41 protein-coding genes and 1 pseudogene (2 of these 42 cut by a window edge) are annotated in these 57,671 nt (G+C 62.1%); 16 read left to right on the top strand and 26 right to left on the bottom strand.

What is annotated here, in order from left to right; translation table 11 throughout:
- The 3 genes from J3P86_RS12530 to J3P86_RS12520 all read left to right on the top strand — a co-directional run.
- Positions 1 to 916, top strand: partial view of a TIM barrel protein gene (locus tag J3P86_RS12530; protein WP_434700484.1) — the 3' portion only. Its footprint begins 8 nt before the window's first position; the window shows 916 of its 924 coding nt (coding positions 9-924); its start codon lies off the left edge, out of view; it ends in the stop codon at positions 914 to 916.
- Positions 917 to 936: 20 nt separating this feature from the next.
- A complete protein-coding gene (locus J3P86_RS12525) occupies positions 937 to 2,106 on the top strand; it encodes a Gfo/Idh/MocA family protein (protein ID WP_434623915.1) in 1,170 nt (389 codons plus the stop codon).
- Positions 2,107 to 2,310: 204 nt separating this feature from the next.
- Positions 2,311 to 3,213, top strand: a complete 903-nt coding sequence (locus J3P86_RS12520) for a sugar phosphate isomerase/epimerase family protein (RefSeq protein ID WP_434700482.1) — start codon at positions 2,311 to 2,313, stop codon at positions 3,211 to 3,213.
- Between the two features lie 10 nt (positions 3,214 to 3,223).
- On the opposite strand, the gene J3P86_RS12515 is transcribed toward J3P86_RS12520, so the two are convergent.
- Positions 3,224 to 3,682, bottom strand: coding sequence for a metallophosphoesterase family protein (locus tag J3P86_RS12515; protein WP_434697848.1), 459 nt, complete (start codon positions 3,680 to 3,682; stop codon positions 3,224 to 3,226).
- A gap of 128 nt (positions 3,683 to 3,810) precedes the next feature.
- On the opposite strand from J3P86_RS12515, the gene J3P86_RS12510 reads away from it, so the two are divergent.
- The 3 genes from J3P86_RS12510 to J3P86_RS12500 all read left to right on the top strand — a co-directional run bounded on the left by J3P86_RS12510 (position 3,811) and on the right by J3P86_RS12500 (position 9,574).
- Positions 3,811 to 5,379, top strand: a complete 1,569-nt coding sequence (locus tag J3P86_RS12510) for a sensor domain-containing diguanylate cyclase (RefSeq protein WP_434623921.1) — start codon at positions 3,811 to 3,813, stop codon at positions 5,377 to 5,379.
- Between the two features lie 104 nt (positions 5,380 to 5,483).
- Entirely contained in the window at positions 5,484 to 7,487 is a 2,004-nt protein-coding gene (locus J3P86_RS12505) for a peptidase U32 family protein (protein ID WP_434623923.1), read from the top strand.
- Between the two features lie 347 nt (positions 7,488 to 7,834).
- Positions 7,835 to 9,574 (top strand): dipeptidase, encoded by a 1,740-nt coding sequence (locus tag J3P86_RS12500; RefSeq protein WP_434700481.1) that lies wholly within the window; start codon positions 7,835 to 7,837, stop codon positions 9,572 to 9,574.
- Positions 9,575 to 9,753: 179 nt separating this feature from the next.
- On the opposite strand, the gene J3P86_RS12495 is transcribed toward J3P86_RS12500, so the two are convergent.
- Both J3P86_RS12495 and J3P86_RS12490 read right to left on the bottom strand, forming a co-directional pair.
- On the bottom strand, positions 9,754 to 10,884 hold the full coding sequence (locus J3P86_RS12495; protein ID WP_434700637.1) for a methyl-accepting chemotaxis protein: 1,131 nt from the start codon (positions 10,882 to 10,884) through the stop codon (positions 9,754 to 9,756).
- 45 nt (positions 10,885 to 10,929) lie between these two features.
- Positions 10,930 to 11,343: pseudogene (locus J3P86_RS12490) on the bottom strand (MCP four helix bundle domain-containing protein); the annotation flags it as partial.
- A 684-nt stretch (positions 11,344 to 12,027) separates the two neighbouring features.
- On the opposite strand from J3P86_RS12490, the gene J3P86_RS12485 reads away from it, so the two are divergent.
- On the top strand, positions 12,028 to 14,685 hold the full coding sequence (locus tag J3P86_RS12485; RefSeq protein ID WP_434623927.1) for an excinuclease ABC subunit A: 2,658 nt from the start codon (positions 12,028 to 12,030) through the stop codon (positions 14,683 to 14,685).
- A gap of 360 nt (positions 14,686 to 15,045) precedes the next feature.
- On the top strand, positions 15,046 to 20,658 hold the full coding sequence (locus J3P86_RS12480; protein WP_434700479.1) for a putative Ig domain-containing protein: 5,613 nt from the start codon (positions 15,046 to 15,048) through the stop codon (positions 20,656 to 20,658).
- A 531-nt stretch (positions 20,659 to 21,189) separates the two neighbouring features.
- On the opposite strand, the gene J3P86_RS12475 is transcribed toward J3P86_RS12480, so the two are convergent.
- The 4 genes from J3P86_RS12475 to J3P86_RS12460 all read right to left on the bottom strand — a co-directional run bounded on the left by J3P86_RS12475 (position 21,190) and on the right by J3P86_RS12460 (position 27,360).
- Positions 21,190 to 22,539 (bottom strand): TolC family outer membrane protein, encoded by a 1,350-nt coding sequence (locus tag J3P86_RS12475; protein WP_434568613.1) that lies wholly within the window; start codon positions 22,537 to 22,539, stop codon positions 21,190 to 21,192.
- A gap of 2 nt (positions 22,540 to 22,541) precedes the next feature.
- A complete protein-coding gene (locus tag J3P86_RS12470; RefSeq protein ID WP_434700477.1) occupies positions 22,542 to 23,912 on the bottom strand; it encodes an HlyD family type I secretion periplasmic adaptor subunit in 1,371 nt (456 codons plus the stop codon).
- Positions 23,905 to 25,626: a type I secretion system permease/ATPase gene (locus J3P86_RS12465; protein ID WP_434651833.1), complete on the bottom strand. Its 1,722-nt coding sequence runs from the start codon at positions 25,624 to 25,626 to the stop codon at positions 23,905 to 23,907. The genes J3P86_RS12470 and J3P86_RS12465 overlap by 8 nt, the downstream gene beginning before the upstream one ends.
- Positions 25,627 to 25,959: 333 nt before the next feature.
- On the bottom strand, positions 25,960 to 27,360 hold the full coding sequence (locus J3P86_RS12460) for an amino acid permease (RefSeq protein WP_434700475.1): 1,401 nt from the start codon (positions 27,358 to 27,360) through the stop codon (positions 25,960 to 25,962).
- Between the two features lie 401 nt (positions 27,361 to 27,761).
- On the opposite strand from J3P86_RS12460, the gene J3P86_RS12455 reads away from it, so the two are divergent.
- Entirely contained in the window at positions 27,762 to 28,865 is a 1,104-nt protein-coding gene (locus tag J3P86_RS12455) for a sigma-54 interaction domain-containing protein (protein WP_434700473.1), read from the top strand.
- Positions 28,866 to 29,071: 206 nt separating this feature from the next.
- Here the strand turns inward: J3P86_RS12455 and J3P86_RS12450 are convergent, their stop codons facing one another.
- The 6 genes from J3P86_RS12450 to sfnG form a co-directional block, all read right to left on the bottom strand.
- On the bottom strand, positions 29,072 to 30,397 hold the full coding sequence (locus J3P86_RS12450) for an ABC transporter substrate-binding protein (RefSeq protein ID WP_434700472.1): 1,326 nt from the start codon (positions 30,395 to 30,397) through the stop codon (positions 29,072 to 29,074).
- A 48-nt stretch (positions 30,398 to 30,445) separates the two neighbouring features.
- Positions 30,446 to 31,513, bottom strand: a complete 1,068-nt coding sequence (locus tag J3P86_RS12445) for a branched-chain amino acid ABC transporter permease (protein WP_434700470.1) — start codon at positions 31,511 to 31,513, stop codon at positions 30,446 to 30,448.
- A gap of 9 nt (positions 31,514 to 31,522) precedes the next feature.
- Positions 31,523 to 32,404 carry a branched-chain amino acid ABC transporter permease gene (locus J3P86_RS12440; protein WP_434623943.1) on the bottom strand — a complete coding sequence of 294 codons (882 nt, stop codon included), beginning with the start codon at positions 32,402 to 32,404 and terminating at the stop codon, positions 31,523 to 31,525.
- A gap of 68 nt (positions 32,405 to 32,472) precedes the next feature.
- A complete protein-coding gene (locus tag J3P86_RS12435; protein WP_434700468.1) occupies positions 32,473 to 33,255 on the bottom strand; it encodes an ABC transporter ATP-binding protein in 783 nt (260 codons plus the stop codon).
- Complete coding sequence (locus J3P86_RS12430; RefSeq protein WP_434623947.1) at positions 33,252 to 34,418, bottom strand: AMP-binding protein; 1,167 nt, start codon at positions 34,416 to 34,418, stop codon at positions 33,252 to 33,254. Before J3P86_RS12430 ends, J3P86_RS12435 begins: the two co-directional genes overlap by 4 nt.
- A 13-nt stretch (positions 34,419 to 34,431) precedes the next feature.
- Positions 34,432 to 35,529, bottom strand: a complete 1,098-nt coding sequence (gene sfnG / locus J3P86_RS12425; RefSeq protein WP_434700467.1) for a dimethylsulfone monooxygenase SfnG — start codon at positions 35,527 to 35,529, stop codon at positions 34,432 to 34,434.
- A gap of 381 nt (positions 35,530 to 35,910) precedes the next feature.
- On the opposite strand from sfnG, the gene J3P86_RS12420 reads away from it, so the two are divergent.
- Positions 35,911 to 37,155, top strand: coding sequence for an acyl-CoA dehydrogenase family protein (locus J3P86_RS12420; RefSeq protein ID WP_434700466.1), 1,245 nt, complete (start codon positions 35,911 to 35,913; stop codon positions 37,153 to 37,155).
- On the opposite strand, the gene J3P86_RS12415 is transcribed toward J3P86_RS12420, so the two are convergent.
- The gene (locus J3P86_RS12415; protein ID WP_434623951.1) at positions 37,152 to 37,769 is read right to left on the bottom strand and encodes a hypothetical protein; all 618 of its coding nucleotides are present in this window, start codon (positions 37,767 to 37,769) and stop codon (positions 37,152 to 37,154) included. The genes J3P86_RS12420 and J3P86_RS12415 overlap by 4 nt on opposite strands.
- Before the next feature lie 34 nt (positions 37,770 to 37,803).
- Positions 37,804 to 38,478 carry a hypothetical protein gene (locus tag J3P86_RS12410; RefSeq protein ID WP_434700465.1) on the bottom strand — a complete coding sequence of 225 codons (675 nt, stop codon included), beginning with the start codon at positions 38,476 to 38,478 and terminating at the stop codon, positions 37,804 to 37,806.
- 108 nt (positions 38,479 to 38,586) lie between these two features.
- Here J3P86_RS12410 and J3P86_RS12405 point away from each other — a divergent pair, with 108 nt between their 5' ends.
- From J3P86_RS12405 to J3P86_RS12395, 3 genes are all read left to right on the top strand, one after another.
- Positions 38,587 to 39,726: an epoxide hydrolase family protein gene (locus tag J3P86_RS12405; protein WP_434700464.1), complete on the top strand. Its 1,140-nt coding sequence runs from the start codon at positions 38,587 to 38,589 to the stop codon at positions 39,724 to 39,726.
- A 467-nt stretch (positions 39,727 to 40,193) separates the two neighbouring features.
- On the top strand, positions 40,194 to 40,475 hold the full coding sequence (locus tag J3P86_RS12400) for a fructose-bisphosphate aldolase (protein ID WP_434700463.1): 282 nt from the start codon (positions 40,194 to 40,196) through the stop codon (positions 40,473 to 40,475).
- Positions 40,476 to 40,668: 193 nt separating this feature from the next.
- The gene (locus tag J3P86_RS12395; protein ID WP_434623959.1) at positions 40,669 to 40,989 is read left to right on the top strand and encodes an isochorismate lyase; all 321 of its coding nucleotides are present in this window, start codon (positions 40,669 to 40,671) and stop codon (positions 40,987 to 40,989) included.
- Between the two features lie 606 nt (positions 40,990 to 41,595).
- Here J3P86_RS12395 and J3P86_RS12390 read toward each other — a convergent pair.
- Genes J3P86_RS12390 through J3P86_RS12375 form a run of 4 tightly spaced genes read right to left on the bottom strand, consistent with a single transcriptional unit; the run spans position 41,596 to position 46,722 of the window.
- Positions 41,596 to 41,817, bottom strand: coding sequence for a formate dehydrogenase subunit delta (locus J3P86_RS12390; RefSeq protein WP_434700462.1), 222 nt, complete (start codon positions 41,815 to 41,817; stop codon positions 41,596 to 41,598).
- Positions 41,814 to 44,690, bottom strand: a complete 2,877-nt coding sequence (fdhF, locus tag J3P86_RS12385) for a formate dehydrogenase subunit alpha (RefSeq protein ID WP_434700461.1) — start codon at positions 44,688 to 44,690, stop codon at positions 41,814 to 41,816. The genes J3P86_RS12390 and fdhF overlap by 4 nt, the downstream gene beginning before the upstream one ends.
- The gene (locus J3P86_RS12380) at positions 44,687 to 46,246 is read right to left on the bottom strand and encodes a formate dehydrogenase beta subunit (protein WP_434700460.1); all 1,560 of its coding nucleotides are present in this window, start codon (positions 46,244 to 46,246) and stop codon (positions 44,687 to 44,689) included. Before J3P86_RS12380 ends, fdhF begins: the two co-directional genes overlap by 4 nt.
- A complete protein-coding gene (locus J3P86_RS12375; RefSeq protein WP_434700459.1) occupies positions 46,240 to 46,722 on the bottom strand; it encodes a formate dehydrogenase subunit gamma in 483 nt (160 codons plus the stop codon). The genes J3P86_RS12380 and J3P86_RS12375 overlap by 7 nt, the downstream gene beginning before the upstream one ends.
- Before the next feature lie 1,754 nt (positions 46,723 to 48,476).
- Between J3P86_RS12375 and J3P86_RS12370 the strand changes: the two genes are divergently transcribed.
- Complete coding sequence (locus tag J3P86_RS12370) at positions 48,477 to 48,770, top strand: hypothetical protein (protein WP_434700458.1); 294 nt, start codon at positions 48,477 to 48,479, stop codon at positions 48,768 to 48,770.
- A gap of 31 nt (positions 48,771 to 48,801) precedes the next feature.
- Positions 48,802 to 49,695, top strand: a complete 894-nt coding sequence (locus J3P86_RS12365) for a LysR family transcriptional regulator (protein ID WP_434623971.1) — start codon at positions 48,802 to 48,804, stop codon at positions 49,693 to 49,695.
- Here J3P86_RS12365 and J3P86_RS12360 read toward each other — a convergent pair.
- Positions 49,683 to 50,846: a (R)-mandelonitrile lyase gene (locus tag J3P86_RS12360; RefSeq protein ID WP_434700456.1), complete on the bottom strand. Its 1,164-nt coding sequence runs from the start codon at positions 50,844 to 50,846 to the stop codon at positions 49,683 to 49,685. The two genes, J3P86_RS12365 and J3P86_RS12360, sit on opposite strands and share 13 nt — an antisense overlap.
- 296 nt (positions 50,847 to 51,142) lie before the next feature.
- Between J3P86_RS12360 and J3P86_RS12355 the strand changes: the two genes are divergently transcribed.
- Positions 51,143 to 52,012 (top strand): AraC family transcriptional regulator, encoded by an 870-nt coding sequence (locus J3P86_RS12355; RefSeq protein WP_434604710.1) that lies wholly within the window; start codon positions 51,143 to 51,145, stop codon positions 52,010 to 52,012.
- Between the two features lie 28 nt (positions 52,013 to 52,040).
- Here J3P86_RS12355 and J3P86_RS12350 read toward each other — a convergent pair whose 3' ends face one another.
- From J3P86_RS12350 to J3P86_RS12325, 6 genes are all read right to left on the bottom strand, one after another.
- Positions 52,041 to 52,559 (bottom strand): hypothetical protein, encoded by a 519-nt coding sequence (locus tag J3P86_RS12350; protein WP_434700453.1) that lies wholly within the window; start codon positions 52,557 to 52,559, stop codon positions 52,041 to 52,043.
- A 126-nt stretch (positions 52,560 to 52,685) separates the two neighbouring features.
- The gene (locus J3P86_RS12345; protein ID WP_434700451.1) at positions 52,686 to 53,129 is read right to left on the bottom strand and encodes an HIT family protein; all 444 of its coding nucleotides are present in this window, start codon (positions 53,127 to 53,129) and stop codon (positions 52,686 to 52,688) included.
- A 20-nt stretch (positions 53,130 to 53,149) separates the two neighbouring features.
- The gene (locus J3P86_RS12340) at positions 53,150 to 53,512 is read right to left on the bottom strand and encodes a response regulator (RefSeq protein ID WP_434623979.1); all 363 of its coding nucleotides are present in this window, start codon (positions 53,510 to 53,512) and stop codon (positions 53,150 to 53,152) included.
- Positions 53,509 to 55,692, bottom strand: coding sequence for a PAS domain-containing sensor histidine kinase (locus J3P86_RS12335; protein ID WP_434700449.1), 2,184 nt, complete (start codon positions 55,690 to 55,692; stop codon positions 53,509 to 53,511). The genes J3P86_RS12340 and J3P86_RS12335 overlap by 4 nt, the downstream gene beginning before the upstream one ends.
- A 187-nt stretch (positions 55,693 to 55,879) precedes the next feature.
- Positions 55,880 to 56,710: an amidohydrolase family protein gene (locus J3P86_RS12330; RefSeq protein WP_434700448.1), complete on the bottom strand. Its 831-nt coding sequence runs from the start codon at positions 56,708 to 56,710 to the stop codon at positions 55,880 to 55,882.
- A 27-nt stretch (positions 56,711 to 56,737) separates the two neighbouring features.
- Positions 56,738 to 57,671, bottom strand: partial view of an MFS transporter gene (locus J3P86_RS12325; protein WP_434651871.1) — the 3' portion only. Its footprint extends 356 nt past the window's final position; only the last 934 of its 1,290 coding nucleotides appear in the window; the start codon falls outside the window, past its right edge — the gene reads right to left on this strand; it ends in the stop codon at positions 56,738 to 56,740.

The raw sequence follows: 57,671 nt of genomic DNA, 5'->3' as shown, positions 1-57,671 counted from the left end.
CCACATCTGCACCGCGCCTTGCTGCTGGGGCGTCGACGACGTCAGCAACCCGTTCCTGCCGCCATGGCAACGCGTGCTCGAAGAGGCCGCCAAGGCCGGTTATCGAGGTATCGAGCTTGGACCCTACGGATTTCTGCCGCTGGACGCCGGCATCCTCGAACCAGCCTTGTCCAAGACTGGCCTGCAAGTGGTCGCGGGAACGATTTTCGATGACCTGGTGAGCCCGGCCAACCTGCCCGAACTGCTGCGCCAGACCCACGGCATCTGCGCGCTGCTCAAACAATTGCCGCCAATGAAGCAGCAAGCGGGCCAGCGCTTTGCCGGTCCCTACCTGGTGATCATCGATTGGGGCCACGACGCGCGCGACTACGCCGCCGGCCACTCGGACCGCGCGCCCCGCCTGGACGATGCCCGCTGGAGCGCGATGATGACGCACATTCGCGCCATCGCCGAGGTCGCCTGGCACACCTACGGCATCCGTGCCGTCATCCATCCTCACGCTGGCGGCCATATCGAATTTGCCGATGAACTGGCGCGCCTGGTGGATGACATCCCCCACGAGGTCGCCGGCCTGTGCCTGGACACCGGCCATCTCTATTACGCCGGCATGGACCCGGTCGCATCGCTGCGCACCTACGCCCATCGCCTGGACTACCTGCACTTCAAGGATATCGACCCGACGGTTTTCGATCAGGTGCTGAACGAACACATCCGTTTTTTTGCCGCCTGCGCCCGTGGCGTGATGTGCCCCATCGGGCGTGGCGTCATCGATTACCCGGCGTTGCACAGCCTGGTGCAAGAGCTGGGTTACCACGGCTGCATCACCGTCGAACAGGAACGCGACCCGCGCGACGCCGCGGCCAGCCTGGACGACGTGGCAGCCAGTCGCGCCTATCTCGCCAACATCGGCTTCTGACCCGCACGAGGACTTCTCTCATGATCAACGGCAGCAAAACCCTTGCACGGCCTATCCGCTGGGCCATGGTCGGCGGCGGCGAGCACAGCCAGATCGGCTACATCCACCGCTCGGCCGCCCTGCGTGATCGCCACTTCGAGCTGGTTGCCGCCGCGCTGGACATCGACCCCGACCGTGGCCGGGCCTTTGGCGAACAGTTGGGCATCGACCCCACGCGCTGCTACGCCGACTACCTGAGCCTGTTCGAACTTGAGGCGCAACGGCCCGATGGCATCCAGGCGGTATCGATCGCCACGCCCAACGGCACCCATTACGCCATCACCCGCGCCGCGCTTGAAGCCGGTTTGCATGTGGTCTGCGAGAAACCGCTGTGCTTTACCCTGGAAGAAGCCGAAGCGTTGCGAACCCTGGCGCGATCCAGAGGACGCATCGTCGGCCTCACCTATGGCTACGCCGGGCACCAGTTGATCGAACAGGCCCGGGCGCTGATCGCCGCACAGGAACTGGGTGAGATTCGCATGGTGCACATGCAGTTCGCCCACGGTTTTCACAGCGCACCGGTGGAGGCGCAGAACCCGGCGACCCAGTGGCGCGTCGACCCGCGCCAGGCCGGGCCCAGCTATGTGCTGGGGGATGTCGGCACTCATCCGCTGTACCTGGCGAAAGTGATGCTGCCCGAGCTCAGGATCAAGCGCCTGATGTGCAGCCGGCAAAGCTTTGTCGCCAGCCGCGCGCCGCTGGAAGACAACGCCTACACCTTGATGGAATACGAAGGCGGCGCCATGGGCATGGTCTGGTCAAGCGCGGTCAATGCCGGTTCCATGCACGGCCAGAAGATTCGCGTGATCGGCTCGCGGGCAAGCCTGGAATGGTGGGATGAGCGCCCCAACCAGCTCAGCTTCGAAGTCCAGGGCCAACCCGTGCAAACCCTGGAGCGCGGCATGGGCTACCTGCACCCCGATGCCCTGCTGGATGACCGTATCGGCGGTGGCCATCCCGAAGGGTTGTTCGAGGCCTGGTCGAACCTTTATCGGCGGTTCGCCCTGGCCATGGACGCCGCCGACCGTGGCGACGCCGAGGCGCTCGCCGCCCTGCGCTACCCCGGCATCGACGCCGGCGTGGACGGCGTGCGTTGGGTCGAACGCTGCGTGGAATCAGCCAACCAGGATTCAGCCTGGGTTGCCTATTAACCCTTGTTTGAGCTGGAGAAAAGTTAACACCTGTGGCGAGGGGATTTATCCCCGCTGGACTGCGAAGCAGTCCCAAATGATCTGCTGCTGCGAGATTTAACTACGGTATGTCGGGGCCGCTTCGCGCCCCAGCGGGGATAAATCCCCTCGCCACAGCAAGCTCCCTCGCCACGGGCAACCGGTTTTATCTCAAGGAGAACAACAATGAAAATCGCCCTCGATCCCTACATGCACCGTCACCTGAGCCTGCCGGAGCTGTGTCGCAAGACCGCCGAGCTCGGCTTCGAATACCTTGAACTGTCGCCCCGGGAAGACTTCCTGCCGTGGTGGGTCCGCCCACGCGCCCACAAGGAACGCATCGCCGAATTCAAGAAAGCCTTGCGCGACCATGATCTGCAACTGGCTTCGCTGCTGCCGATGTACCGCTGGGCCAGCCCTCACGAGGATGAGCGCCGGGCCGCAGTGAACTACTGGAAGGAAGCGATCCAGGTCGCCGTGGAGATGGGGTGCACGACGATGAACTCGGAGTTCGGGCGCGGACCGTCGCCGGATCGCGGGCACAAGGTCAGTTGTTGCGGCGGCGTACACAGCCATGAGTCCAGCGAAGCGGCCTGGTGGCGCTCCATGGAAGAATTGGTGCCGATCCTGGAATCGGAGGGGGTCACATTGAACGTCGAGCCTCATCCGGAAGACTGGTGCGAGACGCTGCAACCGGCCCTGGACATGCTCAAGACCCTCGGCTCGGACAACGTCAAGTTCCTCTATTGCACGCCGCACACGTTCTATTTCGGCGACGACATGAAAGCCATGATCGCCGAAGCCGGATCGATGATCGCCCATGTCCACATCGCTGATACCTACAACCACAAGGCTTCGTCGGGGCTGCGCTACATCGTCAACCCGCCCGGGGCGAAAGTGACCGTGCACCAGCACATGGACATGCACCAGGGCGAGATCGACTGGGACCTGTTTTTCGGCGAGTTGGCCAAGACCGGCTTCGATGGCATCGTCACAGCGTGCGTGTTCGGCTGGGAAGAACGCGCGGATGACTCGGGGCGATTCATGCGCCAGGAAATCCAGGCGTACGTGGACAAGTACTTCAAGTAGTCCGTGCCGGTCAGGCGAGCAACGGCACGATACGCGGCTTGATCGCCTGTTCGCTTACCTCCAGCAACGCCAGCGTCACCGGCAGCTTGAACCGCCGCCGGCCGGCGCTGCCAGGGTTGAGGTAAAGCCGCTCGCCGCGCCATTCGATCAAGGGTTTGTGCGAATGGCCGGTGATCACCAGCCTCACATCGGCATCGAGCAGCGCCGGCACATCGGCAATGTCGTGGACCAACAGCACCTGCCACCCGCCGATTTCGAATTGCAGGCTGTCGGCGATATCCCCTGCCCAATCGGCGCCGAGGTCGTTGTTGCCCCGCACTACGTGCAGCTCGCCAATGGCGGCCAACGTCTCGAGGATCTCCGGGCTGCCGATATCACCGGCATGAATAATCCGCTCGCAGCCTTGCAGCGCGGCCATTGCTTCGGGGCGCAGCAGGCCATGGGTATCTGAAATCACGCCCACTTTCATGAAACCTTACTCCCCTACGGTGTGTCGTCAGCTTTAGCTGCCTCGTCGCAGTTAGCTAACGTGCTGAAATCGAATAGGATAGGCTGCGCGCTGAAGCGCCAAGCCCTGTCGTGTAGAAGGATATATCAATGCTCGGACGCAAACGGCCGGAGCCCAGGATTGAAAGCCCCGATCAAGCCTTTTCCCCGCAAGCTGTGCGGGCCGGGGCTGCATTTCGGCTGACCGTGAGTTTCATGCTCGTGGTGATCGTGGCTTTCCTGGCGGTCGAAGGCTGGCGCACCTGGCGAGACTATCGGGCGGCTTTTGCGTCTGCCCGCGATTCGGTGACGAACCTGGCGCGGGCGACGGCCCAACACGCCGAAGACACCATCCGACAAGTGGACGTGGTCACTGCCGCCCTCGGCGAACGCGTGGAAGGCGACGGCCTGCAGAACATGGACATCCCGCGCATTCATCGGCTGCTGGTGCAGCAGGCCGCGATCATGCCGCAGTTGCACGGACTGTTCATCTACGGCCCGGACGGCCAATGGCTGGTGACGGACAAGGAAGTGATTCCGGAAATGGCGAACAACGCCGACCGCGACTACTTCCAGTACCACCGCACCCACGAGGATCGAGGCGTACGTATTGGCGATGTGGTCAAGAGCCGATCCACCAACGACCTGATCATCCCCATCTCCCGCCGCTTGAACAACCCCGATGGCTCGTTCGCCGGGGTGATGCTCGGGACGGTCAAGGTCAGTTATTTCGTCGACTACTACGGCGACTTCAAGATCGACGGCAAAGGCGCGCTGGTCCTGGCCAAGCGCAGCGGTACGATCCTAGTCCGCCGGCCTTTCGTCGCGGCGGTGATCGGCAAGAGCCTCGTCAACAGCGTGATCTTCCGGGAGCATCTGCCGACTTCCAACCAGGGCGTCGCCGAAGCCAGGGCCGTCGTCGACGACACCGAGCGTCTGTATGGCTACCGGGCCCTGACCACCTACCCGCTGGTGGTGGAAGCCGGCCTGTCGCGGGAATCGATCATTGCCCCGTGGCGTCGTGACCTGCTCAAGACCGGCCTGGTACTGGTATTCCTGATCGCGATTCTGGTCGGCTTCGGGCTCATCGTCCTGAGCCAGTTGCGCTACCGCATGACCATGGAAACGCAGATTCGCAGCGCCCACCAGGCCATGCGCGACATGGCGTTGACCGACAGCCTGACCGGGCTGGGCAATCGCCGGCGGCTGGACATTGCCTTGGCCGACGAGCTGCGCCTGGCCAAGCGCCAAGGCTCGTCCCTGGCCCTGATCATGCTCGACGTCGATTACTTCAAACGCTACAACGACAAATACGGCCATGCCGCTGGCGACGATTGCTTGCGGGCGATTGCCGGCGCGATCGGACAGACCATCAAGCGACCGGGAGACCTGGCCGTCCGCTACGGCGGTGAAGAATTCACCGTGCTGCTACCGAACACGGACAGCGCAGGTGCGGCCAAAGTGGCGCAGCAAATCCTTGAATCCGTCAGGGCCTTGAACATTGAGCACGGCGACCACCCGCTGGGGATCGTGACGATCAGTGCCGGCATCACCACCTGCCAGCCGAGCAGCGAGGACGTCAGCCCTGCGATGCTGATCAAGGCCGCCGACGCCTTCCTGTACCTGGCGAAGAACACCGGGCGAAACCGCTGGTGCAGCGCCGGCGCCTCCCAGGCCTGACCGCATATCGTTGATTTCAGCCAACACTGGCCTGCACAGGTGCCGATCCGGCGCCTGGCGGCTACAATGCGCGCTTCGACCGTGACCAGCCTGACTAAAAAAACATGTCCTTGCCTAAACATCATCTGGAATTGCTCAGCCCCGCCCGCGACGTAACCATCGCCCGCGAGGCCATTCTGCATGGCGCCGATGCCGTGTACATCGGTGGCCCGAGTTTCGGCGCGCGTCACAACGCCTGCAACGAGGTGAGCGATATCGCCGGGCTGGTGGAATTCGCCCATCGCTACCACGCCCGGGTGTTCACCACGATCAACACGATCCTGCACGACAACGAGCTGGAGCCGGCCCGCCAGTTGATCCATCAGCTCTACGACGCCGGCGTCGATGCGCTGATCGTCCAGGACCTGGGCGTCATGGAGCTGGACATTCCGCCGATCGAGCTGCACGCCAGCACCCAGACCGACATCCGCACCCTGGCCCGGGCAAAGTTTCTCGACCAGGCCGGTTTCTCGCAGCTGGTATTGGCCCGCGAGCTGAACCTGCAGGAAATCCGCGCCATTGCCGACGAGACCGATGCGGCCATCGAGTTCTTCATTCACGGCGCGCTGTGCGTGGCGTTTTCCGGCCAGTGCAACATTTCCCATGCCCAGAACGGGCGCAGCGCCAACCGTGGCGATTGCTCCCAGGCCTGCCGCCTGCCCTACACCCTCAAGGATGACCAGGGCCGGGTTGTCGCCTATGAAAAACACCTGCTGTCGATGAAGGACAACAACCAGAGCGCGAACATCCGCGCCCTGGTCGAAGCGGGCGTGCGCTCGTTCAAGATCGAAGGTCGCTACAAGGACATGGGCTATGTGAAGAACATCACCGCCTACTATCGCCAGCGCCTCGACGATGTCCTCGAAGACCGCCCAGACCTGGCCCGCGCCTCCAGCGGCCGCACCGCGCATTTCTTCGTGCCGGACCCGGACAAGACCTTCCACCGTGGCAGCACCGACTACTTCGTCAGCGAGCGCAAGATCGACATCGGCGCCTTCGACTCCCCGACGTTCACCGGCGTGCCGGTGGGCGTGGTGGAAAAAGTCGGCAAGCGCGACCTGCAAGTGGTGACCTTTGATCCGCTGTCCAATGGTGACGGCCTCAACGTGCTGGTCAAGCGCGAAGTGGTTGGCTTCCGGGCCAACATCGCCGAACCCAAGGGCGAATTCCTCGACGAGGACGGCAAGCAGCGCTACCGCTACCGCGTCGAACCCAACGAGATGCCGGCCGGCCTGTATCAGTTGCGCCCCAACCATGCGCTGAGCCGCAACCTCGATCACAACTGGCAGCAAGCCCTGCTCAAGACCTCCGCCGAGCGTCGCGTCGGCCTGGCCTGGGTCGCTCGCCTGAGCGAGGAACGCCTGGAGTTGACCGCCACCAGCGAAGAAGGCATCAGCGCCAGCGTCGCCCTGGACGGTCCCTTCGGCCTGGCGAACAAACCGGAGCAGGCCCTGGAGCAGTTGCAAGACCTGCTCGGCCAGTTGGGCACCACCGAATACCACGCCACATCGATCAAACTGGATGCGCCCCAGGCTTATTTCATTCCCAACTCCCAGCTCAAGGCGTTGCGCCGCGAAGTCATCGAAGCTTTGACCGTAGCGCGTGTCGCGGCGCACCCACGGGGCGGACGCAAGGCCGAGACCACGCCGCCGCCGGTATACCCGGAGTCGCATTTGTCATTCCTGGCCAACGTCTACAACCAGAAGGCCCGGGACTTCTACCACCGCCACGGGGTCAAGCTGATCGACGCGGCGTTCGAAGCCCATGAGGAAACCGGCGAAGTCCCGGTGATGATCACCAAGCACTGCCTGCGGTTTTCCTTCAACCTTTGCCCCAAGCAGGCCAAGGGCGTCACCGGCGTACGCACCAAGGTTGCGCCGATGCAGTTGATCCATGGTGATGAAGTGCTGACGCTGAAGTTCGACTGCAAACCCTGCGAGATGCATGTGGTGGGCAAGATCAAGGGGCACATCCTTGACCTGCCGTTGCCCGGTAGCACGGCGCAGCCGGTGGTCGGTCATATCAGTCCGGAGGACTTGCTCAAGACGATCCCGCGTGGAGCGCATTGAGTCAGATGGATCTCGATTGACTGTGCTGTCCTCTTCGCGAGCAGGCTCGCTCCCACAGTAGCTTGAGCTTCTCCCGGACTGCCCCCTGGTTGGTGTCCAACCTTTGGGCGGCAGTCCACCCTGTGGGAGCGAGCCTGCTCGCGAAAGCGGTGAGTCAGCTTGCAGGAATGTTGAATGTGCGGGCCTCATCGCTCGCTCCCACTGGGGATTTTCATTTCTGCGCCGTTTTCGCTTTGTCGGGCGACAGATTCTGTTCAAAGGGCTCCCCTATCGCGCATTCATGATGCTAGGTTGTAAGTGATTGTTTCATACCGTCACTTTTTCCCTGCAAAGGAATGCCTCCCACCATGAACTTCCCGTTCAAGCGTCTCGCTATCGCCACCCTCGTCCTGTCCAGCCTGTCGTCTTTCTCGATGTCGGCCTACGCCAACATTTCCGCGCAACAGAGCGCGACCCTGGTCAAAAATTTCACTGATAGCTCGGTCAACGATTTCCGCCAGTTCCTCGCAAGCGTCGCCAATATCGAAGTGGCAAAAACCGCCAACCTCGGCCCGGCCATCAGCGCCTTCCAGGGCAACAAGACCCTGTCGGCGGAACAGCAGAACGAAATTCATCGCCTGCTGGGTATCTACGCCCGGGTAAAGTACGGCAAAGCCGCCACCGAAACCTTGCGCCAATTGGTGGAAATCCCGACCTATCGCAAGGACGGCGTTGCCCAGCATGAAAATCCTGAATTTCTCAAGATCGCCGACAAGATCAAGAGCCTGGCCGAGTCATTCAACCTGAACTTTCGCAACATCGACAACCGCGTCTACGAGATATCCCTCGAAGGCTCGGGTGACGAAGTGGTGGGCATTCACGCCCATGCCGATGTAGTGCCGGTCACGCCGGAAAACTGGGTGCTCAAGGATGGCACCAAGCTTGATCCCTTCAAGGTCACCCTGGTGGGTGATCGCATGTATGGCCGCGGCACCGAAGACGACAAGAACGGCATCGTCGTGGCGCTCTACGCCATGAAGATCATCAAGGAAGAAAAACTGCCACTGGCGCGCAACTTCAAGCTGCTGGTCGATACCACCGAGGAAACCACCGGCGACGCCATTCCTTATTACTTCGAGCGTAACCCGACCCCGAACTACAACCTGGCGCTGGACGGCAGCTACCCGGTGGTGATTGCCGAGAAAGGCTATGGCACGGTCATGGCGAATTTCCCGCGCCGGGCGGCACAGGGTCAAGGTGCCGAGATCACGGCGTTGACGGGCGGCATGGCGACCAACCAGATCCCGTCGACTTCGGTGGCAACCTTTACCACGGAAAAGCCCGCCGAGCTGGCTGCCAGCCTGGTCAAGGCGGGCACCGACTTTGCCAAGGCCAATGGCGGCGACTTTCAAGTGGCCAGCGAGGTCGTCGATAACACAGTCAAGCTGACCTTCACCGGCGTTTCGGCACACTCCTCCGAGCCCGAGTCAGGCGTCAACCCGGTCGCCAGGATGCTGGTATTCATCAATGGCCTGAACGGCACCGTTGGACTCAAGCACAATCACATCACCGACGCCGCGCGCTATGCCGCCGACAACTGGGGTCTGGATTACCTGGGGAAAAAACTCGGTATCGGTTTTTCCGACGCGTTCATGGGTCCGCTGACCGCCTCGCTGACCTACGTCGGTATGGATGACAAGGCCTTCAAGCTCGCGGTCAACCTGCGGGTGCCCGTGGGCAAGCCGACGCAAGCGCTGAAGACTGAAATTGACGACAGACTTTCGGCCTGGGCGAAGAAATCCAAGGTTGCCGTGGCCTTCGAAAACTCCATCGATGAGCCGATGTACCGCAATCCCGAAGGTGAATGGGTCAAGGCGCTGCTCGCCGTTGCCACCGAGAATCTCGGCATGGAACACAAGTTCGGCACGTCTGCCGGCGCCACCTCGGTTCATGATCTGCCCAACGGCGTGCAGTTCGGCCTGGCCATGCCCGACGTCAAGTACACCGGGCACAACGATAACGAGTTCAAGACCGTTGAGCAGTTCCTGCTGGACCTGCAGGTCGTGACCGAGATGATGGGGCGGATCGGGCAGTTGCCGAAGCTCTGAGGCCGGTGAGATCCATAGTGGCGAGGGGATTTATCCCCGTTCGGTTGCGTAGCGACCGCAAAAATATCTGGTCTGCTGCGCAGCCCAGCGGGGATAAATCCCCTCGCCACAGTTGTTCATTCCTTCAGATGATCGGTGGGTCCCGGCAGGGAGAAAGCTGCTCGCGTGGCCGCGTTGGGCTACACCTTGAACCGCGCCACCGTCTGATGCAGCGACTCTGCCATGTGTGCCAGGTCCTGCCCCGCCGTATCGGTATGCTGGGCTCCCTGCAAGACCTGCTCGGACAGGTTGCGGATGCTGACCAGGTTGCGGTCCACCTCCCGGGCCACCAGTGCCTGTTGTTCGGTGGCACTGGCAATCATCAGGTTGCGCTCGTTGATCTGCGAGATTGAGCAGGCAATCGCGTCCAAGGCTTCGCCGGAGCGCCGGGCTACTTGCAACGTTGCCTGTACCAGTTCACTGCTGCTTTGCATCGCGGTTACCGCGTCCCCGCTTTCGCGGCGGATCGTGCCGATCATTTCCTCAATTTCCCGGGTTGACTCCTGGGTGCGGTGGGCCAGCGCCCTTACCTCATCGGCGACGACCGCGAAGCCGCGGCCGGCATCGCCTGCCCGGGCCGCTTCGATGGCGGCATTCAAGGCCAGCAGGTTGGTCTGCTCGGCGATGCTGCGGATCACGTCAAGCACCGAACTGATGTCCTGGACCCGCCCGGCCAGTTGCTGAATACGCTCCGCGGCTTCGCTCACACCGTCGGCCAGCACGGAAATGGACGCTACCGTCTCCTGGACCTGCTCACGACCATCCAGGGCCGTCTGCTCGGAAATCCGCGATGCTTCGCTGGTGCTCATGGCATTGCGCGCCACATCGTCCACCGCGGCGGTCATCTGGTTCACGGCTGCCGCCGCCTGTTCGATTTCAATTCCCTGCAGTTGCAAGGAACTGCTGGTCTGGCTGCTCACGGCGCTCAACTCCTCGGAGGAACTGGCGACCCGATCCACCGAGGTCGCGATCTGCCGGACCATGGAGTGGAGGCTCTGCTGCATCTCGTGCATGTTACTCATCATGCTGTCGCCCGAGCCCGCCCCCACGGGCACCTTGATGGTCAGGTCGCCTTGGGCGATATGGCCCAGCATCCGCGCCGCATCACCGGGCTCACCGCCCAGTGGCCGGGTAACGCTGCGGGTCACCAGCACCGCGACCGTCGCCACCAGGGCCAGGCACGCCAGCACCATCATCAGCAAATGCAGTTGCGCGTCCTGGTAGCGTGTCTGGGCCCCGCGCTCACGCTCGTCAAAAAGACGGTCCTGCATCGCCATCAGTCCGTCCAGGCTCTGGTACATCGCCTGCTCCGCCGGGGTTACGGATTGCTCCAGCTGCAGCACCGCCTCATGGGGCACGTTCCGGTGAATCAAGCCCTGCATTTGCGAAAAAGCGGCCTGGTAGACCTCGCCATTCTTTTTCAGGGCCGCTAAAGCCGCCTTGCCTTCGGGCCTTCGATCAAGCAACGGCCCGAGCGTTGCCAGCGCTTTGTCGATGCGTTGCCGCGTGTTGTCGATGGACGTCTGGGCCAGGGGATCGTTCCTGTCGATCAACAGTTCGCGAATGTGGCTGGCGTTATCCCGCACCCCCGTGGCGATGGCCATGATCGGGGCGATTTTCGGCCAGTCTCGCTGGGCGACCACTTCGGCCTGGTCGCGCAATATCCGCAGGTCGTACAAGGCGTACAACGCCACGGCGATCAAAGCGATGGGCGCAATGGAAAAACCCATGACGATTCGCTGGGCAATGGTGAGTCTGGTCATTATCAAAACATTTCCTTTCAGGGGCTCTGTTCAACGAATCCTGGCCCGCAGGTACTGAGCCTGAGGCAGATGCCCGGGCAGCAGAACCTGCGCTCGCCGGATCCACGGCTGGTGCCGGTCCGGTGAAAATGAAGAGTGGAATAGAGGGCTCAGAAACTGCTGGAAATGCTAGTGCGGATGGACTGTTTCATGTTGTAGGGCGTTTCTGATTTGCAGCGCACGCAGGGAGAAATTCAGGCTGATTACCTGATTTCCTACGGAAACCGCCCACCTGCTGGTAAGCCGCGATCAATTACGCAACTGAAAACAACTCGATTGAATACTGTGGGCTCAACCGCTCGATTTGCGTCCTCCGAAAATCCCGTGGCGAGGGAGCTTGCTCCCGCTGGGCTGCGAAGCAGTCCCAAAACCTCTGCTCTCGGTGTGTCAGGTTCATCGCGGTAAGCCTCCTTGGGGCCGCTGCGCAGCCCAGCGGGAGCAAGCTCCCTCGCCACGAAAGCGGTCAAGAGCTCTCATCTCTCGCGCCCGGAGTAAATTTTATTGCACAAGAATCGTCGCGCCCGGTCGCATAATGGTCAGCGCTGTGATCCAGTCCACTCTCCACGCCACAACGCCCCGAAGCGCACCACCGACGTACACAAGGAATGCCCGATGCCCCCACGCTCCGCCCCTGCTTCAACTGCGGCTTTGCCCGAAGGCACCGGTTTTGTCCGGGTGCGTGGCGCCCGCGAACACAACCTCAAGAACGTCGATGTGGACATCCCCCGCGATGCCCTGGTGGTGTTCACCGGCGTGTCGGGTTCCGGCAAGTCATCGCTGGCCTTCTCCACGGTTTATGCCGAAGCCCAGCGCCGCTATTTCGAGTCGGTCGCGCCGTACGCGCGGCGTTTGATCGACCAGGTGGGCGTGCCGGACGTGGACAGCATCGAGGGCCTGCCGCCGGCGGTTGCCTTGCAACAGCAACGCGGCACGCCCAGCGCACGTTCCTCGGTGGGCAGCGTCACCACGCTGTCGAGCCTGATCCGCATGCTCTACTCCCGCGCCGGCAGCTACCCGGCGGACCAGCCGATGCTGTACGCCGAGGACTTCTCGCCCAACACCCCGCAGGGCGCCTGCCCGGAGTGCCATGGCCTGGGACGGGTCCATGAGGTGACCGAGGCGTCCATGGTGCCCGATCCGTCGCTGACCATCCGCGAGCGCGCCGTGGCGGCCTGGCCCATGGCCTGGCAAGGCCAGAACCTTCGCGACATCCTGGTGACCTTGGGTTATGACGTCGACGTTCCCTGGCGCGACCTGCCGAAAAAGCAGCGCGACTGGATTCTGTTTACCGAAGAGACCCCCACCGTCCCGGTATATGCAGGGCTGACCCCAGCCCAGACCCGCGAAGCGCTCAAGCGCAAGCTCGAACCCAGCTATCAAGGCACCTTCAGCGGTGCCCGACGCTATCTGTTGCACACCTTCATGCATTCGCAAAGCGCGCAGATGCGCAAGCGCGTGGCGCAATACATGCGCGCCAGCCCCTGCCCGATGTGCGAAGGCAAGCGCCTCAAGCGTCAGGCATTGACCGTCACCTTCGCGGGCCTGGACATAGCGCAGTTGTCCAACCTGGCGCTGCTGGAACTGGCCGAAGTGCTCAAGACCGTCGCGGCCCCCGACTATCTGGAGCAACCCGAAGAGCCGGGCGACGTGCTCACCCACAGCCAGACCCGAGAGGCCCGCGAGCAACGCGCCGCCCGCGGCGACAACCCGCACGCCGGCGGACCGGATGCGCGCCACACGCCGAACCTGTCCCTCGAGAAGCGCCTGGCGGCCCAACGCATCGCCGCCGAATTGTTGGAGCGGATCGTCACGCTGATTGACCTGGGCCTTGGCTACCTGGCCCTGGAGCGCAGCACGCCGACCCTGTCCTCCGGCGAATTGCAGCGCCTGCGCCTGGCCACCCAGCTCAATTCCCAGCTGTTCGGGGTCATCTATGTCCTGGACGAACCTTCCGCCGGCCTGCACCCGGCCGACAGCGAGGCGCTGTTCGGCGCCTTGCAACGCCTGAAGGCCGCGGGCAATTCCGTGTTCGTCGTCGAACACGACCTCGACACCATGCGTCGCGCCGACTGGCTGATCGACGTCGGCCCGGACGCCGGTGAGCAAGGCGGCAAGGTCCTCTACAGCGGACCACCCGATGGCCTCGGTCAAGTGCCCGAGTCCCGGACCCGCGCCTACCTGTTCGCCGAAGACCGCGCCACCGCGCGCATCCCCCGTGAACCTGAGGATTGGCTGCGCCTGGAAGGCATCACCCGCAACAACCTCGACAACCTGAGCGCAGCGTTTCCACTCGGTTGCTTCACGGCGGTGACCGGCATTTCCGGGTCAGGCAAGTCCAGCCTGGTCAGCCAGGCCCTGCTGGACCTGGTCGGTGCCCATCTGGGCCAGGCCAGCCCCAACGCGGAAGCCGAGGAGCAGAGCCTGGAAGACGAACCGGTGCAAACCAGTGGCGGCCGGGTCAGCGCCGGGCTCGACGCAATCAAACGACTGGTGCAAGTCGACCAGAAACCCATCGGCCGCACGCCGCGCTCCAACCTCGCCACCTACACGGGGCTGTTCGATCACGTACGCAAACTGTTCGCCGCCACCGAACAGGCGCAGGCGCTGGGATTCGATGCCGGACGGTTTTCCTTCAACGTCGCCAAGGGTCGTTGTGAAACCTGTGAAGGCGAAGGCTTCGTCAGCGTCGAGCTGTTGTTCATGCCCAGCGTCTATGCGCCCTGCCCGACCTGTCATGGGGCCCGCTACAACCCGCAGACCCTGGAGGTGACCTGGCAGGGGCTGGACATTTCCCAAGTGCTGCAACTGACGGTGAACCAGGCTCTAGAAGTGTTCGCCGAACAAGCGTCGGCCAGGCGCTCGTTGCAAGTCTTGCAAGACATCGGCCTGGGTTATCTGCGCCTTGGCCAACCGGCCACCGAGCTGTCCGGCGGCGAGGCGCAGCGGATCAAGCTGGCGACCGAGCTGCAACGCAAGGCTCGGGGCGCGACCCTTTACGTATTGGATGAGCCTACCAACGGTCTGCACCCCCAGGACGTGGATCGCCTGCTGGTGCAGTTGAATCGCCTTGTGGACGAAGGCCATACGGTGGTTGTGGTGGAACACGACATGCGCGTGGTGGCGCAGAGCGACTGGGTCATCGACATCGGCCCGGGAGCCGGGACACAGGGCGGGAACGTGGTGGTGTGCGGTGCGCCAGAGGTCGTTGCAGACTGTGACGAAAGCCGCACCGCGCCGTTCCTGAAAAGAGCTTTGCAACCCGCACGATGAACCGTGGCGAGGGAGCTTGCTCCCTCGCCACGAAAGCACTCTTCACATGGCGCAGCTAGCGCCTCAGCCGCATTCACCCTGTGGGAGCGAGCCTGCTCGCGAAAGCGGTGTGTCAGCTTGCATCGAAGGGCCTGGAATAGCGTTTTCGCGAGCAGGCTCGCTCCCACACGGAACAGCGTTCGCACCAAAAAGCGTCAATGAAACGTTACACATCGACAATCCGCACAACCGTTTATCAGTTTTTTGACACTTCGCCGATATGCGGTCACAACTTTTTCGCTCCGCTGGGTCATAACACGGTGGTCGCCGATGGAATATTGGCAGTCACTTAGGTTTTTAGCCTGATACGGAGATAAGTCCATGATTTTCAACGTACAAGATTTTGGCGCCAAAGGAGATGGCGTCACCGACGACACGGCGGCCATTCAAAGCGCGATCGATGCGGCAGCGGCCGCGGGCGGTGGCCAGGTGTACATGCCCACCGGCACCTACATCGTTTCGGGAGGCGAGGAACCCTCCGATGGCTGCCTGATGCTCAAAAGCAACGTCTACCTGTACGGCGACGGCATGGGCGACACCACGGTCAAGCTGGCCGACGGATCGGACACCAAGATCACCGGCATCATCCGCTCGGCCTATGGCGAGGAAACCCACGACTTCGGCGTCAGCAACCTCACCATCGACGGTAACCGCGACGCCACCACCGGCAAGGTGGATGGCTGGTTCAACGGTTATATTCCCGGCGAGGAAGGCTACGACTCCAACGTCACCCTCGACAGCGTCGAGATCAAGGACTGCTCCGGGTACGGCTTCGACCCGCATGAGCAGACCGTCAACATGGTCATCAAGAACAGTGTGTCCCACGGCAACGGCCTGGATGGCTTCGTCGCCGACTTCCTCAGCGACAGCACCTTCGAAAACAATATTGCCTACGACAACGACCGCCACGGTTTCAACGTCGTCACCAGCACCCACGATTTCACCATGACCAACAACGTCGCCTACAACAACGGCGGCAACGGCATCGTCGTGCAGCGCGGCAGCGAAGATATCCCCTCTCCCAGCAACATCACCATCACCGGTGGCGAGGTCTACGGCAACGGCGCCGAAGGCGTGCTGGTCAAGCTGTCCAGCGACGTGACCGTCACCGGCGTGGATATCCATGACAACGCCAGCGCCGGGATCCGCATCTACGGCAGCAACCATGTCGAGGTCATCGACAACACCCTCAACAACAACTCGTTGGGCGGCGCGGTGCCGGAAATCATCATCCAGTCCTACGACGACACCCTCGGTGTGTCCGGCAAGTACTTCAACGGCAGCGACAACCTGATCCAGGGCAACGTCATCAGCGGCAGCAACCTGTCCACCTACGGCGTCGCCGAGCGCAACGAAGACGGCACCGATCGCAACGCGATCATCGCCAACACCATCAGCCACACCAGCAAGGGCGCCACGCTGGTCTATGGCGATGGCAGCTATGTCAGCGCCACCGTGCCGATGACCACCGTGCAAGGCACGGCGGGCAACGACGTCCTCATGGGCACCGCCGCCAGCGAAATTTTCTACGGTGCGGCCGGCAACGACACCATCAATGGCGCGGCCGGGAGCGATATCCTGGTGGGCGGCGCGGGCGTCGACAAACTCACTGGCGGCACGGGCGCCGACACATTCCGCTTCACCAGCCAGTCCGACAGCTATCGCAATGCAACGGCGAGCTTCGACGACACCATCACCGATTTCGACGTGACCCAGGACAAGATCGATCTTGCCGGCCTCGGCTTCACCGGCCTGGGCAATGGCCGTGGCGGCACCCTGCAAGTCAGCTACAACGCCAGCAGCGACCGCACCTACATCAAGGACTACGACGCCGATGCCAGCGGCAATCGCTTCGAACTGATTCTCTCGGGCAACCTGGCGAGCACCCTGACGGCGAGCAACTTCATCTTCAATCGGGTCATCACCGGCACCACCGGCAGCGACTCTTTGTTGGGCAGCGACGCCGCCGATACCTTGCTCGGCCTGGCCGGCAACGACAGCCTCAGCGGTGGCGCGGGCGACGACAAGCTCGACGGTGGCGCCGGCATGGACACCCTCACGGGCGGCGCCGGGGCGGACACCTTCGTGTTCGCCAACCGGCTGGACAGCTACCGCAACTACAACACCGGTGGCGCCAACCTGGGCGATTTGATCACCGACTTCAACATCGCTGCCGACAAGATCGATCTCTCCGCCATGGGCTTCACCGGCCTGGGCGACGGCAAGAACAATACCGTCTACCTGGTGCTCAACAGCGCCGGCACCAAGACCTACATCAAATCCCTGGAGGCCGATGCCAACGGCAACCGCTTCGAAGTGGCACTGGACGGCAATTACCTCAACACCCTGACCAGCGCCAACTTCGTCTTCGCGACAACATCGCCGACCAACCAGGCACCGGTGCTAGCCACGCCATTGCTGGACCAGAACGCCAGCGAAAAGACGCCCTTCAGCTACGTGGTGCCGGCCACCAGTTTCACCGATCCGGACAATGACAGCCTCAGCTACACCGCCAAGCTGGCCGATGGTAGCGCCCTGCCCAGCTGGCTGACGTTCGACGCCGCCACCCGCACCTTCAGCGGCACGCCACCCGACACGGCATCGGGCACTTACTCGATCCAGGTCACCGCGACCGACGGCAGCAACGCCACCGTCAGTGACAGCTTTACCCTGGCGGTGCAGGACGTGCCCGGCTCGGTGGTGATCAACGGCACGCCAAACAACGACACGCTGACCGGCACCGTCGCCAACGAACAGATTTTCGGTGGCGCGGGCAACGACACCCTCAATGGCGCAGCGGGCAACGACATCCTGGTGGGCGGCACGGGCGTGGACAAACTCACCGGCGGCACGGGCGCCGATGTGTTTCGCTACACCTCCAAGCTCGACAGCTACCGCACCGGTTCCACCAGCGCCAGTGACCAGATCCTCGATTTCGACGTGGCCGCCGACAAGATCGATGTCGCGGCGCTGGGCTACACCGGTCTGGGCAACGGGCTCAACGGCACGCTGCAAGTCAGTTACAGCTCGTCAACCAACCGCACGTACCTGAAGGACCTCACGGTCGATGCCAACGGCAACCGCTTTGAAATCTCCCTGGCGGGAAATTTCGTCAGCAGCCTGACCGCCAATCACTTTGTCTTTGCCGACCAGAACACCCCGACCAACGTGGCGCCGGTGGTAGTCACTCCGCTACTCGACCAGAACGCCAGCGAAAGCACGCCGTTCAGCTATACGGTGGCCAACAACAGCTTCAGCGACGCCAACCAGGACGTGCTGACCTACACCGCGACCCTGGCCAATGGCAGCGCCCTGCCCTCGTGGCTGAGCTTCAACGCCAGCACGCTGACTTTCAGCGGCACGCCCACCAGCACTGCGTCCGGCAACTACGACGTGCTGGTCAAGGCCACCGATCCGTCCGGCGCATCGGTCAGCGACAGCTTTGCCCTGGTGGTCGCCGATGCGCCCGCCAACACCATCACCGGCACGGCCAATGCCGAAAGCCTCAACGGTACGGCAGGCGCCGACCTGATCCTCGGCCTGGGTGGCAACGACACCATCAAGGCTGGGACCGGTGCCGACATCATCGACGGTGGCGCCGGAAGGGACTCGCTGTATGGTGACGCCGGCGCCGACACGTTCCGCTACAGCAACCTGTCCGACAGCTACCGGGACTACGACACCGGTGGCGTCACGGCCACGGACACGATCTATGACTTCACCGTCGGCGTCGACAAGATCGACGTCTCCGGGCTGGGTTTCCTCGGCCTCGGCGACGGCAGCAACGGCACGCTCTACATGACGTTGAATGCGGCCGGCGACAAGACGTATGTCAAGTCCAGCCAGGCTGATGCCGATGGCAACCGTTTCGAGATCGCCCTGAACGGCAACTACCTCAACACCCTGACCGCCAGTGATTTCGTCTTCGGCGAACGCGCCCAGCAAGACATCCTCTATCTGCCGACGCTCGGCCAATCCAACGCACGCCTGCTGCGCATGAGCGAGGATGACGATCAGTCCGGCACCTCAATGCTGGTCAATGACCTGAACAAGTACACCACCTATGACGTGCGCAGCCAGTTCAGCGACGCCGACGGCAACGGCATTGACATTGCGGTGGGTGGCAGCACGGTCAACGGCTTGTCGACCCTCGGCGCCGAGGAGCTGAAGTTGTGCTGGTGGCTGACCGACACCAACCAACCCGGCCCGGCATTGCTGCGCGCCGTGACGCTGTTGCGCGACCAGCTCACCGAACTCAAGGCCATCGACAACGTGACCATGGGTATCATCTGGGGCCAGGGCGAGGAAGCCGCCCAGGAGATCGCCCGCTCCACCGACAAGGCAGCGGCTGCGGCGGCCTACAAGGCGTCGACGCTGAAGGTCTTCGATTACCTGCACGCCCAACTCGGCAATTTCAACGTGTACCTGATGGAAACCGGTCACTACGAGCAGGACGCCGCGCGCGCCCGTGGTTACTCGGAGGAGAAGATTGCTTCCATCGTCGAGGGTGTGGGCTACGTCCGCGCCGTCCAGGAAGCCATCGCCGCCGAGCGCGCCGATGTGAAACTGGCGGTGGACTACAACGACCTGCCCTTGCGTTATGAAGTCGATCCGTTGGTGTATCCCGACGATGTCTGGCACCTGCACGAGGAGTCAGCGGAAATCGTCGGGCAGCGCCTGGCGGACTACATCGCCAATGACCTTGGCTTCCAGGGCAACCCCAACGACAACAACAGCGTGCAGGATATTTTCGACGGCGCGCAGAATGAGGGCGGGAAAATTTCCGGCACCGACCAGGCCGACACCCTGGTAGGCAGTTCCGGCAACGACATACTGGACGGGGACCTGGGTGCCGACTCGTTGACCGGCGGCGATGGTAACGACATCTACGTCGTCGACAACGCGTTCGACAGCGTGGTGGAAACCAATACCTCGACTTCGCAGATCGATACGGTACAGGCCTCGGTCAGTTGGACCCTGGGCGCCAACCTGGAAAACCTGGTGCTGACCGGCGTGTCGGACATCGACGGCACCGGTAACGAACGGCGCAACTTCATCACCGGTAACGCCGCCAACAACGTGCTCAATGGCGCGGTGGGAGCGGACAGCATGAGCGGCGGCGACGGCAACGACACCTACTACGTCGACAACGCCAGCGATACCGTGATCGAGACCAGCAGCAACCCGGTGTCCGGCGGCATCGACGCCGTCCACAGCAGCCTCGCTACCTACACCTTGGGCAACAACGTGGAGAATCTGTACGTCGACAGCGCCGGGGCCGCCAACGGGATCGGTAATGCGCTGAACAACACGCTGTTCGCCGGCGTGGGCGACAACGTCCTGGACGGACGCGATGGCAACGACACCGTCTCCTACGACCGGGCCCTGGCCGGGGTGACCGTGAACCTGTCGACATCCGCACAGCAGAACACCGTCGGTTCCGGGCTCGACACGCTGAAGTTCATCGAGAACCTGACGGGCAGTGCCTACGCGGATACGCTGTCGGGCAACAGTGCCGGGAACATCCTCAACGGCGGTGCCGGCAATGACACGCTGGTGGGCGGCTCGGGCGATGACCGGCTGATCGGCGGCGCCGGCACTGATAACCTCACCGGCGGCACTGGCGCAGATACCTACGCGTTTACTGCGCTGTCGGACATGGGCGTCGGCGCCGCGCGGGATGTGATCAACGGCTTCAAGACGGCTGAGCTGGATAAACTGGACTTCACCGGCCTGGACGCCAACCCGCTGACCGCCAGCATCGATGCCTTTACCTTCATCGGCAGCAACGCCTTCGACGCCAGCAACGCGACCGGCCAACTGCGTTTTGTCGATGGCATCCTCTACGGCAGCGTCAATGCCGACGCCACCGCCGAGTTCGAGTTCGAACTGGTGGGCGTCAAGGAGCTGCACGCCAGCGACTTCACCGCCTGAGTGAACGAGGGGGCTGCTGCGCAGCCCAGCGGGAGCAAGCTCCCTCGCCACAACAGCACTAATGAAGCAAACCCTGTGGGCAGGAAGCATCGGGGCCCAGGGCAGTGCCCCCTGTGGGAGCGAGCCTGCTCGCGAAAGCGGTGTGCCAGGCTGAACGGCGTTGAATGTACTGCCGTCATCGCGAGCAGGCTCGCTCCCACACGGTGCATGCCACAACAGCACTGATGAAGCAAACCCTGTGGGCAGGAGGCATTGGGGCTCAAGGCAGCGTCCCCTGTGGGAGCGAGCCTGCTCGCGAAAGCGGTGTGCCAGGCTGAACGGTGTTGAATGTACTGCCGTCATCGCGAGCAAGCTCGCTCCCATACGGTGCTTCCGTGGCGAGGGAGCTTGCTCCCGCTGGGGTGCGCAGCAGCCCCAAAAAGGTTGATGGGGTCCAGCCTGACACCGCGCGGTGATTGGCTTTGGGGGCGCTTCGCAGCCCAGCGGGAGCAAGCTCCCTCGCCACAGATGCGATGCGGCTCGGCCGGTTCCTTAGAACAGGCTTTGCACCTGTTCCAGCACCGCGCGGTTCATCTGGCCAGTGTGGGTGTGCAGGCTTACATAACTTTCGAGCATGTCCAGCTTGGTATCGAGCAGGTCGCGGCGTGCCTGGAACAGGCGTTGCTGGGCATCGAGGATGTCGACCGTCGAGCGCACGCCGCCCTGGAAACCCTTCTCGGTCGACGTCAGCGCCCGCTGGTTGGATTCCACCGCCCGTAGCATCGCCTTGCTCTTGGCGAAGCCCGCCACCACGCCCAGATAGTCGGTTTCGATAGCCTCGGCCAGCTCCTGACGCTGCACATCGTAATCGGACTGGGCCCCGGCCAGCTGGGCCTCGGCCTTGGCCACCGATGCACGCACCGCGCCGCCGCGATACAACGGGATATCCAGTTGCACCCCGACGTAGTAAGTGTCCTGGCGCGGGTCGAGCTCCTGGTACTGGCGGGTTTCCCGACGGGTCAACTGAGTGGTGAGCGACAACGTCGGATAATGCCCGGCGCGCTGGCTGTCGGCCTGGGCCTCGGCGACTTTTACCGCCGCCAACCGCGCCGCCAGCTCCGGACTGGCCTCACGGGCAATCGTTGTCCAATACGGCAGATCCTGCTCCGGCGGGATCGGGCTGCCGGCGGGGAGTTCTTCGCGCATCGCCTGGATGTCGTCGATCGGCACGCTGGCCCGCCCCGACAGTGCTCGCAGCGCAGCCACGCGGCGGGCCTGGGCTTCGGTTTCCTGAGCCTCGACCAGATCGAGCCGGGCCTGGGCCTCGTCGATATCGGTGATCGCTCCCTGGCCGCCCTCATAGAGCTTTTTGCTCTGGAGGACCAAGCCACTGATAGCGGTTTTCTGCTGGGCGATCAGCTTGAGTTCGTTCTCGGCCCGGGCCACGTCGAAATAGCCCTTGGCGACCCGATCGAACAGGGTCTGGCCGGCCACATCGAATTGCTGGCTACCCAGCGCCCCCCGCGCCTTGCCTTCCTGATAAGCCGCCCAACGCCCCTTGTCATAGAGCGCCTGCTGCGCGGCCAGGGTCACACTGTTCGCCTGGTAATCGTTGCTGTTGACGTAACTGCTGTCGTCGCCGCCATCGGTACGCCCGCCATAGCCATAACGCGACGACAGCGACACTTGCGGATAAAGACCGCCACGGCCGATCGCCTCCTCCTGCCGCGACGCGTCGTAGGCATGGGTCGCCGCCTGCAAGGTCGGATCGTTGAGGCGCGAGGCATCGTAAGCGGCGATCAGGCTCAGCCCGCCCTCCGCCGCCCAGACGGGGCCGATCACCGCCCAACTGGTGCACAGGCTCAACAGCACACGGACGCCATAACGGCAACGGTCGGTCATGCTCATTCCTCTTTGAAGGCCGCCAGCAAGCGTTCGCGCAAGGGTTTCATCAGGTAATTCATCAAGGTCCGTTCACCGGTCACCACGGTGACGTCGGCAAGCATGCCGGGGCGCACCTGCAGCCCGGCGCTCTGCAGCGAAACGACGGTGTCGGCGGGAATCTCGACCTTGGCGGAGAAATATGGCTGGTGGGTCTGCTGGTCGATCAACTGGTCCGCCGACACGGTGGTGATCGTGCCGGTTACCGTCGGCGTGTCCACCCGTTGCAACGCAGTGAAATGCACGTGCACCGGCAGCCCTGGGCTCAGCTTGTTGGCCATCAGCGGATCAAAACGCGCGGTGATCGCCATCGGCGCATCCAGCGGCACCACCTGCATCAGCGTCTGCCCGGCCTGGGCGACGCCGCCGACCGTATGGATCGACACGTCCATGACCTGCCCCGCCACCGGCGCGCGGATCGCCCCGTTATCCACCTCAAACTGCAAGGCGCGGATCTGATCGGCATAACCGGCGGCCTCGGCCGAGACCTCGCTGAGTTGGGTTTCGGCATCGCGCCGGAATTCCTGCTGCGCCTGCAAGGCCTTGAGCCGGCTTTCGTTGATTGCCTGGCGCGTGCGGCCTACATCGCCAATGCCGGAAGCGATCTGCCCGGCCAGTTGCGCCGCGTTGCGCTCGGCCTCGAAGAGTTTGTTGCGCGGCACGTAGCCTTCCCGAGCCAATTCGCGCAAACCTTCAAGCTCTTGCTGCTGAAAACGCATCTGCGCGTCGTAGTTGCGCTTGACCCCTTCATAGCCCTGCAACTGTTGCTGCAAGGCGCCGACTTCATGTTCGATGATCTGCAGGCGGCTGCCCAGTTCGGCACGGCGTGTCAGGAACAGTTGCTTCTGCAGCGCCATGGCCGCCTTGACGCGCGGCTCCTCGGCGCGCTCCAGCAATTGCGCCGGCCAGTGGATTTCATCGGCGCCGAGGCGCTCGGCCATCAAGCGCGCCTCGATGCTGCGGTCATTAAGCAGCTTGCCCAGGGTCACGTCCAACTGCGCTTGGGCCTGCACCGTGTTGAGCTGCACCAGCAACTGGCCCTGGCTGACGCGGTCGCCGTCGCTGACCAGCAGCTTTTCCACGACCCCGCCCACCAGCGATTGCACTGCCTTGCGCTCGCCCGCCACCACCACGGTGCCGCTGCCGACCACACCCTGGTCGAGCGGCGCCAGGCACGCCCAAAGCAGGAAACCGCCCAAGGTCAGGGCCAGGAAGGCCACGCCGTAGCGCGCCGCGCCGCCGGCATCGGTACTGGCGTTGGGTAGCGTGTTGCTGCTGAGCACGCTCAAGCCGTGGTCGCCGTGGGCCGGCGTCGCCGGTTTCAAATCACGCATCTTTACCCGCCTCCCGCACGGCCGTCGGCCTTGGGCCTGGCATCAGCGCCTTGAGCACCCGGTCGCGCGGGCCGAACGCCTGCTGGGTACCGTCCTTCAGCACCAGGATGTGATCCACTACCGCCAGAACGTTGGGCCGGTGGGTGATCAACACCACCGTGCTGCCGGCGGCCTTGAGCACACCGATGGCCTGCACCAGCGCGAGTTCGCCGGCTTCGTCGAGGTTGGAATTGGGCTCGTCGAGGACGATCAGCGAAGGGCTGCCATAAAGCGCACGGGCCAGGCCCAGGCGCTGCTTCTGTCCGCCGGACAGGCCAAGCCCGCCGGGGCCCAGCGGCGTGTCGTAGCCCTTGGGGAATCTCAGGATCATTTCGTGAATGCCCGCGTGACGGCTGGCGGCGATGATCTTGTCGGCGTCCTGCTCGCCGAAACGGGCGATATTGTCAGCGACACTGCCATCGAACAGTTCGATGTCCTGCGGCAGATAACCGAGGTACGGGCCCAAGGCGTCATGGGACCACTGGCTGATCTCGGCATCGTCCAGCCGCACCGAGCCACCCATGGCCGGCCACACGCCAACCAATGCCCGAGCCAAGGTCGATTTGCCGCTGGCGCTGGGCCCGACCACCGCCAGTACCTCGCCCTTGTCCAGGCTGAAATTGATGCCACGCAGGAGCGGCTGCGTCGCAGCGGGTGGCCCGACGTAGAGCTGCTCCAGGCGCACCGCGCCCGTTGGCGGTGGCAATGGCATACGCAGGCGATCGCGAGGATGTTGCGCGAGCAACTGGCTCAGACGCTGGTAACTCTGGCGACCGGCGTTGAATTGCTTCCACGAACCAATGGCAATTTCCACCGGCGCCAGGGCACGCCCCAGCAACAACGACATGGCAATCATCATGCCCGCCGACAATTGCCCTTCGAGTACCAGCAGCGCCCCCAGCCCCAAGGCCAGGGACTGGCCGGAAATCCGCACGAAACGGGTCGCCGAGGTGATACGCGCACCGCGATCACTGGCATGCGCCTGCGCCGCGATGATCCGTTGCTGCAGCAGGCTCCAGCGCTGGCGCAGCGGCCCGAGCATGCCCAGGGCCTGGATGACCTCGGCATTTTGCAGGGTGCTGTTGACGTAGATCGACGATTGCACGCCCAGCCGATTGGCCTCCCCCAGGCGCGTGCGGGTCGCCAGCTCGCCCCACAGTGCCAGGCCGACCAGCAACGCTGCGAGGATCAGGGTCAGCACGCCGAACCAGGGGTGGATGATGAACGCCACCAGCAGGAAAATCGGCAACCACGGTGCATCGAGCAAGGCGATCAGCCCCTGGCCGGTAATCAGTTGGCGCAAGGTGGCCAGGTCACTCAGCACCTGCGCCGGGTTGGCGTTGTGCTCGCGCAGGCTGCGGGCGAACGCTGCATCGAAAATCCGCTCGCCCAAGGCATCGTCCAGCCCGGCGCTCATGCGGATCATCACTTCGCCACGCACCCACTCGATCAACGCACTGAACATGAACAGCCCGAGAGCGATCAAGGTGAGCATGAACAGCGTGGTTTCGTTGCGACTGGTGAGGACCCGATCGTAGACCTGCATCATGTACAGCGATGGCACCAGCACCAGCAGATTGATCACGCCGCTGAAGAGGGCCAGGGACCAGAATACCCGGCGATAACTCAACAAAGCGGCGTCGATGTCATGCCGCGGATCAAGAAAAAAACCCATAGAGAATCAACCCGCAAAAGGAATAAACGGTCTCGGCGCAATCCATTGCGAGCTATTGGCCTTGAGGCGTCAGAAAAAAAGCGCCATGTAGCTGACATTGTCGCCATCGGTGGCGAACGTCGGTGCTACGGGCGCCAAGTACTGACAACGTAAGCAAGGGTTAGTTGCCGGGGGGAGCGAGGGATTTTGGAGGAGGAGTTGAAGACAGAGGGGAACTTGGAATCGGTTCTCTTGTGGGAGCGAGCTTGCTCGCGATTGCTGTAGGTCAGACAAATTAATGTTGGCTGACACACCGTAATCGCGAGCAAGCTCGCTCCCACAGGTTTATGGACGCTAGCCGAGGGAAACCGCCTCTTCAGGCTGCGGAGATTGCCGCGAAGTCACCAGGCCGACAAAGGAAATGACCAAGGCCAGGCCTAGGGTGGTGCTCACTTCGCCGCGGTGCTCGGGAGTCACCATCATCACCGCCAGGGCCGCGCAGATAAACACGATCACCGCCCAGGTGAGCCAGGGAAACAGCCACATGCGAAAGCCCAGCTCGACGCCTTGGCGAAGCAGCTTGCGGCGCATACGCAACTGGGACACGGCGACCGCCAGGTACACCAGCAAGGCGATGGCGCCGGAGCTGGCGAGCAGGAACTGGAACAACCCGGCCGGCATGAAGTAGCTGAACAAGGTGATGCCCAAGCCCAGTACCGTACTGGCTATCACCGCTGCCCGGGGCACGCCAGCGGACGAAGTCACTTCCACCACCCTCGGCGCATCACCACGCCGGCCTAGGGAATAGAGCATGCGTGAAGCAATGTAGATGGAGGAGTTCATGCAACTGGCCACGGCAATCAATACCACCACGTCCACCATGAATTTGGCGTGGGGAATGTTCATCAACTCCAGCGCCCGCTGGTAGGAGCCCACCGAGGCCAGGAGCGGATCGTCCCAGGGCACCACGGAAATCACCACGAAGATCGACAGCAGATAAAACACGCCGATGCGCCAGATCACCGAGCGCGTGGCCTTGGCGATGTTCTGTGCCGGGTTGCTGGATTCGGCGGCGGCAATCGTCACCGCCTCCGTACCAATGAAACTGAACATGATGGTGATGAAGGCCCCGACCACGGCGGACAAGCCATTGGGCGCGAACCCGCCGTGTTCCTCCATCAAGCGACTCAAGCCGCTGGCTTCGCGCTCGGGAATCCAGCCCATCAGCACGGCGAATCCCAGGGAGATGAAACCGATGATCGCGATCACCTTGGCCATGGCGAACCAGAACTCGAACTCGCCGTATTTGGACACGCTGAACAGATTGGTCACGGCCAGGGCAATGATCGACACCGAGGCAAACAGCCAGGCATCAACGGAGGGAAACCACTGGTTGAGTACATGACCCGCGGCGAGCGCCTCGATGGGAATCACCAGCACCCAGAACCACCAGTACAACCAACCGATGGTGAAGCCTGCCCAGCGCCCGATCGCCTGGTCGGCGTAGGTGGAGAACGAGCCGGTGTCTGGCCGGGCTACCGCCATTTCGCCAAGCATGCGCATGACGAGCACCACCAGCAGACCGGAAAAAAGATAGGCCAACATGACGGCCGGACCGGCAGCGGCGATCGCATGGCCCGAGCCGACAAACAGGCCGGCGCCGATGATCCCGGCGATTGAAAGCATGGTGACGTGACGAGGCTTGAAGCCCTGCGCCAAGTGGCCGTTCGAATCCTTGAAGCTCGGGCTGGTCATGGTTTTTTATTCTCTTGTCGACATTGAGGCGTGTCGAGGGACCTTCGGTGCTGCTGGTTTCGCTCCTCCTCAAAGCGGCACACCCTGGATGTCTGATCCGTCCCTCGCGAATTGGGCTCTGCAGTAAAGTTGAGCCACGTTACCCGCCTACACTCCCGAGTTAGTTACCTGTGAGCGCCGCCTTTTTGCCTGATCTCGCCAAACCCGGTCCTGCGTAAAGGCTCTGCGGCTGACGACGAAGGCGGCTCATCGCCTTAAGCATATAACTCTATGTTATTTGTTTTATTTTTTTTAGATCATTTAGATTAAGCCTTAAGCCCAATGGCTTCGCACGGTGATACCACCAAGGAGCGTTGGTCCTCACCCAATCATCACCGCACTCTCATAAACGGGCCACCGTCATGCAGCTTCTTACGCTTCCTCCCTCCCCCGGCCTGGCTACCTCGATCCGCGCCACGGCCCAAGTGTTCGCCGATCCCAGCTCCCAGGCACTGCTGACGCACTTGCAGCAAGTCGCGCCCAGTGACGCCAGCGTGTTGATCATTGGCCAGACCGGTACTGGCAAGGAGCTGGTCGCCCGCCACGTCCATAACCTCAGTGCTCGACGCGACAAACCGTTCGTGGCGGTGAACTGCGGGGCGTTTTCCGAGACGCTGGTGGAGGCCGAATTGTTCGGCCATGAAAAAGGCGCGTTCACCGGCGCCTTGACCGCCAAGGCCGGGTGGTTCGAAGAAGCCGACGGCGGCACGCTGTTCCTCGATGAAATCGGTGACCTGCCATTGCCGATCCAGGTCAAGCTTCTGCGCGTTCTACAAGAGCGTGAAGTGGTCCGCCTCGGCTCGCGCAAGCCCATCAGGATCAATGTGCGGGTGCTGGCGGCCACCAACGTGCAACTGGAAAAAGCCATCAACGCCGGGCATTTTCGCGAAGACCTGTATTACCGACTGAGTGTGGTCAGCCTGGTGCTCAAGCCGTTGCGCGAGCGTCCCGGCGACATCCTCCCGCTGATTCGCCATTTCATCGCTGAGTACAGCCGCAGGCTCGGTCATGGCGAGGTGACGCTGGATGCCCAGGCCCAGCGCAAACTGCTCGACTACTCGTGGCCGGGAAATATTCGCGAACTGGAAAACGTCATCCATCACACCTTGCTGATCTGCCGCAACAAGGTGATCGGCGTGCAGGATCTGCACCTGTCGAACTTTCGCATCGAGCGCCAGGACGCGTCCCATGACAACACGCCGCAAACCACCGAGGCACTGCTGGAAAAGGCCTTCGAGCAATTGCTTGAGCAAGCGCACGGCGATGTCTATGAAAAAGTCGAAGCGGCCCTGCTGCGCACCGCCTACCGCTACGCCAGTTGCAACCAGGTCCACACCGCAAGCCTGTTGGGCCTGAGCCGCAACGTCACCCGCAGCCTGCTGATCCGGATCGGCGAGCTGGTGGTCAACAAACGGCGCCCGGCGCTGAGTACGCGTGATGGTCGGGTGGTCAACCTTTCAACCTGAGCCAACGTTCACCTGTGGCGAGGGAGCTTGCTCCCGCTGGGCTGCGAAGCAGCCCCAACCTGTCGCTGTGATGTCAGATCCACTCAATCAGCTGCATTGGGGGCGCTATGCGCCCCAGCGGGAGCAAGCTCCCTCGCCACGGGTTCGCTGTCTGGACGAAAGGCCATCACCACGCCGGGCGGCTTTCGCAAAAGCGACCCAAGTCGTCAGGATTCCTTGCTGCAATCGCGCGGCGTGATGCCTTTGTCCTTGGCGTATTGCTGCGAAGACGCTTCGATGATCGGCCGCAGCAACGCGCGGTCGGCCTGCACCCAGTCACTGATCAGCTTCCACTGCGTGCCGTCCCACTGCTGGAAGCGCACCGCGCCGCCGCCCTCGTGGTCCGAGCAGGACAATTGCAACGGCTGCACCAACCCCAGCGCCCCCAGCTCCTTGAGACGTGCATCATCGAGCTTGAGATTCTCGAAGCCCCACCGAACCTGCTCGCCGGTCAACGGTTGCTGGCCGAACTTCTGCTGGGCAATGCGCAGCGCCTCGACGTTGAGGATGCCGTTGACCACGCCCAGGTTGTAATACACCGTGCCGAAACGCTTGGGGTCCGCCAGGTCGCCATGGCCGGCGTCGACCACGTCCTTCTTGATGCCTTGCAGCACCGGGAAACCGGTGCCCGACGGGTGCGTGGTGATCGCGATGAAACCCTTGGCCGCAGCACCGGCCGGCGCGGCGTCATCCTCGGAGTTGCTCCAGATGTTGCCGATGATGTGATCGGCCGGGAACCCGACCTTCTGCGCGGTTTTCAGCGCCACCGGGTTCATCACGCCCCAGCCGCGCAGGATTACCCAGTCGGGTTTTTCCCGACGGATATTCAACCACTGCGACTGTTGCTCGTTGCCCGGATGCGGCACTTCGAGCAAGGTCAGCGCAAAACCGTATTTATCCGCCAGGGTCTGCAACACCTCGTTGGTTTCCTTGCCGTACGGCGAGCCGTGGTACAGGGTGACGATCTTCAGGCCCCTGAGTTTGTCCAGCCCACCGGCGCGCTGGCCGATGTAGTTGATGATCGCCGACACCTCGGAGTACGGGTTCAATTGCAGCGGGAAGACATAGGGAAACACGCTGCCATCGGTGGAGTCGGTGCGGCCGTGGTTGATGGTGATCAGCGGCAGTTTGTCGGCGGTGGAGCGCTCCAACGTGGCGTAGGCGATGCCCACTGACAGCGGGTTGGTCGCAGCCGCCGGTGCGCCATTCAAACCTTTCTTCAGGCGCTCGTAGCACTCGACGCCCTTCTCTACCACGTACTCGGTTTCGCATTCGCTCCACGTCAGCTTCACCCCGTTCACGCCGCCGTTGGCGTTGACGTACTTGAGGTAGTCGATGAAGCCACCAAAAAAACCCGTACCGCCGGCCGCATAGGGACCGACGCGATAGCTTTGCAGCGGGAAATATTGCTCGTTGTCCGCCTGCACGGTGAACGCGGCGGCGGTGAGGCTCAGGGCCAGTGCGAGGGTGCTGGCGAATGATCGTTTGAACATCGGATTTTCCTTGTTATGGAGCCATAGAGAAATCAACGGTGGCGCTGTTCAGTAGCGCAGCGGCCACAGCCGCGCACGCTGGCGAAGTCGTTGCCAGAGGCGCGCAAGGCCCTCCGGTTCCTTGATCAGGAACAGGATGATGAGCGCGCCGAAAAACATTTTTTGCAGGTTTTCCACCTGACCGGCATCGATCAGCCCGCCGGGCAGCAGCGACACCAGGTTGGAAAGCAGCACCGGAAACAGCACGATGAAGGCCGCCCCGAGGAAGTTGCCCAGCAAGCTGCCGAGCCCGCCGATAATGATGATGAACAGGATCTGGAATGAGCGATTGAGATCGAAGCCATGGGGTTCGACGGTGCCCAGATAGGCGAAGGCCCAGAGCGCGCCGGTCACGCCGAGGTAAAAGCCGCTGATGGCAAAGGCCAGCAGCTTGGTTTTCGCCAGAGGAATGCCGATCACCGCCGCGGCCGTGTCCATGTCGCGCACGGCCATCCACTGGCGGCCCAATTCGCTGCGCACCAGGTTCTTGCCCAGCCAGAACAGCGCCACCACCACCGTCAGGGTCAACAGATAACGGCCGGCCGGCGCGTCCAGGTTCACGCCGAAAATATCCAGGCGCGGCGCGCTGACCACCCCCGACGCGCTGTCGTTGGAAAACCAGCCGAAGCGGGTCAGCGTCCAGGTCACGAAGAACTGCGCCGCCAATGTCGAGACCAGCAGATAGAAGCCCTTGATGCGCAGGCTCGGCAGGCCGAACAGGAGCGACACCAGCGCCGCCGTCAGCCCGCCCAAGGCAATGCTGAACAACAACGGCAAACCGCCGACACGCACTTCAAGGTTGTAGGTGGCGAACGCCCCCACGGCCATGAACGCCGCAGAACCCAGGGACAACTGCCCGGCGTAACCGGTGAGCAGATTGAGCCCCAACCCGGCCAGGGACAGCACCAGAAACGGAATCAATATCGCGCTGAGCCAGTAGTCATTGCCCAGCCATGGCACCACGACGAATGCAACCAGCAGCAGCGCCGCCAGCCCGTGGCGATCCTGGCGCAAGGCAAAGACCCGGCGGTCCTCGGCATAACGGGTGTTGAACTGACCTGCTTCTCGATAAAACATGCTGCTCTCCTAGACCCGTTCGATGGCGCGTTCGCCAAACAGCCCGGCCGGACGCACCAGCAGGAACAGCAGCGCCAGCGCGTAGGGAAACCAGTTTTCGATGCCACTGCCGATGAACGGCCCGAGATATACCTCCGCCAATTTTTCCGAAGCGCCGATGATCAGCCCGCCGACAATCGCCCCGCTGATCGAGGTGAACCCGCCAATGATCAACACCGGCAAGGCCTTGAGCACCACCAGCGACAACGAGAACTGCACGCCCAGGCGAGCGCCCCAGAGCAGGCCGGCGACCAGCCCGACGAACCCCGCCACCGTCCACACCACGACCCAGACCCGCTGCAAGCGAATACCCACGGCCAGCGCCGCCAGCGGGTCATCCGCCACGGCTCGTAGCGCCAGGCCCAAGCGGGTCTTGTTGAACAGCCAGGACAGCAGCGCCACCAGTGACGCGGCGGTCAGCGCGGCGAAAATGTCGAACTGCGACAACAGCATCCCGCCCAGCTCCAGCGGTTCATCACTGATGCCCAAGTCCAGGCCATGCACCTGGGCACCCCACAACGCCTGGGCGAAACCTTCGATGACATAGGAAAGCCCAAGGGTGGCCATGAACAGCGTGATCGGCGATCGATTGACCAACGGGCGCAACACCACACGCTCCACTGCCACGGCGATCAGCAGCATCGCCACCAGGCTGATGAGAAACGCCAGCCAGAACGGCACGCCGCGCTCCAGCAGGCTGACGAAGGTCAGCGCCGAGAACAGCACCATCGCGCCCTGGGCGAAGTTGAACACCCCGGAGGCCTTGTAGATCAGCACAAAACCGATGGCCACCAAGGCGTACATCACCCCGGCCAGCAGCCCGCCAATCAATACTTCAAAGAAAAATTCCATAGCGTTTCCTGTTTTGCGGGCGCAGCTTGCCGACCCTTCCTGACGGAAAGGCGTCGCATTGCAAAAAATCAGTGTCGAGTGCCGAGGTAAGCCGAAATGACCTCGGGGTTCTGCCGTACCACATCCGGGGCGCCGTCGCCGATCTTGCGACCGTAATCGAGCACCACCACGTGATCGCTGATGTCCATGACCACGCCGATGTCGTGCTCAATCAACACCACCGTGGTGCCCAGCTCACGGTTGATGTCGACAATGAATCGGCTCATCAGCTGTTTCTCCTCGGCGTTCATGCCCGCCATGGGCTCGTCGAGGAGCAACAACCGCGGCTCCGCCGCCAGGGCGCGGGCCAGCTCCACGCGCTTCTGCAAACCGTAAGGCAAGGTGCCCACCCATGCGTCGCGCCACGGCTGCAAACGCAAGAACTCGATGACCCGCTCGGCCGCTTCGCGCTGGCTGTCGTCCTCCTTACCGGCCCGCCCGATACGCAACACCTGCTCAATCCAGGTGCTGCGACGCTTGAGGTTGCGCCCGGTGAGCACGTTGTCGAGCACGCTCATGCCCTTGAACAGCGCGATGTTCTGGAACGTCCGGGCGACGCCCCGCACCGCCACGTCGTGGGCGCGCATGCCGCGGCGCTCGCGATTGTCGAAACGTATGCGCCCTTGCTGGGGTTGGTAGACCCCGCTGATGATGTTGAGCAATGAACTCTTGCCGGCGCCGTTGGGGCCGATCAAGGCGCAGATCTCGCCGGCGGCAACGCTGAAGCTGATGTCGGTGATCGCTTTGACGCCTTTGAACGACAGCGAAATGTTGTCCAGCTCGAGGAGCTGCGTGGCGGCCGTTCGGGTCATGTGGTCGCCTCCTTCCAGGCGCGTTGTGATTGGCGTTCGTCCCGTTCATTGGTAGTGGGGGCCAATGAAATCGTCGGCACCTCCCAATGGGCCGCACCCTCCCACTGGCGGACGTTGATACCCAAGGTGTCAAAAAATGCCTGGGTCTCAGGCTTTAGCGCATCACCCACCAGCAGCGGTGCATGGATTCGTGAAAACCCAAGCACGTCGCGCAGAGGCCGGCGCACCAGCCAATGACCGATGAACCTTCGCAACGGCCCCGGACGTGCCGCCAGGGCCCAATCCACCAGTCTGCGTGCCCCATCGCCCGGTGCCGGCAGGCGCTCCAGCACATAGCCGTGCAGACGCTCGTAGGTTTCCGGGGTGCCGGCCACCAGCGTCGGGCCCAGCTCACGTCGGTCGCGGTCACGGGTCGCCAGGTTTTCCGGGAAGTTCAAGCGGAAACCGGCGATCAGCCAGGGCGCGAGCAGATACCGCGCCTGGCCGCCCGAGGCGAAACCGCGCGCCGCCAACGCTTCCTCCTGCCGTCGCAGTCCTTCGCGCTGTACCAGTTGCTGCCCGTGTTGCAACAGCTCGGCGTGGCTGATGCATTGTTGCTCGATGGCTTGTGGCCCCCGGCGATAGAAAACGAACGCCGTTTGCTGCGCATGTGCCAGCGGGACGCGTTCATCGAGCGTCCTCGCCTCGATCAACGTGGCGTAATCCAGCGCCTGATCAAACGCGACCGAGCCTGACAGTCCGCGCTTGTCCAGATAGATCACCACGCGGGGGGCCAACTGCGCCGCGCCTAGACGCGACAATTCTTCGTGCCCCTCGGCCAGCACAAAATCCGGCTGCAATTCGCCGAGCAGTTCGACCTGCCCCGCGACTCCGTCCAACGGATCGAACAGGCTCGCCGCACCACCCAGCCATTGCGCCGCCAACGCCGCCACGATCGCCTGTGGTGTCGGGCGACTGATGATCGTCAGGGTCGCGCTCACCGAGAATCCCCGAGCTTGCAGGGCACTCGCCAGGCGCTGCACCTCATCGGCCAGCTGCCGCCAGGTCCGCACCTGCCAGACACCCAGGTGCTTGTGGCGCAGGGCGACGTCCGTACCGTGCCCCAGCGCCTGTCGATGCAGCCAATGGGGCAACGTGTCGAAGGTTTCAGTGAGCGTGCCCATGCTGCCTCCCCGCCTAAGCGACCGCCGCTGTCTTGACCGTCACTTTCCCCTGCTCCAGCTCACGCACCAGCGGCAGGACCCGCTTACCGAAATACTCGACTTCCTCCTGGAAATGCAGGAACGCGGCCAGTACCAGGTCCACTCCCACGGCTTTCAAGGCGACGATGCGCTCGGCAATCTGCTGGGGTGTGCCGATCAGGTTGGTCTTGAAACCGTCGTTGTATTGCACCAGGTCTTCGAAGCTGGACTTGGCCCAGTTACCCTCGCCTTCGGGGCTGGCCTTGCCGGCCTGTTTTGCCGCGTCGCCAAAAGCGTTGACGGCTTCCGGGTCGGCCTGGTCGATGATCTGGGCCAGCACCGCGCGGGCCTCTTCCTCGGTATCGCGGGCAATGATGAAGGCGTTCACGCCGACCTTCACCTTGTGGTTGTTGGCCGCCGCTTTGGTCCGCAGGTCATCGACCTGAGCCTTGACCCCTTCCACTGTGTTGCCGTTGGTGAAGTACCAGTCGGAGACCCGCGCAGCCATGTCCCGCGCCGCCCGTGAGCTGCCGCCCTGGAAAATTTCCGGATGCTGCTGCAGCGGCTTGGGCTTGAGCGTGTAGTCGCGAAAGCGATAGAAATCACCGGCGAAGGTGTAGTTGTCGGTGGTCCAGATGCCCTTGAGCGTGGTGATGAATTCCTCGGAACGGCGATAGCGTTCATCGTGCTCCAGCCACGGCTCGCCGATGGCGGTGAACTCGCCCTTGAACCAGCCGGACACCACGTTGATCGCCACGCGGCCGCCAGTGAGCTGATCGATGGTTGCGATCTGCTTGCCCAGCACCGAAGGCGTCCACGGCCCTGGCAAGACCGCCGCGATGACTTTCAGGCGCGTGGTGGCCGCCAGCAACGCGTGACTGAACGCCACCGATTCGTGCTGGTATTCGGCGCCATAACCGGCGGTAAAACGGATCTGGGTCAGGGCATAGTCGAAGCCGGCATCCTCGGCGATCTGCGCCAGCTTGCGGTTGTAATCGATCCCCCAGTCGGTGCGCTGCGGGATTTTGCTGACCACCAGCCCGCCGCTGACATTGGGCACCCAGTAGGCAAACTTGATCGTGTCCTGGCTCATTGCGTGTACTCCCGGCTCGTTGAGATATAGGCGTCGTCGCCTTTGCTCAACGGCTAGAGCAGCAACCGTGCCACTTGGATTTTCCCTTTATTTTCAGTCAGTTAATTCGCCCACTCAGTTTTGCGACTGTCGTGCGGCGAGCAAGCTGCTGGATCGCTGTTGCACAGCCAACACCCGGCGTACTGCCGCGCAAAAGGTGGACTGTTGCCTGTCGAACAGTCGCCGGACAGATTGCTCGCGGGACGACAGCATTTAAGCAGGGAAACCCGGCGAACCCCTTGTTTTGATTGGCTTCGAGCAGCGGCATGGAGCGTGCAATGGCTGTCGGCAACGGCAGGCCTTGGCCTTGCCCGCCCTCTTTTCCTCAGAAGGAACACCGCCATGACCGCACAGCAACAATACCTGCCGCATGTCCTTTCCACCGGCACCCATTATGAAGGCCTGGCCGAGCGCTTCCGGCCGATTTTCGCGCGTATCCAGGCCGGGGCGCTGGAACGCGAACAGACCCGCAGCCTGCCTTTCGAACAGGTGAAATGGCTCAAGGAAGCGGGTTTTGGCGCCGTAAGGGTGCCGGTCGAATATGGTGGCGCCGGCGCCTCGCTGCCGCAATTGTTGCAACTGCTGATCGAACTGGCCGAAGCCGACTCCAACCTGCCCCAGGCGCTGCGCGGGCACTTCGCCTTTGTCGAGGATCGCCTCAACGCCCATGCCACCCGCCCGCAGGACGTCTGGTTCAAGCGCTTCGTCGACGGTGACCTGGTGGGCAACGCCTGGACCGAAATCGGCGCGGTAAAACTTGGCCAGGTCATCACCCGGGTTTCCCGCCAGGGTGACCAATGGGTGGTCAACGGCACCAAGTACTACAGCACCGGCAGCATCTTTGCCGACTGGATCGACCTGTATGCCCAACGCGACGACACCGGCGCCGACGTGATCGCCGCCGTCAGCGTTCATCAGCCGGGCGTCAGGCAAAGCGATGACTGGGATGGTTTCGGTCAACGGACCACGGGCAGCGGCACGTCAGTATTCGAGAACGCCGTGGTAGAAGACGAAAACCTCATCGACTTTTCCACCCGCTTCAAATATCAGACCGCGTTTTACCAGTTGGTATTGCTCGCCGTGCAGACCGGCGCCGGGCGCGCCGCCGTCCGCGACATCAGCGAACAGGTGCGCCAGCGCACGCGGGTGTTCAGCACCGGCAACGCCAGTGAAGTGAGCCAGGATGTGCAAGTCCAGCAAGTGATCGGCAGGGCCTCGGCCCAGGTCTACGCCGCCGAAGCCACCACCCTGCGCGCCGCCGATGCCTCGCAGCGGGCCTATCAAAGTCGCTTCGACCTGGACGCCGAGAAGGAACACACCGCCAACCTCCTCGCCGAACTGGAATCGGCCCAGGCCCAGGTGGTGGTCGCCGACCTGACACTGCGCGCCACCAGCGACCTGTTCAACGCCCTCGGCGCCTCCGCCACCAGCACCAGCAAAGCCCTCGACCGCCACTGGCGTAACGCCCGGACGGCGGCTTCGCACAACCCGCTGATCTACAAGGAACGCATCATCGGCGACTGGGAGATCAACGGGACGGAGCCGCCGTATGTCTGGCAGATTGGTGGGGGGTCTAAGCAGCGCTAGGCGATAGCACCGGACGTAGGAATTTCAGCCAAAGGTGGGTATCGCATGGTCAACACTGCCCACCTCAACGCGTCTATCCCGGGAATCGTGCCGGATGTCCGGGATGAATGCCCAACGTAGCCGGCGTACTCTTCGACTCCTCGCAGATGCGCCTCCCAGCGTGCCTTGTCAAAATTCACCCCAAGGATGATCACGCTACCCGTGGCAACCCTCTCCGCCTGGACCTTGAGCCGGGTCATGTACCAGTAATCCATGGCCGCGCTGTTGAACAGCTTGCCCTGATTGCCGTTGGCAAAAGGCGTCTTGAGTTCGATGAAGTGGAAGCGCTGCCCATCGCTGTCGCGGATCCACAGGTCACATTGCTTGCTGACAATATCCATTTGCGGCCAGTGTTGATCGAGCGCGACCTTGTACTCGACTCCGACGTCCGCCAGCTCGCTGTCGGGACCGCGCAGCCCGCAGGAATGGATCAACCAGAAGTAGAACTCGAACTTCAACCAACCTTCGAATCCGTTGGCCAGGGCGCTGACAGCGCAAGGCAGGTGTTTGCGATCAGCTTCCCATGAGCGCATGAAACTACCAAAGGCTGCCGCCACGTCAGGGATACCGGCCATGGTTACGTCCTGTGAGGGTCGAGTTGACGAAGCCTTACGCAGGCTCCGGTTGTTTACGTTGAGGTACATCAAGCGAGGTACTGACGTGCGCTGTCGACACTAACTGTTCACCCTCCTCAGCGGACAACTTCGCCCAGTGCCTCCCGGAACGCCGATACAGATCAGCATCACGCGGGATCTCGACGCGCTTGAGCAGCCGTTGCTGGTAGCAGCCAAACAGATGCTTGAGAAAAATAGGCGGCATCACGACGTCGGTGCTTGGTACATCGAACGAAATGGCCCTAGTCCATTCTTTTTGAAAAAATGAGCCGAGAAAGATGGACCTGACCTCATGTGGCTCGCCTATGGAAATCCAGGTCGCCGGGCTTTTACCATCCTGCAATTCGGCCAACCATCTGAACAGCCGACCGCTCTTCACTGGGTAAGGTATCAATGCTCCCGCTTGCAGCTTCGCCGCGAGATGTTCCTCTGATAACCGGTGCGTAATTCGTACCATCGGATTTTGCTGTATCCGTTCCAGGAAAAACTGATTGTCGGCCATGGCCCCCTGGTGGAGCGCCCAATGAAACAGCACCAATATGGAGAGGACCACCGCGCCAACGACGTAGTATTCAATAGAAAGCGGGATGTCGACGTAGCGAGGGGAGAAAGTAATGAATACGGCACTGAGGAGAAGCGTAAGCGCAGAATTGCGGAGCTTTTTGTTCACGTTATCGCAACCATGGAATTGGCCGACGATATTACATCGCCACCACCCGACTGGACACCCCTATCCAAGGCTGATGAGTCAATCCAAACCATGACACAGGGTATAACCATGCGCATCGAGCCTTTTACCATTTACATTCCCGAACGGACTCTTGATGACCTGCGCCATCGCCTGCAAAACACTCGGCTACCGGTGCCACTGGCCAGCCAGGGCTGGAGCGAAGGCATACACATGGACGTGCTTGGGGAACTTCTTACCCAGTGGTCGACAACCTTCGACTGGCGCGCCCAGGAAGCCGCGCTCAATCGCCTGCCACAATTTGTCGCCACCCTGAGCGGCCAGCAGGTTCATTTCGTCCATCAGCGCGGCGTCGGGCCCAATCCGATGCCGCTTGTGCTCACCCACGGCTGGCCCGGGTCGTTCATCGAGATGCAGCGCATCATCGAACTGCTGACGGATCCGGCCAGCCATGGCGGTGATCCAGCCGATGCGTTCGATGTGGTGGTGCCGTCCTTGCCCGGCTATACCTTTTCCGCGCCGTTCAAACAGGCGGGTTGCGGGCCTTTCGAGGCGGCGGGTTTGTGGAGCGAGCTGATGACGGGGCTCGGCTATGAGCGGTTCGGAGCCCAGGGCGGCGATGTCGGCGCGGCCGTATCCACCTGGTTGGGCGTGCGTTTCCCCGAGCGTCTGACCGGCATCCACCTCAACTACATTCCCGGCGCCTACCGCCCGCCACTTGGCGAAACCGACCCACCTTTGAGCGAAGAAGAAACCGCTTACCTGCAACGCGCCGCTGCCTTCAGCGAGGCCGAAGGCGCCTATGCGCACATCCAGCGGACCAAACCGCAAACCCTGGCCGTGGGCCTGAGCGACTCTCCGGCGGGGTTGCTGGCCTGGATGGGGGAAAAAATCCTGTCGTGGTGCGATACGAGCCCCGCCATCAGTCATGAATGGCTGCTGACCAATGTGACGCTCTACTGGCTGACGAACTGCATCGGTTCGTCGTTTCGCCCGTATGTGGAAGGCAGCAAGCGGCCCTTGCTGTTCAACAGCGGCGAGCGGGTGAAGCCGCCGCTTGGGGTCGCGTTGTTTCCCAGGGAACTGCCGCTGCCGCCACGCAGTTGGGTGGAGCGTGGCTATAACATCAAGCGCTGGACGCAGATGCCGCGCGGTGGTCACTTTGCTGCGTTGGAGCAGCCGGAGTTGCTGGCGGAGGATATTCGGGCGTTTTTTCGGGATTTGCGCTGAGCTAAAAGACCGTCTGCAAATCTTGTAGGAAATGACTACCCGTGGCGTGGGAGCTTGTTCCACCGGGGCGGCGAAGCGGCCTAGGATCGAGGGCTCCACTTCTTCAGACGCTCCGCATCGCCCGGTTTTGCGGCGGCTGCGCCACCGAGCGGGAGCAAGCTCCCTCGCCACGGGTTCGGTGTGCGTCCTACAGGTCGGTTGTGAGGGCTGGGATCGACTTCTATAGTTGGGTCGTCGCTGGCTTTGGCTGGTGGCTGGGTTTCGCAGCCCGAGTGAACAATCTGGATACCGTCAAATGATTTCAGGCAAACTTGCCCGTGTTCATTTTATGGCGGTTGCGCGCGGGAGATCTTCGGGTCTGCCGAGTTTTGGATTCGTTCCTCGGTCTGCGAACCCTCGCGCAACTGCCACCCATATGATTCGCAGCAGAAAGGTGGCTATTCTTCCTATCGAATGAGTTCAACCTAATGACAACGAATCAAGCATCTTCCCGCTACACCCCCCTCACCCCGATTGCAACCACCTACCCTGTCCTGCTGATCGACACGCACGCGCCACTGCCCGAACTCCACGCCTGTGTCAGCGAGCGGCTGCACGCCACGCTCGATTACCTGACGCTGGTGGCTTGCTCCAGCCTGCGGGACTCATCCACCAGTGATATCAACACTCTGACCAACGTTGCCCGGATCCTCGTGCAGGACGTGGCCGACGTGTTCGGCGTCATTGAACGACGCGGTCTGAAAGGTTGATTTAAAACCCGTGGCGAGGGAGCTTGCTCCCGCTGGGCTGCGAAGCAGCCCTAAGTCAGCGACTCAATATCGCCAGGCACACTGCGGTGTCTGATCCAAGGGGTGCCTCGCACCCCAGCGGGGATAAATCCCCTCGCCACAAAGAGCCTCCCACCGGGAGTTACATCAGAGTTCAACAAACGGAGTTAACTACATGGAAGTCGACAACCAGCTGTCCCCCGCGCAATGCACCGGCATGGAAGACATCCGCCGCGAAATCGATGCCCTGGACCAGACTGTCATCAAACTCTTGGGCAAGCGCTTTCAATACGTATTGGCGGCATCGAAGTTCAAGACTTCGGCGACCTCGGTCCGCGCCCCGGAGCGTTTCCAGGCGATGCTGGCAATTAGGCGGCAATGGGCCGAGGCCGAGGACCTCAGCCCGGATGCCATCGAAAAGATGTACAGCGACCTGGTCAATCACTTCATCTCTGAAGAGATGAAACACTGGGCGGCGCAACAATCCAAAGCCTGAGCCATGCACCTGTGGGAGCGAGCTTGCTCGCGATGACGGTGGCAAGTCAGACACTTTCGTCACTGAACGACCGCTATCGCGAGCAAGCTCGCTCCCACACTGGATTTTCGGCGGATATAGATCTCACGGTACACATAGGACCCTGTGGGAGCGAGCCTGCTCGCGAAGGCGTCGGCACATTCAGCATCTTAATTGGCTGACACTCCGCCTTCGCGAGCAGGCTCGCTCCCACAGTTGGATCAGAGTACGACAGCGAGATCCAGGTCGGCTACTAGGCCGCCTCGCGGGGGACGTTGATCTCGGGCGCCCCGTTAACCACGCTGGCTGAACGAAGGTGTTGTGGAGTGGGCAACCCGGCATGGATGCCGGGTTAGCCGCGCTGGGCCAGGGACGGCCCTTCGCGGCGGGCCCACGGAGCAATGCCTTCGTTCAGGCACACCGAGCCCGGGCGAGGTGCCGAGTGGTGGGGCAAAGCGTTTTTGGTTACTTTTGGCGCTCTTCCAAAAGTGACCCGCCGTAAGGGCGGAACCCTAAGTAGCCGTTACCCAAGCAATGGATATGTACTCAGCAGCGGGCGCCAGCTCCCTCGCCACAGGGCCCCGCATGTCAGTTCATGGCTTCAGGCTCCTCCAACACCGCCAACACCAACGGATGCAAAACCGCATCCGGATGCTTCTCCTCCCAACCCTGCAAATCCCTGCGCATGCCCGGCGTCCAGAAGTTCTTGATGTGCTGGCGGATGCCGCTCACCGCCAGCGACTGATCAGGCTCCGTGGCGAAGTAGCGGGCAATCTCGTTGGCCATCTTGATCAGGTTCTGCGAGCTCATCGGCGCACCTCGGCTTTCTCGGCGTGACGACGTTCCTTCAGCAGGCGCCGCTGTTCGTCGCTGAAGGCCTGATAACGCTTCTGCCATTCCGAAGGCTGGGTGACCCGCACGATTTCTACCGCCGTGACTTTGTATTCCGGGCAGTTGGTGGCCCAGTCCGAGTTGTCGGTGGTGATCACGTTGGCCCCGGATTCAGGGAAGTGGAACGTGGTGTAGACCACCCCCGGCGCCACCCGCTCGGTGACCTTGGCGCGCAGCACCGTCTGCCCGGCGCGACTGCTGATACCGACCCAATCGTCCTCGGCGATGCCACGATTCTCGGCGTCGGTCGGGTGGATTTCCAGGCGATCCTCCTCGTGCCACGCCACGTTGTCGGTGCGCCGGGTCTGGGCGCCGACGTTGTACTGGCTGAGGATCCGTCCGGTGGTCAGCAGCAGCGGATAACGGCCATTGACCTTCTCCTCGGTGGGCACATAGCCGGTGAGCATGAAGCGCCCTTTGCCGCGCACGAATTGGTCGATGTGCATGGTCGGCGTGCCGTCCGGCGCGGCATCGTTGCACGGCCATTGCAGGCTGCCGTGACGCTCCAGCTCGGCGTAGCTGACACGACTGAAGGTCGGCGTCAGGCGGGCGATTTCATCCATGATTTCCGAGGGATGGTTATAGTGCATCTTGTAGCCCAGGGCATCGGCCAAGGCGATGGTGGCTTCCCAGTCGGCCTTGCCGGCCAGCGGGTCCATGACCTTGCGAACGCGGGAGATACGGCGCTCGGCGTTGGTGAAGGTACCGTCCTTCTCGAGGAACGAGCTGCCCGGCAGGAACACATGGGCAAACTTGGCCGTTTCGTTGAGGAAGATGTCCTGCACGATCACGCACTCCAAAGCAGTCAGCGCCGCAGTCACATGCTGGGTATTGGGATCGCTCTGGGCGATGTCCTCGCCCTGGCAGTAAAGCGCCTTGAAAGTGCCGTCCAGCGCTGCCTCGAACATGTTCGGGATGCGCAGGCCCGGGTCGGGTTGCAACGTCACGTTCCAGGCCTGCTCGAACTGGGCCCGCACCGCTTCATTGGAGATGTGCCGATAGCCCGGCAGCTCATGGGGGAACGAGCCCATGTCGCAGGAACCCTGGACGTTGTTCTGCCCACGCAGCGGGTTCACCCCGACGCCCTCGCGGCCGATATTGCCGGTGGCCATGGCAAGGTTGGCGATGCCCATCACCGAGGTGCTGCCCTGGCTGTGTTCGGTCACACCGAGGCCGTAGTAGATGGCCGCGTTGCCGCCGGTGGCGTAGAGCCGCGCGGCGGCGCGGATCTGCTCGGCGGGCACGCCGCACACCGGGCCGAGGATCTCGGGCGCATTTTCCGGCAAGCTGACGAAGTCGCGCCAACGGGCGAAATCTGTCGCCTCGCAACGCTCTTTGACGAAAGACTCGTCAACCAGCCCCTCGGTGACAATCACGTGGGCCAACGCGTTGAGCATCGCCACGTTGGTGCCCGGACGCAACTGCAGATGCAGCTCGGCACGGGCGTGAGGCGAATCCACCAGGTCGATGCGCCGCGGGTCGATGACAATCAGCCGCGCGCCCTGGCGCAGGCGGCGCTTGAGCTGGGAGCCGAACACCGGGTGCGCATCGGTGGGGTTGGCGCCCATCACCATGATCACGTCAGCTTTCATTACCGAGTCGAAATTCTGCGTGCCGGCCGATTCGCCCAGCGTTTGCTTGAGGCCATAACCAGTCGGCGAATGGCAGACCCGCGCGCAGGTGTCGACGTTGTTGTTGCCGAACGCCGTGCGCACCAGCTTCTGCACCAGGTAGGTTTCTTCGTTGGTGCAGCGGCTGGAGGTGATACCGCCGATGGAATCACGCCCGTACTTGAGCTGGATGCGCCGCAGTTCGCTGGCGGCGTAGGTGACCGCCTCCTCCCAGCTGACTTCCTGCCACGGGTCGTTGATGTGCTTGCGGATCATCGGCTTGGTGATGCGGTCCGGGTGCGTCGCGTAGCCCCAGGCGAAGCGGCCCTTGACGCACGAGTGGCCGTGGTTGGCCTGGCCGTTCTTGTCCGGGACCATGCGCACCAATTGTTCGCCTTTCATCTCGGCGCGGAACGAGCAGCCCACGCCGCAATAGGCGCAGGTGGTGACGACGCTGCGCTCCGGCTGGCCGATTTCGACGACGCTCTTGTCGATCAGCGTCGCTGTCGGGCAGGCCTGGACGCAGGCGCCGCAGGACACGCATTCGGAGTCGAGGAAGTTGTCACCGCCGGCCGCTTCGACACGGGAATCAAAGCCGCGTCCGCTGATGGTCAGGGCGAAGGTGCCCTGGATTTCCTCGCAGGCACGCACGCAGCGGCTGCAAACGATGCACTTGCTCGGGTCGTAGTCGAAATAAGGGTTGGACACGTCCTTGGCTTCGGCCAGGTGATTGGCGCCTTCGTAGCCGTAGCGCACCTCCCGCAAGCCCACCTGCCCGGCCACGGTCTGCAACTCGCAGTTGCCGTTGGCCGGGCATGTCAGGCAGTCCAGCGGGTGATCGGAGATGTACAGTTCCATCACGTTGCGACGCAGCGTGGCGAGCTTTGAGGTCTGGGTGCGGACCACCATGCCGTCGGTCACCGGCGTGGTGCACGAGGCCGGGTAACCGCGCATCCCGTCGATCTCCACCAGGCACATACGGCAGGAGCCGAAGGCTTCCATGCTGTCGGTGGCGCACAGTTTCGGGATGGTGGTACCGAGCAAGGCCGCCGCGCGCATCACCGACGTGCCGGAGGGAACGCTGATTTCACGGCCATCGATGGTCAGGCTGACCTGCACGTCGCTTACTCGGGCCGGGGTGCCCAGGTCGATGTCGCTGGCTGGATCGAAGATGTTGATCATTGGTCGGCCTCCGTGGTCGCCAGACCGAAGTCGGCGGGGAAGTACTTGAGGGCGCTGGCGACGGGGTAGGACGTCATCCCACCGAGGGCACAGAGCGAGCCGTATTGCAGGGTGTCGCAAAGGTCTTGCAACAGCGCCGCCTGTTCCTGGCGGGCACTGGCATCGGTGCTGGCGATCAAGCGATCCACCACCTCGACGCCACGGGTCGAGCCGATGCGACACGGCGTGCATTTGCCGCAGGATTCCTCGGCGCAGAATTGCAAGGCGAACCGGGCCATCCGGGCCATGTCCAGGCTGTCGTCGGCAACCACCACGCCACCGTGGCCGAGCATCGCGCCCATGGCGGCGAACGCTTCGTAGTCCAGCGGTGTGTCGAACTGCGCGGGGGGTACCCACGCGCCCAGCGGGCCACCGACTTGCGCGGCCTTCAACGGCCGACCGCTGGCGGTGCCGCCGCCATACTCCTCCACCAACTCGCGCAGGCTCAGGCCAAATGCCCGCTCCACCAGCCCGCCGCGACGAACGTTGCCGGCCAGCTGGAACGGCATGGTGCCCAGTGAACGGCCCATGCCGAAGTCCCGGTAGAACTGCGCGCCCTTCTCCAGAATCAACGGCACCGAGGCCAGGGTCACCACGTTATGAACCAGCGTCGGCAAGCCGAACAGGCCCTGCAACGCCGGCAGCGGCGGCTTGGCACGCACCATCCCGCGCTTGCCTTCAAGGGATTCCAGCAGCGCTGTTTCTTCGCCACAGATGTAAGCGCCGGCGCCCACTCGCACTTCCAGCTCGAAGGCGCGGCCACTGCCGCCGACATCGGCGCCCAGGTAACCGGCTTCGCGGGCGATGTGCAGCGCTTCGTTCAGCGTGCTGACGGCGTCCGGGTATTCCGAGCGCACATAGATGTAGCCCATGGTGGCGCCCACCGAGATCCCGGCGATGACCATGCCTTCGATCAGCAGGAACGGATCGCCTTCCATCAACATGCGGTCGGCGAACGTACCGGAGTCGCCTTCGTCGGCATTGCAGACCACGTATTTTTGCGGGCCCTGCGCGTCGCGCACGGTGCGCCACTTGATGCCCGCCGGGAACGCCGCGCCGCCCCGGCCGCGCAAGCCGGAATCCAGCACTTGGGCAACCACCTCGGCGCCGTCCATCCGGATCGCCCGGGCCAGGCCGAGGAATCCGCCCTGAGCCCGATAGTCCCCGAGGGACAAGGGCCGGGTGATGCCGGCACGCGCAAACAACAGGCGCTGCTGGCTTTTCAGATACGCAATGTTCTCCACCAGTCCCAAGGCCGAAGGATGACCGCCCGGGTCGTGGCCAAGCGCATCGAGCAGGCCTGGCACATCTTGCGCGGTGACCGGGCCAAACCCCAACCGCCCTTCGGGCGTTTCAAGCTCTACCAGGGGTTCCAGCCAATACAGCCCGCGAGAGCTGGTGCGCAGCACCTCAAGCGGCAATTGCCGACGCTCGGCCTCGCGCACCAGCGCATCCGCCACCTTGTCCGCACCGACGGCGCGGGCCACTGAATCACGGGGAATGCAGAGGGTCAGCATGGGCCATCCTCCAGGCAACCGTTCACCAACTGGCGCAGGCGTTCGGGGGTCAGCCGTGCGTGCAACTCCCCGTCCAGCTCCAGGGCCGGCGAGCACACACAGGCGCCCAGGCAATAGACCGGCCGCAGGCTGATCGCCCCGTCGGCACTGGTGCCGTGATCGTCAAGCGCCAGTTGTTCGCGCAACTGCGCAGCCAGGCCTTCGGCCCCCATGCTCTGGCACGACTCCGCCCGGCACAGGCGCAGGGTATGGCGCGCCGGCGGCGTGGTGCGAAAGTCATGGTAGAAGCTGATTACCCCGCGCACTTCAGCCTGGCTGAGATTGAGGGCATGGGCGATTTCAGGGACGGCGGCGTCGGGAACGTACCCGCAACCTTCCTGGATGGCATGAAGGATGGGCAACAAGGCACCGGGGGTGTCCTTCTTGCGCGCCAGCACGCTGTGAATCAGAGGCAGGTGAAGCGTCTCATCAGGCATAAACGTACCTCGGCATCTCGAACGACACCGCCGCGTGGCGGTAGTCGTCCGGAGTCTTGGCTAGGGCGTGCGGCCCACGTCACGGTAGCGTGGCAAATCCGATCGCCATTCCTGCTCTCCGGCCAGGTGTCTTCGGCGCACCTGGTCCGGGGCATCTTCACAGCTTGCCACTCCCGGGGGGCGGCGATTGCACGTGGACGACGAAACGTGTCCTGAAAGCGACTGGGGTGCGAGCAATTTCTTCTAGGAAGTGGCTTCCTGGCTAGAATTGTAGTCATTCGAATCGTTTATGGAGGGTGAACTGAAGCGAAGGGGGAACGTGTAAGGGATGAATAGGTCGACTCCGACGCGCTCGACAGACAGGAGGAAGTCGGGCGTTCCGGTTGCACTGAAGACTTTGTCCAAGCGCAAAAGTGCAACCTGAAGTGATTCCTATTTTACCGGGCACCTGCGAAACCCAAAATTAAATTATTCAAAGTCCCTAACAGGGATCCAGCGTTAGTGTACCTTTGCAATTATTTAGCTTTTGTACGTTGCCGAGAGGGAGACTAATTGCTTGGCGTGTCCGATCCTTCCCGTAAATAACCTTACTAGACGAAGTTAGGCCTTTAGCTGTGTGAGCCCCCGCCCCCCCTACACAAGTTTGGTAAAGCTGGCAAGTGCCAACTGAAGACTGAGCAGTCCAACTATCTCCGGTGCAAGTCTTATAGGCAGACGACTTGCTCCATGCGGCTTGGCGTTCAGCATCATGCGCTGCCTCCGCAAAATTAAATTGCAACGCAAGAAGAGAAAACGACGCAACGCACAATTCATTTCTTTTACCCTCAGATATTGCGCCAACGGCAGATAGACTATCAACCGGTTAGCAACGAATTAGGTCCGATCATCAGGCTCAGCCCTGCCTAAAGAATGGCCCAGAAGGCACGAAGTCGTATAAGAACACTGGTTTGTAATAACTTAGACCGTATGAAGATCATCTATTAACAGCATTCTTGTTTTACCCTGCCGAAGCGCAGCTAAGCACGCATACTCTGTTACTGCAGAGCCTTATTAGCAGCTGCCTTTTTTTAGGGTGCCATTGCAATTATTTAGTTTGCTAACATCCCCGAGGGGAAAGAAATTCGTATTTCGTATATTAGAGTTAGCTTGAGTCCCCCTGCAGGTCTGATCCAGGTTGCAAGTGCCCGTTGGTTTCTGAGTCATATAAGTCATTCCGGAGCACGATGAACGTGCCGACGATTTGTTCCATTCGGCTAGGCAGTCCGGGTCATGCGCTTTAGGCCCTCCCTGGTATAGGTTAGTATCTGCCTGCGCAAAATTACATTGCGCTGCAAAAACAACAAGGGACGTAATGCATAATTTTGGAAAATTCATTTTTGTTGTCCTTCATGCGTATTTGTGTCGATGGCAAGCTGGCATCAGCCTCCTGCCGATGGGTCAGTACTGACAAAGAACCTCAGCGCTGATCAGAGAATGGTCCAACAACACAATCACTGAACCTGTAAAGGTTGACAGTTCTTTAGAGTGTTTTGCTTTTATGTACATCGCATTTCGCTATAGCAGGCAGCCTTTCGACGTTACTACAAGATAACGCCGAGCCGAATCTCGCCTTCTGGCGGCTGTGGTTCCTCGGCCGAATCCCTTGGCAACGTCGTACCGTCACCCCGAAAAGCTTGCTTCAAAGTTCGGAGGTGCGCATCATTTTCGACTCCCAGGCGAGTGGCACGGCATGATCCAACCAGCACCAAAACACCATGGATGAACACCAGGAAGCCATCAAGAACAAGATCCGCGCCGCAGTAGAAACCAGCGATTCTGACGAGATCACCTATCGCTCTGAGTGGCTCGGTTACATGCCCTTCCCGGTTTTTCGATGGGTTGAACATCAAGGAAAGGATTTTTCCGGCGACTTTCCTGCCGATTGGACCCTTGAGCATCTGGCCAGTCTTGAGCGCGCGGGGTTCCTTGAAATGCTTGAGACCTACGAGAACCCGGAAGACCCGTTTGATCGGGACAACAGGTATCGCGTCTGGATTGGGCGCGAGTAGCAGTCCCCCGAAAAAATCCAGAGACAGCTCAATGACCACCGAACGCTACGACCAACTCGCCATCTTCTCAGTCGTGGCCCAGGAGCGCAGTTTCACTCGGGCGGCGGCCAGGCTTGGCATGTCGCAACCGGCACTGAGTCGGGCGATGCGACAACTGGAAGAACGGCTGGGAGTCCGGCTGTTGTCGCGTACCACGCGAAGTGTTGCCCCGACCCAAGCGGGCGAACGCCTGTTGCAGGTGGTTGCGCCGCGGTTTGAAGAGATCGATCAGGAGATGGCGATGCTCAGTGAGTTTCGCGACAAACCGGCCGGAAAATTGCGCATCACCGCTGGCGAGCATTCTGCAATCACCGTGCTCCAGCCGGTTCTCGCCAAGTTGCTCCCTGACAATCCCGACCTGAACATCGAGATCATCGTCGACTACGCTTTTACCGACATCGTCGCTGAGGGGTTCGATGCCGGCGTGCGGCTGGGCCCGCAGGTCGCCAAGGACATGATCGCCATGCGCATTGGCCCCGACATGCGCATGGCGGTCGTCGGCTCGCCGGCGTACTTCGCCCAACATCCCAAGCCGCTGATTCCAAACGACCTGACGGCGCACAACTGCATCAACTTGCGCATGCCGACTCATGGTGGCCTGTATGTCTGGGAATTTGAAAAAAGCGGTCAGGAACTGCAAGTCCGGGTAGAAGGCCAACTGGTTTTCAACACGATTGCCATGCGCCTGGAGGCGGCGCTCCAGGGCTTGGGGTTGGCCTTCATGCCGGAAGATCTGGTGCAGGAAGCTGTCGCGCAAGGCCGGCTGATCCGGGTACTGGACGATTGGTGCGAGCCGTTTTCCGGCTATCATCTGTACTACCCGAGTCGCCGCCAGACCTCTCCGGCCTTCACGCTGCTGCGCGAAGCCTTGCGTTACGAAGACTGACTGGCATCCAGTGCCTCAGCGGCACGCTTGGCCGCAGCGGCCTCGCCCTGCTCGTCCAGCAGCTGGATCAATTGGCGCAATTGCGCAGCGCTCAATCCGACCCGCAAGCTCGCAGCCACGTGTGAACGCAGTTGTGACTCCACCCCTGGGGTCACCGCCAGAGCGGCGACCGTCGCCAGCTCCCGGCTTTGCCAGTCCAGGTTGTCGCGCTCGAAAATATCGCCGAACAGGTGCGTCTGCAGATATTGGTTGATGACCGGGACGAAGTCGAACAGCGGCCCTTGGACAGGCGCGCCGGCGATCCGTGTCTGGTTGGCCTTGCCCGCCACCAGTAATGCATCGCCGGTAGGGATCGGGCGAGTCGGCTCGCGCCCCGGAGCATCCTGCACGCCGCGTTGCTTTCGGGCCTCCACGACTTTCATCAATTCGCCCAGCGCGTTGAGGCTGCGGGGAAACCCGCTGTAAGCGTAGAGCTGCACCAGGATTTCCTTCGCCTCGCTGACGCTGAGACCCGCATCCAGCCCTTTATTCAAGGCGCTATCGAGAGCCGGCATGTTGCTTGTGGCCATGGCGGCGGCGATCAGCGGAATGGCTCGCTGTTTGGCCGACAGGGTTTGTGAAACCGCCGCAGCATCTGGCTTGGCCGATGATGTCAGCGTTCCACCGGCGCCGTATTGCTCCTCGCTGACCTTCTCCAACCACTGCACATTCTTGCCCTCCACCGTGCCGGTCACGGCCAGATGAGTCATGGCGCTGTCCGGCGCCGCGCCATGCCAGTGCTTGACGCCCGCAGGACAAACTACCACGTCGCCGGGATGGATTTGCTGCACCGGCTTGCCCCATTCCTGCGTCAGGCCCACGCCGGAGACCACTACCAATCGCTGACCGGCGGGATGGGTATGCCAGGCCGAGCGCGCGCCCGGTTCGAAAGTGACGTAGGCGCCAGACACGTTGATGTCTTCCGTCGCTGGGAACAGCGGGTCCACACGCACCTGTCCGGTGAAATAGTCCGCCGGTCCTGCGGCGGAAGCCTGGCTGCCCGCCCGGCTGATCTGTTGTGAATTGCGCGACTCGCTGGCGCTTTCCGGGCCGGCGGCGTCGGCAAAAGGCGCCGCCGCGCATAACGCAAGATAAAAGGTGCTTGCCTTCATTGGGTTTGCCTCTCTATGGATATCCTTGAGAAGCAAACTACCCGGGCATCATTGATCGATAAACCATGGCAATGACATAGGACTCATATCGAATTCACATAAATAAGCCAGTACGAGAGCGGCGGGCTGCCCTATCTACGCGGACGAATGCATCAACCGTGGCGAGGGAGTGTATTGGCATCGGAGCGTCAGCCCAATTCAGGGCCTGACTGCGCGCTTTTGAGCAAACGCGGCTAGGCATGCTCTGCGCGTATAGTCGACTCTGACGCCGACCGCACCTCCAAGAGCCTTCCCCCGTGCCTGAGCTACCAAACGATTACGCCTACAAAAAACGCTTCGACGCTGTACTGGCGTATATCGATGCCAATCTGGAAGATGATCTGTCGGTGAGGACGTTAAGTCATGTGGCGAACTTCTCGGCGTTTCACTTCCATCGCCAGTTCACGGCGTTCATGGGCGTGCCTGTTTCGCGCTACGTCCAGCTGATGCGGCTACGACGCGCGGCACATCGCCTGGTCGCAGTTGCCGATTATTCGGTACTGGACGCCGCGCTGGATGCGGGCTTCAGGAGCCCCGAGGCGTTCTCCAGGGCGTTCAGCCGGGCGTTCGGCGCCGCGCCAAGCGCGTTCAGGAAGAATGCAAACTGGCAGGTCTGGAACACGGTATTTGCCGTCCCACATTTTTCCAGGACTCTTCTCATGCAAGTACGCATTATCGAACTCACTGAAATCAACGTAGCGGCCCTTGAGCACCGCGGGCCGCCCGGGCTCGTCAATGCGAGCGTCCGCCAGTTCATCGAGTGGCGGATGCGCAGCGGGCAGTCGCCGGTGGCATCAAGCCGCACGTTCGGTATTCCTTATGGCAATCCCGATACGACACCTGCGCACGCCTTCCGATTTGCGATCTGCGGTGAGATTCACGAAGACGTGACGCCGAATGAGTTCGGCGTAGGCCCACTCGTCATTCCCGGCGGCCGCTACGTCGTGGTACGCCATGCGGGGTCGCCCGATCATATCGGCGAGACGATCTACCCGATCTACCGCGACTGGCTCCCCGCGAGCGGTGAGGAGCTGCGTGATCAGCCACTGTTTTTCCACTACCTGAGCGCCTATCCCGAGACGCCACAGGATCAATGGCAAACCGATGTGTATGTCCCGCTGCAATAGCGGATAAACGCCCGCTACCGAAAGCGCCCTACTTTATCTCTACCAACCGCAGGGATTGTGCACCAGCCAAGGACAGATGAATAACTGCCGCTCTGCTAGGGAAGTTCGGCGCATCGTCGTCGGTGTTTTCCATTGCCGCGATGTCGATCAGGGTCTGCTCACCCGCCGGGTCGCTGACCAGCCTGGCGTCCATCTTATCGATCGCTCGCCAGCTGTCTCCGCCGATTCGCATCACATCCAGCAGGCTGTAATGCGGCACGCCCTCTTCGTTCTCCTCAGGGGTAAAGGCCGCCAGGTACTGACTGTAATTGTTGCCCATCCCAAAGCCCTCGATAGTGAAGACCGCGAGCGTGACCTGGCTGTCCTCGCCGGTATCGAGCGTTTGCACCAGCGCCGCGTCGGGGTAGCCGGTGGCATAGCTGTCCTTGAGCAGCGCCACCAGATGCCCGATCTGTGCCTCCAAGGCTTGCGGAATGGGTTTCGGTTCTGCGGCTTGAGCCAGGGTGCAGATGAAAAACAAGGCAGCGGTCAGCAGGCGCAATTTCATAAGGTGGGTCCGCGATGTCCAAGGATTGGCGCGGATATTAGCGTCTGGAATGGAGGTTGGTGACGATTTGTCATGGGTTTTGCGGTGGGGCGCACACTCGGTGCCCCCCCTTCGAAGACTAAGCCATCACTCTTGCGAACGAATACGCTCCACCAGCCGCGCCTGCAACGCTTCAAGCTCCTGCGGATCGGCCTTGCCCTGTCCATGAGCCTCAGGCGCGGCGCCGTCCCAGCGCGGGATGATGTGGACGTGGATATGGAAGACCGTTTGCCCGGCGGGCGCGCCGTTGAACTGCGCGATCTGCACGCCATCCGGCTGCAGCTCGTCGACGAGGATCCGAGTGAGGCGTTGCGCCGCCGACATCATCTTGCCCAGCACCGCGGGGTCGACATCGAGAATATTGCGCGCCTGGGCCGCCTTCGGGATGACGAGCACATGACCGCGCGACTGCGGAAAAATATCGAGGAAGGCCAGTACATCAGTGTCTTCGTAGATTTTATAGCAGGGCGCTTCGCCGCGAAGAATCAGCGCAAAGATGTTCTGCGGATCGTATTGGCCGTACAAGCTCATGGTTGCTCCTCGCAAATACTTCAACTTTTCAGCGTCAGCGCTATCTTCAGCTGCAATTCGTTTTCGGAAAAGGGCTTGTGCAGAACCGGACACTGGGCGAAGTCAGCGGGCAGGCCGCTGACGCCGTATCCGGTGCTGAACAGGAAAGGAACGTTACGTGCACGCAGGATATCAGCCACCGGGAACACTCGTTCACCAGCCAGATTGACGTCCAGAATTGCCAGGTCAACCTCCAGGGTGTCCGCTTTTTCCCGAGCCTGGGCGAGTCGTGGGACTGACGCCACCACCGTGCAGCCCAGCTCTTCGAGCATTTCCTCGATCAACATGGCGACCGCGCCTTCGTCCTCGACAAGCAGAACCCTGATACCAGCAAACCGGGTCATGCAGATTGCTCAACGACCATGAACGAGAAGCGACAGAGAACGCCCTCAGGTGCAAAAGTCAGGACAAAAATTCCGCCAAGATCGCGCTCGATACAGCGCTTCATCAACCGCGAACCGAGCCCTTCCCGTTCCGGCGGAAACACCGGGGGGCCGCCCTGCTCGCGCCAATCCAAGGTCAGCAAGGTGCCGTTCGATTGCGGCTGGACGTTCCAGTTCAGCGAAAGCCTGCCCGTCTCGACCGACATCGCGCCGTACTTGAGCGCATTGATCGCCAGTTCGTTGAGGGTCATGGTCAGGCCGAGCGCGACCCGGGTATCGACGTCGATGGCATCACCCTCCAAGGTGATACGGCCAGGGTCGGCCCCGAATATCGGCACCAACACTTCCCGGGCCAGGGAGGCCAGCGGGGTCTGGCCCCAATGGCGCCTCGTCAACAGATCGTGGGCGCGGGACAACGCGAGAAGCCGGGCTTCGAAACGGTTGTAACCATCCTTTGCATCCACCGCATTGCGGGCGGTCTGGGCTGCCAGGGATTGCACCGTGGCCAGGGTATTCTTGACCCGGTGGTTGAGCTCGTCGATCAGGGTTTTCTGCCGGTCTTCGGCCTGCTTGCGCTCGGAGATGTCCACCAGCATGTTGATGGCGCCGACCAGGTTGCCCTGCGCGTCGTGCAGCGGCGTGGGATAAGGCGCGAACGGGACCCGGCTGCCGTCGGGACGCTCCGCGACTGCCTCGACCCCGCGTATCGGCCGGTTTTCCTTCAAGGCCACCGCCATCGGGCACTGGTCGTGGGGCAGGAAATTGCCATCGGTGGTGAACAGTTTCCAGGTCACGCACCAAAGGTCGCCCAGTTCAGGCGTACGCCCCGACAACTCGACCGCTGCCCGGTTGAAAAAATTGATCCGGCCTTGCGCGTCCGTGGTATAGACCGCCGCGGGCAGCGCCTCGAGCAGGTTGCGCATGTGCCGTTCGCTTTCGAGGATCTGGTTTTCCATGCGCCGCGCCTGCGTGACATCCTGGATAACCCGCACGCCATAACGAAACACGCCTTGGGAGTCCCGGACCGATGAGCTGTGGATGTCCAGGTAGACGGTTTCTCCGTCAGGCTTGAAGGCGCGTTTGCGCAGCACGTAGTTATCCAGCTCGCCGGCCACTTGGCGCGCATACAGCGCGGCGTCTTCGTCGGTGCTGTCGGAGTGGGTATACCCCAGGAAAGTCATGTTCAGCAGTTCTTCGCGCGAGCGCCCGAGCATGTTGCAGAGCGCATCGTTGACCCGCAACAGACGGCCATCCGCCCCGGCTTCGGCAATGCCGATCGTCGCCGCCTCGTAGGTTGCGGACAACCGGTCGTCGCTCTCCTGGCGTGCCGTCTCGGCCGCATGGACCGAGGTCACGTCCACGGTGAAGCACCGGGTGTTGAAAAGCTTGCCGTCCTCGAATCGCCCGTTGGAGGTGATGGTGACATGCTTGATCGAACCATCCTTGGCTCGAAGGCGAGCCGGATAGTCTTCCAGGCATTCGCCGTTGCTCAATTTGCTCAGGATGTCGCCGATGACCGGCTCATCGACATGGAACTCGGTGATGTGGCGGCCGATGTACTCCTGCGCCGAATAACCGAGCAAGGCCAACTCAGCCTTGTTGGCACGCACAATGGTGCCTTCGCCGCTGACGATGTGCAGGCCGACCGCACTGTTTTCGAAGAAGTCTTCCAGGTCGGCATTCTTGCGCCGTAGCTCGTCGGCCATCGCGTGGTGCGCCGAGACATCCTGGAAGCAGTTGATCGCCCCTTGGATAGTGCCCTGCTCATCCCTCAGGGCCCGGATGTTCACCAGCGCGACGATCCGCGAGCCGTCCGGACGCTCGATAAACACTTCCTGGTTGCGCGTCGCCGTACCCGACTCCAGCGCCCAGGCCATCGGGCAGTCTTCCAATGCCAACGGCGTACCGTCGGCCAGGAACAGGCGATAGGAACCGCAAAAACGGTCGCCGCCCTCCCCTAATACCGGCGCTCGTCCCCACAACGTGGCCGCCTCGCTGTTGTAGCGGACCAGCCAGCCGTTGTGATCACACAGATACACCGCGCCAGGAATGGCGTCGAGCGCGTTTGCGCCCATCGCCACGAGCCCTTCATATTCGCTCGGTGTACGCGTCTCCCTGGGAAACGCTTCAATATTCGACATTTCTATCCCCAATCCGCCTGGCTGAATGCGCCTGCTACACAACGACCCGGTATCCCCTGAGTCGGCGATCCCAGCCCGGACTATTCCTTTACATGCCGGAGCGGATTTTTTCATGCAGCTGCAATGGATACTAGATCCTTATTCATCCTGCGAGTTCAGGAAAATTCGGTGACATGGCACGTCAGTCTCAAAATCGGAACAACGCGCGGGGCGTTTCTACCATAAGCGCGCGCATAAACGGCAAAGAAATCTGCAAATCCTGTAACTGGCGCATCACCGTATCGAAGCCGATGACTGCCTCGTGTTGTGTATGCGGCCAATCACTGCCCCATACCAGGCGATGGGCGCCGAAACTCTGCTCCAGCAGGCCCAATGCGGACCTGGCGAATGCCAGATTCTGCTGCTTGGTGCCCGCCAGCCGATAGATGCCGGAAACTTTCATCCAGACTTGCCCACTGGCGCCCAGCGTCATCAGCTCGGGATATCCCGGTTGATCAAGGCCCGAACGCGCATCGGGGCGACCGAAGTGGTCGACCACCAAGCGCACGCCGAACGGCATCAACTGGCGAATCAGTCCCGGCAGTTGTTCTACCGGGGCATGCAATTCGACATGCCAATCCAATTCGGCAAGGTGGCCAAGGAAGTCTTTCCACAGGGTTTCGCGAAAGTCGGGCGAGGCCGTGCCCATCAGGTTCAAGCGAACGCCGACCACGCCCAGCCGCGCCATCTCCTCCAGCTCGACTCGGCTGATATCCGGTTCCACCACCACGACCCCGCGCAGTTGCTCCGGCGCCTGTTCCAGCGCGGCGAGCAGGTAGCGGTTATCGGTGCCGAGAAAGCTCGGCTGAACCAGAACACCATGGCTCAAGCCATGGGTCTGCAGATGGTTCAGGTATTGCGCAAGCGTAGCGTCATAGTCCGGTGTGTAACGCCGCACGGCAGCCAGCTCCAGCTCACGGCTGAACACGTGGGCATGGCAGTCGATGCCGGTCATCGACGTAGTACAGGAATCAACCATGGTTCTCATCTATCAAAATTAAAGTGATCAGGCGCGGGCGCTCTCGCTGGCAGATGCCACGGCGGGCGCCGGTGACGCAGATGCCTCAAGGCTACGGCCGCGGGTTTCCGGCAGGCAAAGCGCCGCGAGCACAGCCACGCCGTAGGCGATGCCCGCATCAATGCCGATGGCTGATCCCAGGGACATGGAATCGCTCATGTGCCCCACCAGGAACGGGAATACCGCCGACAGCACCCGGCCGAAGTTGTAGCAGAAACCGACGCCGGCACCGCGTACATCCGCCGGGTACAACTCGTTGAAGAACGCCCCGAGGCTGGCCGGAATGCCGGCTGCGAAAAAGCCGAGCGGGAAGCCCAGGAACAACATCTGCGTATTGCTCAGCGGCAGGAAGACGTAGCACTGCACGGTCACCACACAGCACAGCGCGAACAACAGGATGTTCTTGCGCCGGCCGATGCGATCGATCAGCAAGCCACTGACGACACAACCGCACCAGAAGGCAAAGATGATCACCGCCAGGTAGCCGCCGGAATTGAGCACCGACAGGTTGCGCTCGGTCTTGAGGAAGGTCGGCAGCCAGGTCATCACCGCGTGATAACCGCCGTGGGCACCCAACCCGAGCAAACCGCCGAACAGGGTCACGCGAATCAGTTCCGGGCGAAAGATGCCGCCCAGGGACTTGAAGAAGCTCTGCGGAATCGCCTGTTCCTTTTGCAGCCGCTGGAAACTGTCCGGCTCCTCGACGTTGCGGCGCACCCAGATGATCAGGAACGACGGCAGCAGGCCGACGATGAACATCACCCGCCAGGCCATGTCCTGCGGCACCAGGGAGTAGATCAGCGTAAAGACCCCGACAGCCAGCCCCCAACCCACCGCCCAGGCGCTCTGGACCGTGCCCATGACCTTGCCGCGGTATTTCGGATTGATCGTCTCGGCCATCAGCACCGCGCCGGCGGCCCAC

Origin of the sequence: Pseudomonas sp. D1-1 (assembly GCF_051132225.1) — a bacterium.
Classification (GTDB): Bacteria; Pseudomonadota; Gammaproteobacteria; order Pseudomonadales; family Pseudomonadaceae; genus Aquipseudomonas.
The sequence above is the reverse complement of the archived record's forward strand: the minus strand, read 5'-3'. Positions and strand labels throughout refer to the sequence as shown.

Coding starts and splice junctions, on each gene's coding strand:
- J3P86_RS12525 (WP_434623915.1), top strand. CDS start 937: ATGATCAACGGCAGCAAAACCCTTGCACGGCCTATCCGCTGGGCCATG.
- J3P86_RS12520 (WP_434700482.1), top strand. CDS start 2,311: ATGAAAATCGCCCTCGATCCCTACATGCACCGTCACCTGAGCCTGCCG.
- J3P86_RS12515 (WP_434697848.1), bottom strand. CDS start 3,682: ATGAAAGTGGGCGTGATTTCAGATACCCATGGCCTGCTGCGCCCCGAA.
- J3P86_RS12510 (WP_434623921.1), top strand. CDS start 3,811: ATGCTCGGACGCAAACGGCCGGAGCCCAGGATTGAAAGCCCCGATCAA.
- J3P86_RS12505 (WP_434623923.1), top strand. CDS start 5,484: ATGTCCTTGCCTAAACATCATCTGGAATTGCTCAGCCCCGCCCGCGAC.
- J3P86_RS12500 (WP_434700481.1), top strand. CDS start 7,835: ATGAACTTCCCGTTCAAGCGTCTCGCTATCGCCACCCTCGTCCTGTCC.
- J3P86_RS12495 (WP_434700637.1), bottom strand. CDS start 10,884: ATGCAGGACCGTCTTTTTGACGAGCGTGAGCGCGGGGCCCAGACACGC.
- J3P86_RS12485 (WP_434623927.1), top strand. CDS start 12,028: ATGCCCCCACGCTCCGCCCCTGCTTCAACTGCGGCTTTGCCCGAAGGC.
- J3P86_RS12480 (WP_434700479.1), top strand. CDS start 15,046: ATGATTTTCAACGTACAAGATTTTGGCGCCAAAGGAGATGGCGTCACC.
- J3P86_RS12475 (WP_434568613.1), bottom strand. CDS start 22,539: ATGACCGACCGTTGCCGTTATGGCGTCCGTGTGCTGTTGAGCCTGTGC.
- J3P86_RS12470 (WP_434700477.1), bottom strand. CDS start 23,912: ATGCGTGATTTGAAACCGGCGACGCCGGCCCACGGCGACCACGGCTTG.
- J3P86_RS12465 (WP_434651833.1), bottom strand. CDS start 25,626: ATGGGTTTTTTTCTTGATCCGCGGCATGACATCGACGCCGCTTTGTTG.
- J3P86_RS12460 (WP_434700475.1), bottom strand. CDS start 27,360: ATGACCAGCCCGAGCTTCAAGGATTCGAACGGCCACTTGGCGCAGGGC.
- J3P86_RS12455 (WP_434700473.1), top strand. CDS start 27,762: ATGCAGCTTCTTACGCTTCCTCCCTCCCCCGGCCTGGCTACCTCGATC.
- J3P86_RS12450 (WP_434700472.1), bottom strand. CDS start 30,397: ATGTTCAAACGATCATTCGCCAGCACCCTCGCACTGGCCCTGAGCCTC.
- J3P86_RS12445 (WP_434700470.1), bottom strand. CDS start 31,513: ATGTTTTATCGAGAAGCAGGTCAGTTCAACACCCGTTATGCCGAGGAC.
- J3P86_RS12440 (WP_434623943.1), bottom strand. CDS start 32,404: ATGGAATTTTTCTTTGAAGTATTGATTGGCGGGCTGCTGGCCGGGGTG.
- J3P86_RS12435 (WP_434700468.1), bottom strand. CDS start 33,255: ATGACCCGAACGGCCGCCACGCAGCTCCTCGAGCTGGACAACATTTCG.
- J3P86_RS12430 (WP_434623947.1), bottom strand. CDS start 34,418: ATGGGCACGCTCACTGAAACCTTCGACACGTTGCCCCATTGGCTGCAT.
- sfnG (WP_434700467.1), bottom strand. CDS start 35,529: ATGAGCCAGGACACGATCAAGTTTGCCTACTGGGTGCCCAATGTCAGC.
- J3P86_RS12420 (WP_434700466.1), top strand. CDS start 35,911: ATGACCGCACAGCAACAATACCTGCCGCATGTCCTTTCCACCGGCACC.
- J3P86_RS12415 (WP_434623951.1), bottom strand. CDS start 37,769: ATGGCCGGTATCCCTGACGTGGCGGCAGCCTTTGGTAGTTTCATGCGC.
- J3P86_RS12405 (WP_434700464.1), top strand. CDS start 38,587: ATGCGCATCGAGCCTTTTACCATTTACATTCCCGAACGGACTCTTGAT.
- J3P86_RS12400 (WP_434700463.1), top strand. CDS start 40,194: ATGACAACGAATCAAGCATCTTCCCGCTACACCCCCCTCACCCCGATT.
- J3P86_RS12395 (WP_434623959.1), top strand. CDS start 40,669: ATGGAAGTCGACAACCAGCTGTCCCCCGCGCAATGCACCGGCATGGAA.
- J3P86_RS12390 (WP_434700462.1), bottom strand. CDS start 41,817: ATGAGCTCGCAGAACCTGATCAAGATGGCCAACGAGATTGCCCGCTAC.
- fdhF (WP_434700461.1), bottom strand. CDS start 44,690: ATGATCAACATCTTCGATCCAGCCAGCGACATCGACCTGGGCACCCCG.
- J3P86_RS12380 (WP_434700460.1), bottom strand. CDS start 46,246: ATGCTGACCCTCTGCATTCCCCGTGATTCAGTGGCCCGCGCCGTCGGT.
- J3P86_RS12375 (WP_434700459.1), bottom strand. CDS start 46,722: ATGCCTGATGAGACGCTTCACCTGCCTCTGATTCACAGCGTGCTGGCG.
- J3P86_RS12370 (WP_434700458.1), top strand. CDS start 48,477: ATGGATGAACACCAGGAAGCCATCAAGAACAAGATCCGCGCCGCAGTA.
- J3P86_RS12365 (WP_434623971.1), top strand. CDS start 48,802: ATGACCACCGAACGCTACGACCAACTCGCCATCTTCTCAGTCGTGGCC.
- J3P86_RS12360 (WP_434700456.1), bottom strand. CDS start 50,846: ATGAAGGCAAGCACCTTTTATCTTGCGTTATGCGCGGCGGCGCCTTTT.
- J3P86_RS12350 (WP_434700453.1), bottom strand. CDS start 52,559: ATGAAATTGCGCCTGCTGACCGCTGCCTTGTTTTTCATCTGCACCCTG.
- J3P86_RS12345 (WP_434700451.1), bottom strand. CDS start 53,129: ATGAGCTTGTACGGCCAATACGATCCGCAGAACATCTTTGCGCTGATT.
- J3P86_RS12340 (WP_434623979.1), bottom strand. CDS start 53,512: ATGACCCGGTTTGCTGGTATCAGGGTTCTGCTTGTCGAGGACGAAGGC.
- J3P86_RS12335 (WP_434700449.1), bottom strand. CDS start 55,692: ATGTCGAATATTGAAGCGTTTCCCAGGGAGACGCGTACACCGAGCGAA.
- J3P86_RS12330 (WP_434700448.1), bottom strand. CDS start 56,710: ATGGTTGATTCCTGTACTACGTCGATGACCGGCATCGACTGCCATGCC.